Annotated in this window: 43 protein-coding genes (2 of these 43 running past the window's edge); 22 read left to right on the top strand and 21 right to left on the bottom strand. The window is 51.1% G+C overall.

Going from position 1 to position 57,671, the window contains the following annotated elements; translation table 11 throughout:
• The 3 genes from JMI88_RS28710 to rpmE form a co-directional block, all read right to left on the bottom strand.
• Window positions 1-685, bottom strand: partial view of a DUF1385 domain-containing protein gene (locus tag JMI88_RS28710; protein ID WP_201365384.1) — the 5' portion only. 341 nt of this gene lie to the left of the window's left edge; only the first 685 of its 1,026 coding nucleotides appear in the window; it begins with the start codon at window positions 683-685; its stop codon lies beyond the left edge, outside the window.
• A 21-nt stretch (window positions 686-706) separates the two neighbouring features.
• The gene (locus JMI88_RS28705) at window positions 707-2,194 is read right to left on the bottom strand and encodes an MGDG synthase family glycosyltransferase (protein WP_236023111.1); all 1,488 of its coding nucleotides are present in this window, start codon (window positions 2,192-2,194) and stop codon (window positions 707-709) included.
• 98 nt (window positions 2,195-2,292) lie between these two features.
• Window positions 2,293-2,499, bottom strand: coding sequence for a 50S ribosomal protein L31 (gene rpmE, locus JMI88_RS28700; protein ID WP_201365383.1), 207 nt, complete (start codon window positions 2,497-2,499; stop codon window positions 2,293-2,295).
• A 660-nt stretch (window positions 2,500-3,159) separates the two neighbouring features.
• On the opposite strand from rpmE, the gene purB reads away from it, so the two are divergent.
• Complete coding sequence (gene purB, locus JMI88_RS28695) at window positions 3,160-4,473, top strand: adenylosuccinate lyase (RefSeq protein ID WP_201365382.1); 1,314 nt, start codon at window positions 3,160-3,162, stop codon at window positions 4,471-4,473.
• A gap of 192 nt (window positions 4,474-4,665) precedes the next feature.
• Window positions 4,666-5,859 (top strand): type 2 isopentenyl-diphosphate Delta-isomerase, encoded by a 1,194-nt coding sequence (gene fni / locus JMI88_RS28690; protein WP_201365381.1) that lies wholly within the window; start codon window positions 4,666-4,668, stop codon window positions 5,857-5,859.
• Between the two features lie 4 nt (window positions 5,860-5,863).
• On the opposite strand, the gene JMI88_RS28685 is transcribed toward fni, so the two are convergent.
• The 8 genes from JMI88_RS28685 to JMI88_RS28650 all read right to left on the bottom strand — a co-directional run bounded on the left by JMI88_RS28685 (window position 5,864) and on the right by JMI88_RS28650 (window position 13,633).
• Entirely contained in the window at window positions 5,864-6,481 is a 618-nt protein-coding gene (locus tag JMI88_RS28685; RefSeq protein WP_268906032.1) for a molybdenum cofactor guanylyltransferase, read from the bottom strand.
• 27 nt (window positions 6,482-6,508) lie between these two features.
• On the bottom strand, window positions 6,509-6,973 hold the full coding sequence (locus JMI88_RS28680) for a hypothetical protein (protein WP_201365379.1): 465 nt from the start codon (window positions 6,971-6,973) through the stop codon (window positions 6,509-6,511).
• Between the two features lie 596 nt (window positions 6,974-7,569).
• Complete coding sequence (locus tag JMI88_RS28675) at window positions 7,570-9,204, bottom strand: molybdopterin-dependent oxidoreductase (RefSeq protein ID WP_201365378.1); 1,635 nt, start codon at window positions 9,202-9,204, stop codon at window positions 7,570-7,572.
• A gap of 131 nt (window positions 9,205-9,335) precedes the next feature.
• On the bottom strand, window positions 9,336-10,802 hold the full coding sequence (locus tag JMI88_RS28670) for a glycosyltransferase family 87 protein (protein WP_201365377.1): 1,467 nt from the start codon (window positions 10,800-10,802) through the stop codon (window positions 9,336-9,338).
• A 1-nt stretch (window position 10,803) separates the two neighbouring features.
• Complete coding sequence (locus JMI88_RS28665; RefSeq protein ID WP_201365376.1) at window positions 10,804-11,805, bottom strand: radical SAM protein; 1,002 nt, start codon at window positions 11,803-11,805, stop codon at window positions 10,804-10,806.
• A complete protein-coding gene (locus JMI88_RS28660; RefSeq protein WP_201365375.1) occupies window positions 11,802-12,488 on the bottom strand; it encodes a TIGR04282 family arsenosugar biosynthesis glycosyltransferase in 687 nt (228 codons plus the stop codon). The genes JMI88_RS28665 and JMI88_RS28660 overlap by 4 nt, the downstream gene beginning before the upstream one ends.
• Window positions 12,481-13,194 (bottom strand): glycosyltransferase family 2 protein, encoded by a 714-nt coding sequence (locus tag JMI88_RS28655; protein ID WP_201365374.1) that lies wholly within the window; start codon window positions 13,192-13,194, stop codon window positions 12,481-12,483. The genes JMI88_RS28660 and JMI88_RS28655 overlap by 8 nt, the downstream gene beginning before the upstream one ends.
• Window positions 13,195-13,213: 19 nt before the next feature.
• Window positions 13,214-13,633: a hypothetical protein gene (locus JMI88_RS28650; RefSeq protein WP_201365373.1), complete on the bottom strand. Its 420-nt coding sequence runs from the start codon at window positions 13,631-13,633 to the stop codon at window positions 13,214-13,216.
• Window positions 13,634-14,108: 475 nt separating this feature from the next.
• Here JMI88_RS28650 and JMI88_RS28645 point away from each other — a divergent pair, with 475 nt between their 5' ends.
• Complete coding sequence (locus JMI88_RS28645; protein ID WP_236023110.1) at window positions 14,109-15,161, top strand: N-acetyltransferase DgcN family protein; 1,053 nt, start codon at window positions 14,109-14,111, stop codon at window positions 15,159-15,161.
• A 114-nt stretch (window positions 15,162-15,275) separates the two neighbouring features.
• Here JMI88_RS28645 and JMI88_RS28640 read toward each other — a convergent pair whose 3' ends face one another.
• From JMI88_RS28640 to JMI88_RS28630, 3 genes are all read right to left on the bottom strand, one after another.
• On the bottom strand, window positions 15,276-16,811 hold the full coding sequence (locus JMI88_RS28640; RefSeq protein WP_201365372.1) for an ammonium transporter: 1,536 nt from the start codon (window positions 16,809-16,811) through the stop codon (window positions 15,276-15,278).
• 823 nt (window positions 16,812-17,634) lie between these two features.
• Entirely contained in the window at window positions 17,635-18,138 is a 504-nt protein-coding gene (locus tag JMI88_RS28635; RefSeq protein WP_201365371.1) for a pentapeptide repeat-containing protein, read from the bottom strand.
• A gap of 323 nt (window positions 18,139-18,461) precedes the next feature.
• Window positions 18,462-19,514 carry a dipeptide epimerase gene (locus tag JMI88_RS28630; RefSeq protein WP_201365370.1) on the bottom strand — a complete coding sequence of 351 codons (1,053 nt, stop codon included), beginning with the start codon at window positions 19,512-19,514 and terminating at the stop codon, window positions 18,462-18,464.
• A gap of 227 nt (window positions 19,515-19,741) precedes the next feature.
• On the opposite strand from JMI88_RS28630, the gene JMI88_RS28625 reads away from it, so the two are divergent.
• The 4 genes from JMI88_RS28625 to JMI88_RS28610 all read left to right on the top strand — a co-directional run bounded on the left by JMI88_RS28625 (window position 19,742) and on the right by JMI88_RS28610 (window position 23,064).
• The gene (locus JMI88_RS28625; RefSeq protein WP_201365369.1) at window positions 19,742-20,341 is read left to right on the top strand and encodes an HDIG domain-containing metalloprotein; all 600 of its coding nucleotides are present in this window, start codon (window positions 19,742-19,744) and stop codon (window positions 20,339-20,341) included.
• A gap of 17 nt (window positions 20,342-20,358) precedes the next feature.
• Complete coding sequence (locus JMI88_RS28620) at window positions 20,359-20,784, top strand: hypothetical protein (protein WP_201365368.1); 426 nt, start codon at window positions 20,359-20,361, stop codon at window positions 20,782-20,784.
• A gap of 45 nt (window positions 20,785-20,829) precedes the next feature.
• Window positions 20,830-21,393, top strand: a complete 564-nt coding sequence (locus JMI88_RS28615; protein ID WP_201365367.1) for a CRISPR-associated protein Cas4 — start codon at window positions 20,830-20,832, stop codon at window positions 21,391-21,393.
• Window positions 21,394-21,858: 465 nt separating this feature from the next.
• Window positions 21,859-23,064: an ornithine cyclodeaminase, nickel-pincer nucleotide-dependent gene (locus JMI88_RS28610; RefSeq protein ID WP_236023109.1), complete on the top strand. Its 1,206-nt coding sequence runs from the start codon at window positions 21,859-21,861 to the stop codon at window positions 23,062-23,064.
• A 22-nt stretch (window positions 23,065-23,086) separates the two neighbouring features.
• Here JMI88_RS28610 and JMI88_RS28605 read toward each other — a convergent pair whose 3' ends face one another.
• Window positions 23,087-24,040, bottom strand: a complete 954-nt coding sequence (locus tag JMI88_RS28605) for a helix-turn-helix transcriptional regulator (RefSeq protein ID WP_201365365.1) — start codon at window positions 24,038-24,040, stop codon at window positions 23,087-23,089.
• 201 nt (window positions 24,041-24,241) lie between these two features.
• Here JMI88_RS28605 and JMI88_RS28600 point away from each other — a divergent pair, with 201 nt between their 5' ends.
• The 4 genes from JMI88_RS28600 to JMI88_RS28585 all read left to right on the top strand — a co-directional run bounded on the left by JMI88_RS28600 (window position 24,242) and on the right by JMI88_RS28585 (window position 28,287).
• Complete coding sequence (locus JMI88_RS28600) at window positions 24,242-24,778, top strand: cysteine hydrolase family protein (protein ID WP_201365364.1); 537 nt, start codon at window positions 24,242-24,244, stop codon at window positions 24,776-24,778.
• 48 nt (window positions 24,779-24,826) lie between these two features.
• A complete protein-coding gene (locus JMI88_RS28595; protein ID WP_201365363.1) occupies window positions 24,827-25,318 on the top strand; it encodes a ClbS/DfsB family four-helix bundle protein in 492 nt (163 codons plus the stop codon).
• Window positions 25,319-25,336: 18 nt separating this feature from the next.
• Entirely contained in the window at window positions 25,337-26,524 is a 1,188-nt protein-coding gene (locus JMI88_RS28590; protein ID WP_201365362.1) for a DNA glycosylase AlkZ-like family protein, read from the top strand.
• Between the two features lie 416 nt (window positions 26,525-26,940).
• Window positions 26,941-28,287: a DNA polymerase Y family protein gene (locus tag JMI88_RS28585; protein ID WP_201365361.1), complete on the top strand. Its 1,347-nt coding sequence runs from the start codon at window positions 26,941-26,943 to the stop codon at window positions 28,285-28,287.
• A 48-nt stretch (window positions 28,288-28,335) separates the two neighbouring features.
• Here JMI88_RS28585 and JMI88_RS28580 read toward each other — a convergent pair whose 3' ends face one another.
• Window positions 28,336-29,187, bottom strand: a complete 852-nt coding sequence (locus tag JMI88_RS28580; protein WP_201365360.1) for a polyphosphate kinase 2 family protein — start codon at window positions 29,185-29,187, stop codon at window positions 28,336-28,338.
• 440 nt (window positions 29,188-29,627) lie between these two features.
• Here JMI88_RS28580 and JMI88_RS28575 point away from each other — a divergent pair, with 440 nt between their 5' ends.
• From JMI88_RS28575 to JMI88_RS28550, 6 genes are all read left to right on the top strand, one after another.
• Window positions 29,628-32,102: a DUF4012 domain-containing protein gene (locus JMI88_RS28575; RefSeq protein ID WP_201365359.1), complete on the top strand. Its 2,475-nt coding sequence runs from the start codon at window positions 29,628-29,630 to the stop codon at window positions 32,100-32,102.
• Between the two features lie 207 nt (window positions 32,103-32,309).
• The gene (locus tag JMI88_RS28570) at window positions 32,310-33,575 is read left to right on the top strand and encodes a DUF4097 family beta strand repeat-containing protein (protein WP_201365358.1); all 1,266 of its coding nucleotides are present in this window, start codon (window positions 32,310-32,312) and stop codon (window positions 33,573-33,575) included.
• 237 nt (window positions 33,576-33,812) lie between these two features.
• Window positions 33,813-35,999, top strand: a complete 2,187-nt coding sequence (locus JMI88_RS28565; RefSeq protein WP_201365357.1) for a DUF4012 domain-containing protein — start codon at window positions 33,813-33,815, stop codon at window positions 35,997-35,999.
• Between the two features lie 273 nt (window positions 36,000-36,272).
• Window positions 36,273-38,081: a CHAT domain-containing protein gene (locus tag JMI88_RS28560; protein WP_201365356.1), complete on the top strand. Its 1,809-nt coding sequence runs from the start codon at window positions 36,273-36,275 to the stop codon at window positions 38,079-38,081.
• Window positions 38,078-39,874, top strand: a complete 1,797-nt coding sequence (locus JMI88_RS28555) for an ATP-dependent Clp protease ATP-binding subunit (RefSeq protein ID WP_505712014.1) — start codon at window positions 38,078-38,080, stop codon at window positions 39,872-39,874. Before JMI88_RS28560 ends, JMI88_RS28555 begins: the two co-directional genes overlap by 4 nt.
• Before the next feature lie 789 nt (window positions 39,875-40,663).
• The gene (locus JMI88_RS28550; RefSeq protein ID WP_160145872.1) at window positions 40,664-40,828 is read left to right on the top strand and encodes a hypothetical protein; all 165 of its coding nucleotides are present in this window, start codon (window positions 40,664-40,666) and stop codon (window positions 40,826-40,828) included.
• 13 nt (window positions 40,829-40,841) lie between these two features.
• On the opposite strand, the gene JMI88_RS28545 is transcribed toward JMI88_RS28550, so the two are convergent.
• On the bottom strand, window positions 40,842-43,802 hold the full coding sequence (locus JMI88_RS28545) for a sensor histidine kinase (protein ID WP_201365354.1): 2,961 nt from the start codon (window positions 43,800-43,802) through the stop codon (window positions 40,842-40,844).
• 191 nt (window positions 43,803-43,993) lie between these two features.
• Window positions 43,994-45,973, bottom strand: a complete 1,980-nt coding sequence (locus JMI88_RS28540; protein WP_236023113.1) for a nitrilase-related carbon-nitrogen hydrolase — start codon at window positions 45,971-45,973, stop codon at window positions 43,994-43,996.
• A gap of 361 nt (window positions 45,974-46,334) precedes the next feature.
• On the opposite strand from JMI88_RS28540, the gene JMI88_RS28535 reads away from it, so the two are divergent.
• Both JMI88_RS28535 and JMI88_RS28530 read left to right on the top strand, forming a co-directional pair.
• Window positions 46,335-46,781, top strand: a complete 447-nt coding sequence (locus JMI88_RS28535) for a hypothetical protein (RefSeq protein WP_201365352.1) — start codon at window positions 46,335-46,337, stop codon at window positions 46,779-46,781.
• 381 nt (window positions 46,782-47,162) lie between these two features.
• Window positions 47,163-47,816 (top strand): hypothetical protein, encoded by a 654-nt coding sequence (locus JMI88_RS28530; RefSeq protein ID WP_201365351.1) that lies wholly within the window; start codon window positions 47,163-47,165, stop codon window positions 47,814-47,816.
• A 117-nt stretch (window positions 47,817-47,933) separates the two neighbouring features.
• Here JMI88_RS28530 and JMI88_RS28525 read toward each other — a convergent pair whose 3' ends face one another.
• Window positions 47,934-48,272 carry a nitrilase-related carbon-nitrogen hydrolase gene (locus JMI88_RS28525; RefSeq protein WP_201365350.1) on the bottom strand — a complete coding sequence of 113 codons (339 nt, stop codon included), beginning with the start codon at window positions 48,270-48,272 and terminating at the stop codon, window positions 47,934-47,936.
• A 215-nt stretch (window positions 48,273-48,487) separates the two neighbouring features.
• Here JMI88_RS28525 and JMI88_RS28520 point away from each other — a divergent pair, with 215 nt between their 5' ends.
• Both JMI88_RS28520 and thrS read left to right on the top strand, forming a co-directional pair.
• Complete coding sequence (locus JMI88_RS28520; RefSeq protein WP_201365349.1) at window positions 48,488-49,153, top strand: hypothetical protein; 666 nt, start codon at window positions 48,488-48,490, stop codon at window positions 49,151-49,153.
• 475 nt (window positions 49,154-49,628) lie between these two features.
• Window positions 49,629-51,419, top strand: a complete 1,791-nt coding sequence (thrS, locus tag JMI88_RS28515; RefSeq protein ID WP_201365348.1) for a threonine--tRNA ligase — start codon at window positions 49,629-49,631, stop codon at window positions 51,417-51,419.
• Window positions 51,420-51,626: 207 nt separating this feature from the next.
• Here the strand turns inward: thrS and aceB are convergent, their stop codons facing one another.
• Window positions 51,627-53,228: a malate synthase A gene (gene aceB / locus JMI88_RS28510; RefSeq protein ID WP_201365347.1), complete on the bottom strand. Its 1,602-nt coding sequence runs from the start codon at window positions 53,226-53,228 to the stop codon at window positions 51,627-51,629.
• A gap of 95 nt (window positions 53,229-53,323) precedes the next feature.
• Window positions 53,324-56,809, bottom strand: coding sequence for a preprotein translocase subunit SecA (gene secA / locus JMI88_RS28505; protein WP_201365346.1), 3,486 nt, complete (start codon window positions 56,807-56,809; stop codon window positions 53,324-53,326).
• 554 nt (window positions 56,810-57,363) lie between these two features.
• Between secA and JMI88_RS28500 the strand changes: the two genes are divergently transcribed.
• A protein-coding gene (locus JMI88_RS28500) for a hypothetical protein (protein ID WP_201365345.1) crosses the window boundary here: on the top strand, window positions 57,364-57,671 show its start. The gene runs 634 nt beyond the window's last position; 308 of the gene's 942 nt are visible here — the first part of the coding sequence; it begins with the start codon at window positions 57,364-57,366; the stop codon falls past the right edge of the window.

Below are 57,671 nucleotides of genomic sequence, written 5' to 3'. Positions count from 1 at the left end.
AACCAGTGCCACAACGCGTATGCACCCGCGAGGCACGCCGTACATTCTCAACCGTCAGGGCATCCCCCTGCTCCATCGCATTGATAGCTTTGTGTTCAGCGCCATGATAGCCAAAAACACGCTGAATATCCGGAACACGACCGATTATATAGAGATAGCCAACCAGGAGCAACAGGCGAATCACGCCTTCCAGCGTAAGATTCAGCCACCCATCTCCGATCTGACCGCGCAACAAACTCGTCAGTAAAAGCGGACCCACAAAAAAGATTGCAATGGCAAAGGTCAACGAAACGATCAACGGTAAAATCATCGAGGCTCCGCCCATAGGTGCGGAGCTTTCCCCCGCTTCGGAGCTTGCCCCCGCTTTCTCCGCCGTGGGTGCCGAGCTTGCCCCCGCTTCCTCCCCCGTCGTCGTCGTAGGTGCGGGGCTTGCCCCCGCTTCGGAAGCAATGTTAGCCGAGAGCGTCATCATCCGCGTTCCCAACACCAACATCTCCCATAACAGCACCATACCACGCAAGAATGGCAGACGCAAATACTTATTCTGATAGATTTTGGGCGTCAGCGCCTCTTCATGCACATAAATGTCGCCCTCAGGCCGTCTGACCGCCACCGCAACCGTGTTACGACCACGCATCATGACGCCTTCCATTACCGCCTGACCACCATAATAAAACCTTGCCATGCAGGAAATCCTTTCGCTTCCTTAGATCCGATCTTTCATATTATGATGCGATAGTCGCTTCGACTGCTCGGGCATCTCATTCGAAATATCCTGCGTCTTCGCGAAGCGACGTATCACAGAGCTTTTTGCAATGGTCTTCGGCAAGTGACTATGTAAGCGATGAATACGAATCGCCGATTGAATACGTCCGGACATCCGACGTTGAACCTGGTGCGCACCTTGCTTCAGCCAGACACCAGGTTGACCACGCTCAGGCAAGAAGCTGAGGATTTTATCCCCAATATCAAACGAAGAGGCCGGTCGACTTAGCACACGCGCGTTAGCCAGTCTGCGCCGCAACTCAGGCGAGCCAGGCTTGATCAGGCGCCGCAACTCATCAGTTAGAGTGCGCGAATCCAGAGCCAGAGCGCCTACATCGTTATGCACAACATAATCGATATTTCCTTCTTCCTGCCCTGGAACATATCCACTGAGAATGATTGGCAAATCACAGGATAAGGCTTCACAGATCGTGCCCGGCCCGGCCTTGGTGACAATCACATCAGAAACATGCATCAGCTCAGGCATATTATTCACAAAGCCAAAAATGTGGGCTGGCACATGCAGGCGTGTCCGCGTCCTCTGCAACTGGGCATACAATTTCTTGTTGCGGCCCGTTACTACTAAAAGTTGCACCGGCAAACGGGCTTGTGAAATCGCCCGTACCGCCGCGTGCAGGCCGCCAGCTCCATCACCACCCCCTACCAGCAAGACCACAGGTAGATCCTGGATCAAGCCAAATTTCTGTCGTAGTTCTTCCTTTGAGGCCACCTCGCGCGTATACTTGGGATCGATTGGCATTCCCAACATATGCACGCGATTGGGATCGAGTTTGCGCTTCAAGTACAATTGCTTTGCCTGCTCTGTTGGTACGATATAGGCGTCGGCTCCTGGCGCAAACCACGAGAAATGCACACTAATCAAATCAGTCACTACCGTCACAAATGGAATTTGTAAACCGAGCTGCTTTAAAGCACGAATAGTGACAAAGTTGATGATGGGATGGATAGAAACGACCACATCAGGCTGAATGGTCGTAAATAGCTTTAATAAGCCATTAAAAATAAGAGGTGTGGCTAGAGATGTCATCGCCATCACGGTACCTTCGCGGTTACTGCGATGAAAGACCTCTCCAAACAATTTGGGATTGTAGCGAATGGTTGGTCCATAGAGCTTCACCGCCTCACGTAGCGGAAAACGACTATATTCCTCAAACACATCGACAATCTCAATACGATAAGTTGGAGGGGGAAACTCGATCTCGGCAGTTGAGACCTGGGACCGCTCTGGAGTGGCACCATCTGCGTATGCTACTGCTGCTTGCTTTTGTGCAATCCACTCTTCCTGCTCGCGCTGTGAGATCAGGCGAATAGCATTACTGATGGCGTTGGCAGCACTACGGTGCCCCGCCCCGGTATCAGCAATCAGGAAAAGAATGGTTCTTTGTGTTGTATCACTCAGTTGACTCACCCCCCTGCAGGTTTACTTAAAGTTACTCATAGCGAAATAGGGATAAAGGCATGTTTCCATTCACCTTTATCCCTATACGACTACAACCTGTTAATGAATTACTCATCATTCAGGTTGAAGCGTTTGCGGAAGCGCTCAACACGACCAGCAGAGTCAAGGATACGCTGCTGCCCAGTAAAGAATGGATGGCACTTCGAGCACACGTCAACCTTCAGTACAGGCTTTGTACTCATTGTCTTAAAGCTGTTGCCACAGGCGCACTGTACTGTGGATTCAACATAGTTGGGATGGATTCCTGCTTTCATTGTATCTCCTGGATATTAACACTTATGGTTTCGTTGCTTGGAAGGCCTTTTTTGAAGTTCCACTGCCTCCCTTACCTCGTACACCCTTCAAAATGCTCAGAGCAATGCAAGCATGATTGTACATGCAAGGGTCATCTTCGTCAAGATGTCCCGGTACGCCATGCTGGCTTTTCCTTTTCCTTCTTGCCGCCTGCGGCGTCGGAGAGGGGAGAAAAAGGAGATCAGGGGGCACCCCTAAAACCCCGCATTCTCTTCCTTATCCTTCTCTGCCGCTCTGCGTCGCCCTTAAAGAGAAAAAAGTGGAGATCAAGGGACCCCTGCTTCAATCATGCTTCTTTACTGTTTGTTGTTGGGGAGTCAGATATTCTCGACCGGAAGATGGACTCCGCCAGCGTGGTTAGCGCTGTATCTATATTTCATTCTACTATATAGAACACAATCCTCCCACCATTTATGCCCTTAACCAACTCCAGGCCAAAGAAGCTCCCAAAGTGGATGGCTGATGGATGGTTAAATGTGTGGTACACTACAGCAGGACACAGTACTGATATCCCACACTAAGCACAAAAATGCAAGCTCATTTAGATGAGCTTGCCGTCGGGTTGTGTGCGGGAATCAGTTCTCTTCGATGTTAAAGCACACAAGGGAAATGATTATTTTATGATCGAACGCTATTCAAGACCAGAAATGGCTGCTATTTGGTCAGCTAAACATAAGACGGATAAGTGGCTCCAGGTGGAGTTGCTGGCCTGTGAGGGATGGGCTCGCGAGGGGGTCATTCCACAGGATGCCATCGAGAAAATTCGTAAGGCTCAGTATAATGCCCAGCGTATGCAGGAGATCGAGCAGGAGACACATCATGATGTGATTTCGTTCCTGCGTTCTATTCAGGAGCAATTAGGACCCGAGGGGCGCTTTATCCATCTGGGTATGACCTCTTCGGATGTGCTGGATACGGGTCTGGCCGCTCAGTTGAAGGAGGCTGGTGCCATCCTGACCACGGGCCTGGCACGCTTGACGGATGCGGTGGCGAAAACTGCCATTGAGCATAAGTATACGTTGATCACGGGCCGCTCCCATGGTATTCATGCCGAGCCGATGACCTTTGGTCTGAAACTGGCTCTGTGGGTCGATGAGTTGCGCCGCCATCAGACGCGCCTGGCCGCTGCCATTGAGCAGGTCACCGTCGGAAAAATTTCAGGCCCGGTCGGTACCCATGCCTCGGTGCCACCCCAGATCGAGGAATATGTCTGCGAGCAGATGGGATTAGGTGTCGCGCCAATTTCTAACCAGATCGTACAGCGTGACCGCCACGCTCACTTTATGACCACCCTGGCCCTCATCGGCAGCTCACTGGAAAAAATGGCCCAGGAAATCCGCCACTTGCAGCGTACAGAGTTAAGCGAGGCCTTCGAACCCTTCGGCTCTGGCCAACAGGGCTCTTCTGCTATGCCCCACAAGCGTAATCCTGAGCTGTGCGAGCGCATCTGTGGCCTGGCCCGCTTGCTGCGCGGCTATGCCGTGACCGCCATGGAAAATGTGGCCCTCTGGCATGAGCGTGACATCAGCCATTCCTCCACCGAGCGTATCATCATTCCAGATGCCTGCACCTTGCTGGACTATATGTTGCATATCTTCACCAATGTGATCAGCGGCTTACAGGTGGATGCCGAGCGTATGCTGACCAACCTTAATATGACCGGTGGGCTGGTTTTCTCACAGCGCATCCTGCTGGCCTTGATTGATAAAGGGGTCGGACGCCAGGAGGCGTACAAGATGGTGCAGCGCAACGCCAAAAAGGTCTGGGCCATGACCAGCGCGGGCGCCATCAAAGGTGCGGCCCTGGTCGAGGCGCTCAGCCAGGATCCCGAGGTCGCTGGCTATTTGAGCCGCGAGGAACTGGCAGAGCTAACCAATACAGACTACTACACAAAATATGTAGAGACTGCGTTTAAGCGCATCGGCCTGGCGTAAGACATTAAAACAGTTTATGTGGTGTTGCAGAACATACGCAAATTGCGCATGTTCTGCAACACCACATAAGAAATAATTCGTCCTTCCATTAACGCAAGGAAAGCACTCGTCATACGTATAAAAAAGCTATACCTTATGTTGAGTTGGCGGTCGTCACACTACAGAGAGATTTAGAAAGGACCGTTATCATCTATGGCGGACGAAGTTACACAACGAAAAATAGAGCATGTTAATATCGCGCTCGAGCGCGATGTCTCAGCTCCCCAACGAGCCAATTGGAACGATATCCAGTTTGTGCACCAGGCTCTCCCAGAGGTAGATCTGGATCGCATTGATCTGACCACCAGCTTTCTGGGCCACACTCTCCGTTATCCCATCTTTATGTCCTCGCTAACCGGCGGCCATCCCGATGTCATCAATATTAACCGCAACCTGGCCCGTGCCGCCGAACACTATGGACTGGCCCTGGGAGTGGGTAGTCAACGCGCCGCCATTTTGAATCCCGAGCTGGCCGCCAGCTATACGGTCACGCGTGAACACGCTCCAAACGCCTTCCTGATCGCCAATATCGGCGCTCCGCAGTTGATCCAGCAGGCGGGTCATCAGCCCTTCACCATTGAGCAGGTCCAGCGCGCCATTCAGATGATCCAGGCCAACGCCCTGGCGGTCCACATGAATAGCTTACAGGAAGCGGCCCAGCCCGAGGGTGATCGCAATGCCGTGGGAGAAGCGGCGGCGCTCAAACAACTGGTCCAGCACATCGAACGGCCGGTGATCGCCAAGGAAACTGGCGCAGGGGTCAGCCGAGAGCAGGCATTCTTACTGCGCTCCTGTGGTGTCTCCGCGATTGACGTTGGCGGGGCCGGCGGCAGCAGTATGTCGGCCATTGAAGCTGCTCGCTCGCAATCGCGCGGCAATACACGCACCATGAATATCGGCCAGCTCTACCGCGACTGGGGCATCCCTACTCCCATTGCGGTGGTTGAAGCCAACACCGCGCGCTTACCGCTGATCTCGACAGGCGGCGTGCGCAACGGCCTGGATGCCGCCCGCGCCCTCGCCCTGGGAGCCACGCTGGTCGGCATCGGTTTTCCATTCTTGAAGGCGGCCAGCGAAAGCTATGAAAAGGTCTGTGAGGTCGTCGAAAATATTCTGGCCGAATTAAAAGTCGCGATGCAACTGAGTGGGGCCGCCAACCTGGCCCAGCTACACGCGACCGATATCGTAGTTACTGGCGCGACTCGTGAATGGCTGACCCTGCGCGGCTTTGAGGATGAGCTAAAGGCTATGGCCCAACGCCGCTGGCGCCTCATCCAACAACAGTCCATGCTCACACAACCCGACGCACTGCCATGCAACAATGATCCAATCAAAAAGAAAGCTTAAAACATTAGCGGTAGAACGAAAACTCTTCAGGAGTATTAATATTGATAAATGAGCGCAATTGTGGATCAACCGTCCGCAGTTGCGCTTCTTCTAGCAACTGCACGCGGGCCAGCTGCAGCAGAGAACGAGGATCGCGGCGTCCCTCCTGCAGGCGTTGCTCGATCAGGGGCAAAATGCTGCGTGGATAGATAGCCAGTAACACTTGCTCCTGGCCGGCCACCAGCGGCATGGTGATGGTAGCGGGCTGAGCCTGTGAAAGCAGAAAATTGAGCAGAGCGGGCTGCAGAAATGGCATATCGACGGCCGTAACCAGGGCATGGGAGGTATGCATAGCGCACAGGCCACTGTAGAGGCCCATTAACGGACCAACCTGGGGAACCAGGTCAGTAATCACCCGGATAGAAGGGGGAAGATACGAGAGGTAGTCATGCGCCTGCGCCTGGTCGCGCGAAACCAGCAAGACCTCCTGGCAATGGGCAGCCAGCAGGCGTGCCAGGTGAGTCACGAACTTTAATGCAGGTTCGCCGGGTACCGGCAATAGCGCTTTATCACGACCCATGCGTGAGCTTTGCCCCCCGGCGAGAATTATTCCTGTGATTGATAACGCTTCACATTCAGACATCATACCTGACACGGAAAAATACCGGCATTAGCGCGATGCGGAACGCACTTTGCGCTTGTTTCCTTTAGGAATATACTGCTGCCTGTGCTGGTACGCCTGGTAATTCGCTTTTTCAGCCGGATATTTACGCACCAGATAGACAACCCAGGTTACTGCCCAGATTACCAGTGACAAGAGCCAGAGATAGCGCCAGATACGCCAGGCGAAGAAGTAGCCGTCCAGCAGCACGCGAGCACCAATCAAAGGCAAGCCAATAAAACAAATAACGGCGAACCAGCCCAAATAGCGATCAAACATATATTTGAGCAACGGCTTATTCCTGACGAACCGCTTACGGCCCTCAACAGAATAATAGAATGTGATTAATAGGCCAGCCAGACAAAAAATAAGCCATGGCCACAAGAAATGGAAAGGTTCCGCCCCGGGTAGATTTCCATTTGATCCTGCCTGAATCGGATCGGTAAAAAGCCACTGAAACAAGTTAGTGCTCATGAAGCACAACTCCCTTCTTCAGGTATGCACACAGTACGATTGTCAACCATGATAGCATGGATGGTCCCCTGCGTCTAGAGTCAGCTAGTGCTGACATACAATATTTGCTGTCATTATTTGCAGAAATAAGTACTGATAGCCTCACAAGATGCACAGGCATTTATATTTTTTACTGTTTTTCGTGCCCAGGCAAATTGCATCGCAACTCATCGTGTCAGTGATAACCCTACATGTATAGCATACACCAGTGCCACTTAACAGTTTGAAAGATGTAATCAGGCAAGAACAGCGGCCTTTCCTCAGTATTTGGAAACGCTTCACGATACCCTGAACAGCATTTTTCCACGGTTGAAGCATAGTCATTCTGAGCTTGTCAGCGTGGAGTTTGAATCCTCTTGCTTGCTCATCTTCCTCTCGTTTCTCTAAACCATAAGCTCATCGATTTTAGCGTATCCTATATACTATAACCAGAGTAATATTCCTATCCTAAGAAGCCCACTTCATTAACCTTCTATACTGCAAAACAGAAGACCCTGCCTATCCGATGCGTAGGTGGGGTCTTCTGTTTGGTCATGTTAGCTGTAGTATGGAAAAGTCTATTTGACGGTCGCCGTCACCACATGGTAGCCGGTAGATCCATTGGGGACCGTTCCCTGTTTGCGGCCAGTTTGAACTTCACCAGTGCCATCGGTAGCCCGCACGGCCAGCGTATAGGTACCAGGAGTGGTAGGCTGCCAGTTCATGCGCCAGAAGACCCAGCTATCCTTGGACAGCGGAGGATCAAGCGTGGCCTCTTTCCAGGTAGTGCCGCCATCGACACTGACCTCAACGCGCTGAATGCCACGATTGCCAGCGAACGCAATACCCACCATCGGCACACGTTGACCAGCATGAATCACGCTTTCCTTATATGGCTGATTAAAACGACTCGTCGTATGCAGAGGACCGTTATACCAGCCCTGGCTGGAATAGAGGCCCGGCACAAAGTCGCCCACAAACTCGACGCGCGTCAGCCACTTAGGATTCTCCTCACCATAGCGTCCTGGAATCAATACGCGCAGAGGATAGCCATGTCGCCTGGGCAAGTCTACGCCATTCATGTTCCAGGCTAGCAATGAGTCGACTTCGAGCACTTCTTGCAATGGCAGGCTGATATTATAACCATCGGCGCAGTAGAAAGCGACGTACTTCGCCCCGACCTGGGTGCCGCCATGCTGCTCAATCAATGTACGCAAAGGCACGCCATGCCAGACCGCATTGCCCATCAGGTGGCCGCCTGGTCCATTGGCAATACATTCAAGGGTAATCGCCCGCGCCGTCGATGGCAACTTCTGTAGCTCTTCATATGTATAAGTTCCTGGTTTATTGACCAGGCCACCCACCTCCAGGCGCCAGAGGTTAATATTAACAGAAGGGTCGACAGGATTCTGAGTCACCACATAGTGCTCATTATTTGGCGTGATCGGATAATCGACATGATCGGGGAACGCAGTCTTCATGCCATCATAGGCAGTATAGTCGCCCAGAAATCGTTGGGCCGCCCCAAACGTGCCCAGGCCTGCTCCTACGCCCAGGGCCATCACTCCACTGCGCGCCAATAGCTGGCGGCGCTGCGCCACCACGCGATCAGTGTTCGGGGCAGCATATTTGGGTAGCAGCGCGCGATATCCCAGGCATAGCACAACACCATATACAACAAAATCACATAGCAGACCCAGGATACTTAAATTGCGCGCCATATCAAACGGCCAGCCATGAAAGTTTTGCGGCAGCTCTTTCCAAAAGAGAGCGGCGCCCGCCAGCGTCATCAGCAGCGCAAATACCAGCGCCACCAGCCACTCACGGCGACCAGGCCGATAGCCACGCGTTGGCAGCTTGATCCGCACCAGCAAAGCATAGAGGCAGCCCAGCGCGGTACCAATTCCGATCATGGCCAGCAAAGCCTGTCCCAGTGGGGCCGTTTTAGCATTTGGACCATACGTCATCAACAAACGGATAAACTGATCAACGTTAATATGTTTTAAGACATAATCACCAAAGAGCTCGACAGGCGTCGGAATTCCTGCCAGCACGCGCAACAGGCCCATAACCAGGGTAGCGCACAGACTTGCGGCCAGGCCTGCAACCAGAGCCCACACGGCAGAAAACAACACCGTCCGAACCCTCGACAAGCCTTGAGGAGAGCTCGCTGGCGCTTCCTGGCTCATCGGATTGGGCTTGACATCAGACATGATACACTTTCTTTCTGTAAAATGTGAAACGGCTTAAATCTCTTGCGCCCAATAGAAAACTGCAGGCCTATCAGTTATCTATCACGACGTTCATCTGTGTCACGTCACATCCCTCAAATTTTTACAAGGCTTCAATGGAAGAGTTTAATATTTAAAAGTCGCCTGGTCCTGCGATCCATGCTCCAGCGCCTTATCCCCAATAGCAATGCCAGTAGCAAGATCAAACCGGTTACACCGTAGACATCTATGTAATACCAGTTCCAGTTAAGAGAGGTGTCAAAGAAGTAAGAGACAATAGAGGCGCACACAAAATACCAGAGTCCAATGCTGGCCAGTGCGCTGCCGCGCCATCCCCTGGCGCGCGTCCAGGGAGCCCCCAACAGCATGGCGACCCCAGGCAACAAGACGGTGGTATACCAGGGAAAAACATGTGTCGAAATCAGAAAGATGACGCAGAACAGGATCAGCACCGAGGCTTCCATACTGATGCGCTCCTGCAGGCGCCTGATCCAGATCCAGAGCGCAACTGAACAGATCAGCAACAAATCTACTACATAGGTAACCTGCAATGGCCAGCCAGCCGGCTTGCTCAGCCAATGCATGACCAGGGCGATTGGGCCCGCGTTCATCGAGCCCTGTTCACTGGCATAGCTGGCAAAGAAACCAAAAATCTGACCATGACCCAGAATAATATAAGGAATATAGGAAATTACGAGCGTTAGCGGGCAGGTAATAAGCAGCGGCCAATCGCGACGACCACGCCAGACCACTACCAGCAGTAAGATAGGATAGAGTTTGGTCAGCGTCGCCAGAGCCAGGCAGAGGCCGGTCAGGATACGGGCACCACGCCACGTGCTCTGCGCACAAACAAGGGTCAACATAATAAACATGACCATCAAAGCATCGACATGACCTTGAATCGCCACTTCCACAATCGCCACCGGACACCAACCATAGATCAGGCAGCGCGCCGGGTCCAGTCCTTTACGCTGCAGGAGCAGGGCCAGAATCGCCGTTGAAACCACCTCGCACAGACTGAACAGGCTTTTGAGAAAGACCAGATTCTCTGGCGCCAGCAGATAGCTGAGCAAATAAAATCCCTGCGCTCCCGGTGGATAAATGGTTGGAACATTGCGAAAACGACTATTCTCATACAGCACGTCCCGCAAATGGACCAATAAGGGATGATTGGGGGCATAGGTATAGGGGCTAAAGCCATTCAGCGTCACGCGTGCATCCCATAGATAACGCCAGGAATCGTGAGAGAGATTGGGATGAATACCCAGCAGCTGGGCTCGTAACACCACAGAACCGAGCAAAATAATGGCCAGTTCCAGCCAGCGCTTCCGCCCTACGGGCGCTTTAGTGCATAAAATCAAGATACAGGCCAGCATATAAGGCAGATAGCTCACCAGTTCCGCTATCACTAAAGGGTTCTCATTCGTATCCGGTAGAGGAGCATTGAGGGCGAAAAACGTATTGTAAACGATCGCAACTGCAAGGAGCAGACATAACAATGGCAGGCGCCATGTCGCCCCGAAAGAGGGGGAGACATGGCCTTCATTAATTGGAGACGATAGTTGTTCCAACATTGGCATGCTAGTAGCTCCAGTTCACACCACATTGCGCGCAATGTCTGGCGGGATGATCGCTCTCAAAGGCGTTCCGGAATTCATTATAGCGATCTCCATGCCAGATCTGCTCGATCGAATCCTTGAAGATATTACCTAGCACACGCTCTTCGCGATATTCTTTGGCACTACGATGGCCAAAAGGAGCGAAACAGCAGGACAGGACGTTACCGCTGGAAGTAATGTAAGTCAGTGTATAGGGACGCTGACAGCCCGACCAGGGGCGATCACCAAAGTCGCGTACAATACTTTCCAGTGGAGTGGCAGCTCCAGCAGCCTTGAAGCGAATATCACGCTCCTGACAGAGCTCCTGCGCATGGCGAATGATCGCCAGTTCCTCAGGCAATGCCCGGTGGAATAGAGCCTGTTTGGAGGCCGCCAGACCCTGTTCAAAATAGACGAGACGTTGCAGATAAATTTCACGGATCCCATTCTCATAGGCTTTTTCGACCAGACCTGGCAATTCCGGCAAATTCTCACGCATTGCCGTAAACCAGAGCGAGACAGCCGGCTTGCTAACATCCTGCGCCTGCTGTAGTTTGATGAACGCGCTCACGTTACGCCAGATCTTATCAAAAGCATCCACGCCACGGACATGGGCATACGTTTCACGGGTAGAACCGTCCATGGACAGTCGATACTCGTCCAGGCCGGCATCGATCAATGCCTGGCCACGCGCCTCGGTCAGAGCAATGCCGTTGGAATTGAACAGCACATAGGTGCCTCGATCCTTTAAATAGCGCACCATCTTCGGTAGTTCCTTATTCAACAATGGCTCGCCCAGGCCATGCAGCACGACACGCTCTAGCACTGGAAACTGATCGACGATATAACGGAAATCATCAAACGTCAGATCGCGATCCTCTTCGCGCGAAAGCAACGTACGCGGACACTGCTGGCAGAACTCATTACAACGGCTCGTTGGCTCGATATAGATGGACCGAGGAAGTGTAGCAACAGTCGTAGTCATGAAAGAAAACCCCTTTTATTTATCTCACTCAGGCAAACAGCGGTGGCAGGAGCAAGTGTAGCGTCAGCTTGCAATAAATCTGCGAGGCGCTGTAAATCTGACCGGGTATCAATATCAAACAGTGTTTCCAGCAGCTGAACTTTCAGGCCCTGCTGACAGGCCTTTTCAATAGTCATTCCCAACACAATATCAGTGCTCATTGGTATACCGCTAAAGACATCGTGAGGCTCACGCATCGCGATGAGATAGTAGCCACCATCTTCAGCCGGTCCGAGCACGACATCTGCACTCTCCAAAGCCTGTTGAGCCTGCCCGATGATCTCACGACTCACCTGTGGAGAATCCGAGCCAATCAAAATGGTGCGCGAAAAATGAGCGCGTGCAGTCGTCAGAAAAACATTGTACAGGCGGGCACCGAGATCGGGTCCTTCCTGCGGCAAGGCCTGCACCGGCGCATCTGGTTTAGCGATCAGCGAGCGCATAAACTCGGCGAAATCATTTCCGATCGGCGTATAAGCCCAGATCAAATCATATTTCCAGTCTGTAAAGCGCAGTGCAAGATCCAGCAAGAATGCCCGGTACAGCTCTAGCGTCATCTCGGCACCCAGCCCTTGAGCGAGGCGCGTCTTCCCTTTACCCAGCTCTGGATAGCGCGCCATAATAGTCAGCGCAGTATCAAACATACTTTAAATCCTTTTTACGGGCATAGCGCACCATCGTGCTCAGCATAGCGTAGGCTGCTCGAGTGCTCCCTGTGATCGTACCGGCAACCTTGGATTGGCCATGGCTACGGCGTCGATAGTGCAACGATACCTCAACGATACGAAAATGGGCACGAGCCGCTTTGACCAGCATCTCAACTGGCCAACCAAACGTCATCTCCTGCATATTTAGCTGCTCTAATTTCTGTATCCGCACAGCCCGAAAAGAACCGATATCATGCACATGAGTTCCATACATCCAGCTAACCAGTCGACTAATCAACCAGTTGCCTAAACGTGCCTGTGGAGGTATAGCACCAGACTCAGATTGTGCGCCAACGCGCGAGCCAATCACAAAATCAGCCTTGTCGGCCAGAATCGGCGCTACCATCGCAGGCAGGTCGACAGGATTATCGCTACCATCGCCATCCATAAATACAACTATATCTGCGCCTAAATCACGCGCCGTCTGAAAGCCACGCCAGCATGTTTGGCCATAACCACGCTGCACCTCAAACACTACTGTAGCACCAGCCGCACGTGCCACGTGTGAAGTCGCATCCGTACTATTGTTATCGACCACCACAATCCACTGCACCAGGTCGGTCGGTATCTCAGGCAAAAGGTGCTTCAAAGCATCTGCCTCATTCCAGGCCGGAATAACCAGGGCGATTGCCTCTTTCCTCATAGTCGTTACCATAATCCTTTCAAAGATAAATGGCCTGTCCACGTTTAAAATCGTAGAGAGCAACAATCTTGCGCTGCGCGCGGCGGCTCAGGGCCCTTGCCTCCTGCACCGCGTCATCCAGACAAAAACACAAACTGGTAATGTCCAGATAACAATTATGGGTATCGGGCTCTATCCAGGTTCCCAACCAGTAATCGGGCATCCTCAGATATAGTTCATTTCGAATCACAAAAGACGTTATGGCTGCTCGAAGATCCGCGCTTGGAGGAAGGATAACTGTCTGATCTGGATATTTAGGGATGGCCCAGGCGTCAATAGGTAATAAAAATTGATAGGTATCCAGTTTAGAGGTCACGCCACCTTGCTTAAGCGTGGCAATACATACATCTAAAATATACTTATCAAAAAGATAGCGCTCTAAGGGGGACTCAAACTTCATCTTTTCAACTATCCATCCAAAGGAACAGTTTCCTAATGTAATGCGCACTATCAACAATGTTCACAAATCTACCTGTCAACATAGATATCCAGCGCGTTTCACAGGAAACACAGATCAGCACTTACCATCCAGCAAACAAGGCAATGTATCTATCAATAGTAATCGTCATACACTCTCCTTCTCCGATGGCAATGAAACTGTTATAAGTCCGGAATATATAGCATGTTTCGCTATCTTTTCACGATCCTAAGAGGAGATATTTACAAAATATGTCTGATTTCCAGTGCGCGGGGAATCATGGCGCCCCTTTGCGGACGAGCGCATCCGCAAAGGGGCACTTTTTATTCAGTCTGAAGCCAGTTCTACATACATCCCGTGATCATCCTCTTGCATCGGCCAGCAAAAGATATAATATAGTCAGAACATATGTGTTTTCTTATTTATATTTTCTCTATCAGAAGTCGCAGAGGTACAAATGATGCGTAGAATTGCCATTCTTGCCGAAGGAGCCTTCCGCTGGCACGCCGCCAAAACAGCGGTCGGCGTTATCCGCTATTCGTCAGACACGACGGTTGCCGTCATTGATAGCACGCACGCCGGTATGGATGCGGCCCAGGCTCTACAGGGTCCGGTTGGAAAAGGGATTCCGGTGGTCAAGGATATCAATGAAGCCCTCCGCTACCAACCAGATACGCTGCTGATCGGCATCGCGCCACGTGGCGGCGCTTTACCAGAGGCGTGGCGCTGGCAATTGCAAACAGCCATTGAGCATAAGCTTAATATAGTGAGCGGCCTGCATGCTTTTGTCTCCGATGATGAGCAGCTGCGCACCGCTGCCACCGAGTACGGAGTGACTATCTGGGATGTGCGCCGCCCGCCCGAAAAGGCGCGCGTGGCCGATTTCACGCCGCATCGCGAGGGAAGCCATACGATCTTACTGGTGGGCTCTGATTGCGGCTCCGGCAAAATGTCGACGGCCTTAGATCTCAACACAGAAGCGCAGAAGCGTGGTCTCTCCAGCGCCTTTCTGGCCACCGGTCAGACAGGTATGATGATCGCCAATAATGGATTGCCGGTCGATCGTCTGATCAGCGATTTCGCGGCCGGATTGGTCGAGGAACAGGTGCTCAATCTCAGCAATCAATACGATTGGGTCTTTGTCGAGGGCCAGGGTGCGCTCAACCATCCAGGCTATTCACCGGTGACATTGAGTCTGCTACATGGCTCGATGCCAGACGCACTGATCTTTTGTCATAAAGCTGGTCAAACCGCCATCGATGGCTACGAGCAATGCCTCTTCTCATCCTTAAATCGCCTGATTGAAATCAATGAAGATGCAATAAGCTGGCTACGTCCCGAGCGCCGCAGCAAAGTAGTAGGCATCTCGTTGATCACCAACCATCTCAACGAAGAGGAAGCACGCGAAGCCATCAAGCAAATCAACAACGAAACAGGCCTTCCGGTTACCGATCCCTTCCGCTTTGGGGTGGCGCCACTCATGGACGCCTTGCAACAATATTTCGCCTGATCCACAGGAGAGCAATGACTCAAATCCCAGATACATAAAAACACAGGTCCCGTTAGAAGAGCCATTTCTTCTAACGGGACCTGTGTAGAGATGAAGAGGAGAAAAAGTGTCAATCTAATCCTCGGCCAGTACCGGGGCAGCAGAAACTTCGTCGGCACCGTCATGGCCGGTCAAAGCTGGTACCACACCCATCAAGGCATATTCGGGATAGGCCACGGCACCATGCTCGTGCAGGTCCAGGCCCTCAAGCTCGCCAGCTTTGGAGACACGCAGTATGCCTACATACTTGAGAGCAAACATCATCACCAGAGAGACGGCCAGAGTCGCAATGACGACTGAAAATGAGCCCAGCGCCTGTAATCCAAGCTGGGACACACCTCCGCCGTAGAACAGGCCTCTGATCACTGCGCTGGTGTCCGCGCCAGTTGGAGTGGGAGCGCCGAAGGCACCGGTAGCGAATAAGCCCAGCGAGAGGGTGCCCCAGATGCCAGCAAACAGGTGCACAGGGACCGCTCCAATTGGATCATCGATACGCAGGTATTCCAGCAGATCCAGGCCGAAAGTCACGACAAAGGCCGCCACCGCGCCAATGAAGAAGGCACCAACAGGATCAACCCAGTAGCAGGGACAGGTGATGGCCACCAGGCCTCCCAGGAAGCCATTAACGGTCAAACCAAGGTCCCAGGTTTTATTCTTTGAACGGATGTAAGAGACAAAGAGGGCTACCAGACCACCAGAACAAGCAGCCAGTGTTGTGTTGAAAGAAACACGTCCGATACCAATGGTATCCAGGGCCGATAGGGTGCTACCAGGATTGAAACCATACCAGCCGAACCAGAGGATCAAGCCGCCGACAGCACCAATGATCAGATCATGAGCAGGGGGTGGAGCACCGCCATCGCGCTTGAAGACACGGCCAAGGCGAGGCCCAAGCGCCATAGCGCCAGCCAATGAGATCGCACCACCAATGCTATGGACAACGGTCGAGCCAGCAAAGTCTTTGAAGTTGAGTACAGCCAACCAGCCATCAGGACCCCAGGCCCAGTGACCAATAATCGGATAAATAAATCCAGTTACACCAATGCTATAAACAATATCCCCCCAGAATCCGCAACGTCCAATCATCGCGCCCGAAGTGATGGTCGAAGCAGTATCAGCAAAAGCGAACTGGAATACCCAGAAGGCCAGCAGAGGAATACCTGTCGACATATAAGTAGCAGGCAAACCATTTAAGAAGAAGCCCTGGGTACCGATCCAGGGTGTGCCGGGCTCGAACATAAACGCAAAGCCCCAGGCCCAGAACAAAATACCGCAGATACAGGTGTCAGCAATACCCTCAACCAGAATGTTGACCGATTCACGTGAGCGCGCAAAGCCCGCTTCTAGCATGACAAAGCCAACCTGCATACAAAATACCAGAAAAGCAGCTACCAGCGTCCAGACAGTATTCACTGCATTAATTTCAGGAGTCGGCACCGTAGCACCCGAAGCAGCATGTACAGCAGTCGGAATAAACCAATACATCGCTAGCAATAACAGGGTCAAACCTAAAAGTTTGCCCCCCATGTAGTAAGTAACATTGCGCCGGATGAGCGGGTCGCGCAAATTTGTGCGGAAGCGCGTCCATGTAGCCCGTAAAAGTGTCGTCATAGGGTAATAATTCCTTTCAGTCGAAATATCAATAAAGCATATCTCGAACAGTTGGAGGCGACAAATTCTCATCTGTGAGCACAGGATAGAAAAATGCCAATTGACATTTTTCTAGTTGAGGAGTGGATATATCTTCATTGATGTACCGCATTTGTATATTTCGTACTTGAGTAGAGTATAAGAAATAATGAGCAGGTCTTTTAAGGTCCAATATATCACAAAACATGGACCAGTTTTTGTGCACTTTACACAAAAATATGCCAGAGGCTGAAAGGTTTTTGATAAATATCAGAAATCTTCCCAGCCAATTTTTAGAGCAAGCGGCAAAATATTGAGAAATTCTTTAGCATTGAAGGATAAAAATTGTGCAAATTAACCAGTAAATTGAAGTATACTTGCTCTGCTTTATGTATCTCCCCGAAAGAAATAGGCAATTTTCAAGCATTTAGATGATCTTCATACCCGCTGCATCGAGTCACAGGGCAGCGCTATTAAGATCAGGTCTATAGTAGAAGCGACTCCAGGCCTGCATTTGTGATGGTTGCATTATTCATAGACAAAGTACACATAAAGCTATTTCGCTATAATTGACTTTATAGCTTTTTAATAGTTATAATGTAACTATGAGCGAAGTTCAGACAAAAGCTAATATTGAGCTACCATGGGCTTAGGTCTTCTTCGGAGGAGTGGAAATTGTGGTACACAATGTTGTGAAGTGCTACAAAACACTCATGCTGATGAGGAAAATCCAGCATCATCGCTGTGCGGAGCAGTCAATTGCAGGATTTTCCTCATTTTTATGCCACATAGAAGTGCAGCCACCTCAAGACGCGGAGTTCGTTTGAATGGTAATTCCCATCGATTCAACCAGGGCCAGTGCCTGCGGGAGATTTAAGGTAGCACCGCGCAACTCTTTGGCTCCTAGACGCGCTCCATCAATGATACACGTACTCAAGTCGACGCCAGCCAACCGGGTACCAGTCAACTCGGCCTGACGCAGATTACAATCTACAAAGCTCACGTCAGACAGATCAGCCTCTAAGAGATCAACCTCACTCAAGTCGCAATGCTCAAAGCGCACCGACTTCATGGTAGAAAAACGCAACTGGGCCAGGCTGAGCAAGCAATCTTTAAATAGCACATCCTGCAAATAAGCTTCGCCCGCCATAAAGCCAGTCATACGACACCCTACCAGCTCAACGCGATGCCAGACGGTCTTATACCAGACCGCAGTGGCAAAATCACAGGAGTTAAAGCGCACATCATCCAGATGCATCTCTTCAAACTCGGTGTTAGAGAGCACAGCTTGCTGGAAAGAGGTCTCCACAAAAGCCGGGTGGGCCGCGACCTGATTGGCGAGATTGACATTAGTAAGGGCCAGGGACGTATAGCGTTCATGATATTGTACATATCCCCCGCAATATCGCGTCCCAGGGCTTTCCTCGGCAAGCGAGGTGGACGAATGAGGGCGTCACTCTGCGTAGACTTGCTATTCATCGTATCAAGCAACCTTTTATTTTATGCTATAACTGTCGCAAACGATTGATCAAACGTTCAAATCCGTATCTGTAACAGCATACCATAACTGTAGACAGACATGAAGATGCGTGCAGATTCGCACAAAATCTGCACGCATGGTGATCAAATAGTTTATTTATTTTCCCGCTGCTCAGAGCTACTATAATTGTTGGAGCGCGAACCCACACCCAGGCCGGGCCGATTGGGCAAGACCAGCTTACCTCGCTCCACAGCCACACCGGTAAAAGGATCATCGCTGATCAGCAGATGCCCATCCAGGTCAGCGTAATCAACCAGCGGCGTCAGATGGGCAGCGGCAGTAATTGCCAGCGAGCTCTCGATCATACAGCCCAGCATGGTACGCAAATTGTAGGCCCGCGCCACATGGATCATCTTGAGCACATTGGAGATACCACCGTTTTTCATCAACTTAAAGTTCACCCCATCCACACACTCGCTTAAGCGTGGCAGATCCTCGATGGTAACACAGCTCTCATCGGCAATAATCGGCAAAGACACATTATCCCGCACCAGCTTCAAACCGGCCAGATCATGGGCGGGCACCGGCTGCTCGACAAATTCAATATTATATTGAGCAATCGCATTGATATTTTTGATCGCCTCCTTAGGCGTCCAACCCGCATTGGCATCCACCCTGATTACAGCAGAAGTGACATCACGAATCGCCTTAAGGATCTCAATGTCGTGCCTGGTGCCAACCTTGATTTTCAAAATAGGATAATCCTGGGCCAGCAAAGCCTTCTTGGCCATTTCAGCTGGCGTATCCAGGCCAATAGTAAAGGAGGTACGGGGAGTATGCGTGGGATTTAAACCCAACAGCTTGTAGACAGGCACGCCAAGCATCTTGCCCACAATATCATAGATCGCCATATCCACTGCTGCCTTGGCAGAGGGGTGCAGGCGAATAACCTTGTCGAGGCGCTGTATAATCTCTTCAATTAAAAATGGATCATCCCCCAGATTGCCGGCGAACATGGCAATGCAGGCCATGACAGTTTCGGCACTTTCACCATAGTATTTGCTGGGAGCCGCTTCACCATAGCCAACCGCCTCATCATGCTTCACCTCCACCACCACATTCGAGGCCGTGTGCTGCACCCCACGCGCAATACGAAAGGGGGTGATCAGGTGAAGATCTATGGGTTTTGCATCGATATGTAGCATAGTAATGTTCCTTCATTCAAGCGTGCTAGAATTCTATCAATCCTGAAACCAATGGGACTATAGACCATCATAGCATGATTGGTAAAGCCTTCCTACCAGACAAAGGAACCAGGCATATAACTGCTTCTATTTGCCAAAGAGGCGTGGGATTCCTCCACAAGGCCTCACAGAGCTATGCTATAATAGAGGCAAAATTTGCCGCACTTGTATGTAGTAAGAGGGAAACAATGCCAACACGTAATGATGCATACACGTTAATGACAAGCCATGTAAAAAATGAGAGTTTACAAAAACATATGCTGTCGGTTGAAGCCGCTATGCGCGCTTATGCACGCAAATATGGTGAGGATGAAGAGCTCTGGGCAATGACTGGATTACTACATGATTGCGATTATGAAGAGTATCCAGATCTGCATGAGCATACCAGAGTGGCGGCCGAGTGGCTACGCGCGGACGGCTATGACGAGCGTATTATCTATGCCATCCTGGCCCACAATGACTTAAATGCGGACACCCATCCACGCACAGATCTGCTTTCCAGGGGACTCTATGCCTGTGATGAGATCACCGGTATGATTACAGCTACCACGCTGGTAAGACCGAATAAGAGTATTCAGGGATTGGAAGTATCGTCGGTACGCAAGAAAATGAAATCCAAAGGCTTCGCGGCTGGCGTCAATCGTGAAGATCTGGTGAAGGGTGCCGAAGAGCTAAACGTTGATTTGAATGAGCATATTGCCTTCGTCATCCAGGCCATGACGGAGAACGCCGATACGCTGGGTCTAGCCGGGACGGCGGAAGAAACACGGCAAGAGGCGGCTCGCTAAGCCCGAGTAAAAACACTATGCCAAACCAAAACCAGCACAATGCAGTTGCTTATAAACGCACCTATAGCGCCAAAGAAATTGCGCAATATGAGTATTGTCCTCTCGTCTGGTGGCATGAACAGTATGACCCGGTCGTTCACGCGGATAATGATGAACTCTTCGCGCAAATGGTCGAGATAGAGCAGGAATATGGCTCGCAGGCTCCTGAGGTTCCTGATTACCAGGTCATCGAACAGATCCTGGTACGCAGGGGCGCCTTTGAGCATGATTTTCACACCGCCAAGCAATTGCCAGAGATGGATGACGAGGCACTTGAAGAGGAATACGAAGAGGTGGTTGAGAGCCATCCTAAAGTGCGTCGTCTGCTGGCGCTGGCGCTGGTGACGCTGGGCTTCGGCATTGTGCTGGTTGGACTATCTGTAGCTACTTTATTTTTAAAATGAGTACACCTATGACGCATAACAGGTACGGAAGGATCTAAGCACAATATGTTTGGGGAGATACTCTTTGCCGCAGGCATGGGGCTACTTCTGTTCTCTGTCGCCTGTTTTGCGCTGCTCTTTAATGAGCGCCGTGTGCAGCGTGAAAAACTGGTGCGCGAGCGCCACCAGGCCCTCGGACTACCCTTTGGTGAATTGATGTATGAAAATGTTGATGGGTTGGGTGAGCCCATCACCTCGGATGCGTATTCCCTGGTAGGGAAACCGGCCTACATCGTTAAATTGCCAGATAATCGCCTGCTGCCAGTGGATATCAAGCCAGTGGCGCAAAATACCATGACGCCTGCCAGCCATCACGTACTCCAGGTCGCCACCTACTGCCTCATCCTTGAAGAGTACGCCGAGGAACCACCTGCCTATGGCATCTTACGCTACACTGATCGCGAGTTCCCGATCGAATACACGCCTGCCCTGCGCAAGAAAGTCTTGCGCCACCTCAAACAAATGGACCTGAGCAGCGCCGAAATGCCTCCCGCGCTGCAAAAACAGAAAGCCACCAAGTGCCGCGCCTGCATCTATCAGCCTATCTGCCCCATCGGCCAGGGCAAGTAAAACACAGCCCAACAGCATCAAAGAGAGGCAGCAACCCCATGCTTTTTGCGCAGGATGCTGAAGATGACTGCGCTGATACTCTAGCCAAGTAGAGCCGAGACCAACAGGTTTAATAGAATAAAGATGTGCATCGTTACAATCATGGTAAACCAGGTGGTCTTTGAAAGATGCAGAGACATAATTGGCCTTCTTTCTTCTTTAAATATATAAAGAAATTATATTAGTCAATTAGCAAGCAAAAATGTATTGTTTCTATTAAGAACAAATATATTACTTGTCGAGCAAAAGTGCACGGTGCAAATGTCCCATTGTCCGTGTAATTACCTGGCATGGTATAAACAGATGAATAGCAATTGACATTCATGCACAGGCCGCATACACTAGGCAGCAAGACTATAGCTCCATCGATAGTGTTGTAAAGAAAAGTGAGTGCAAGCAATGCATACCGTACATGAAGTAATAGAGATGAGTGGACACATAATCGACTCTTGGACGTTGCCACGGGCCTGGGATACGATTATGGATCGTGGTGGCAATTTTGATGTTGAGGAGATGCAGGTTGGAGCAACAAAAAATGACACCAGCTATGTGCGTCTCAAGGTCTCAGCACCGAATGATGAAATACTTGAACGCATTATTTCAGAACTCCAGCAACTTGGCGCGGTCCTCTTGCACGCCGATGATGTGCATACAGCACGTGTCGAGCAGGCAGGGGTCCTGCCATCCAAATTCTACTCTACGACGAATCTGCCAACACAGGTACGCTTGAATGGACAGTGGATCAATGTTGAGCACATTGAAATGGACGTGGCGATCGCGGTTGATCGTGAGCATAACCGGGCTTTCTGCCGTCCAATGCATGAGGTGCAGGTCGGTGAGGAAGTTGTAATTGGACATGATGGTATTCGCGTGCAGCCATATGCGCGTGAACGTGAGCGCGACGCTTTTGCTTTTATGCAGAGCGATGTCTCGTCTGAAAAAGCCAAGGTGCTCGCCATCCACAATATAGCCCGCCAGATGCGCGAGGTACGTGCTCGCAATGGTAAGGTACTCTTCGTACTAGGACCGGCCGTCATTCACACAGGTGCTGGCCGCTATGTCGCCGAGTTGATCCGCATGGGCTACGTCCAGGTCATCTTTGGAGGCAATGCAATAATCACCCATGATGTCGAGTCGGCGCTGTTTGGAACCTCCCTGGGTGTTAACCTGAAGAGCGGCGAGCAGGTTGAAGGCGGACACCGCAATCATTTGCGCGCCATTAATGCTATCCGCGCTGTTGGCTCGATCGAAAAGGCCATTGAAGCCGGGCTGTTGCGCGACGGCATTACGTATGAAGCCCACCAGCATCACATTCCCATGGTTCTGGCTGGCTCGGTACGCGATGATGGCCCAATGCCTGGCGTGATCTCAGATATGCAGCAGGCTCAGGCTCGCATGCGCGAAGAGGTCCAGGGCGTTGAAATGGCTATCATGGTAGCCTCAATGTTGCACGCCATCGCGACCGGCAATCTGCTGCCAGCCCATGTACGCACAGTGGTAGTGGACATCAATCAGTCAGTGGTCACCAAACTGGCCGACCGCGGCAGCTTCCAGGCGGCTGGCCTGGTCACGGATGCCGAGCTATTCTTGCGCGAGCTATTGGATGCTCTGCAAGGGAAAGAGATCTCATAGACATTTGATGTGTCGTCCTTTGTCAGGTGCGTTCAGCCAGGACCGTGATCTGTTGGGCAAGTTTGAGCAACTCCTCTCGTAGCTCGGTCGGTTGGCGCACCACAAATGGACAGTGCAGCCGAATCAACACCCAGGCCAGCCAATCCAGGTGATCGACATAGCATTTTAGCTCGACACCCTCTGCGACCTGTTCAAGCACGGCCAGGGCTGGCGGGACAATACGCTGGGCCTCCTCTAAGGAGGTTTTGAGCACGACATCAACAAACCAGGTGGCTGGAGTAGAGGGTATCGACTTCAATACGAAGGCCAGGCAATCAAACACCTCCGGACGCGTAAACGTACGCGTCAGTGTCTCAACCGCCACGATGCGATCCAGGCGAAAGGTACGCAGGTCCAGGCGCAGATGACAATAGCCCACCACATACCAGTAACCAGAGCGATAGACCAGGCCATAGGGATCCAGCGCGCGCTCGGTTTCTTGTCCCACATAAGCTCGGTAGTGCATATGAACCGTGCGGCGCTGGCGCGCGGCCTCGCTTAGATCTACCACAATTTCGCTACGCGGCAAGGCACCGGTTGGCGTTACGTCCACCACCAGCGTCTCCTGCACCGCCTGCACACGCTCACGAATGGATTGCGGCAGAACACGCTCAATCTTGGCCAGGGCTCCCTCAGCCGCGGGCGTAGCCATAGTCAATCCCATTTTGCGACCAACCAGCAAACCCAGCGTCAGAGCCAGCGCCTCATCATCATTGAACATTAAAGGCGGCAGCTTATAGCCCGGCAGCAAACGATACGAACCATAGCGCCCTCTCATCCCTTCGACTGGGATACCCAGGTCCTGCAACATAGTAATATAGCGCCTGATTGTACGGGGATCCACCTCCAGACGCTCCGCCAGTTCCTGCCCACTCATCTGTTGCCTGGACTGCAGCAACTCCAGCACCGTCAGGACACGCGTCGTAGGAAAATACATTGGCGGCATTCCTTTCAATCTAGCGATCAGCCGAATTTCTGGCAATCCATAAAAATAATGCTGTTTTAGGGCGAATTCTATCCTCTTTTGCGTGTAAACTCAAGAGGTAAGATTGAAAGTCGTGGTGCGCCCCTTGGCGCTTCAAACCTCGTCGCACCTACGATGTTTTCTTGTTATTTCGAACATCAGAGGGGATTTTTTATGGATAAAGATACGGCGCTGGTCATTATTGATATCCAGGTTGGTATGATTAACGCGGATTCGGCGCATCATACGGAGGCGCTGGGTAATATGCAAACCTTGCTGAGCAGGGCGCGAGCCGCCAATATTCCGGTGGTCTACGTTCAGCATGATGGTCCCAAAGGTCATGGATTAGAGGTTGGCAGCGCGAACTGGCATATCCATCCGGCGATCGCCCCACAGCCTGGAGAAGCTGTGATCCGCAAGCGTGCCTCGGATTCCTTCCATGACACGACGCTGCAGCATACGCTACAGGAATATGGCGTCAAACACTTGATCGTTGCTGGCGGCCAGACCGAACATTGCGTCGATACGACGGTCCGTCGCGCTACCACCTTTGGCTACAACGTGACGCTGGTCAGCGATGCCCATGTGACCTTCGATACCGAGTTATTGAGCGAAGCGCAGATTATCGCCTTTTGTAATTATACTCTGGATGGCTTTGCGTCCGATGACGCGGAGATTAGCGTCCGACCAACCAGTGCGGTTTTAAACTAGCATATCCGTTACTCTGGCGTCACCGAACAGGAAGAAAGGCAGAAGCACATGACCGAACACGCACCTAAAGCCGAGTTATTACAGCGCATGCAAACAGGCTACGAGCAGCTCACAGCCCTGTTAACCACCCTGAGCGAGGAGCAATTAACAACTCCTGGCGTCAATGGTAAGTGGTCGATCAAAGATAATATCGCCCATCTCACCACCTGGCAAAAATATCTTATTGGCGTACTGACCGCCATCCATAATAAAGAGACCACCTTTCCCAATCCAACACCTGGCATGAGCGAGGACGAAGAAAACGAGCTGTATTATCAGGCCAACAAAGATCGTTCACTGAGCGATGTACAGAACGAGTTCGCCGCAGTGTATCAGCAAACCAGAGATGCAGTGGAGTTGTTATCGGAGGAAGAGCTCAACATGCCCCTTGAGCAATGGAAGGGACAGCCGGTCTGGCCAAATATAGTGGGAAATACATTTGGACATTATGAGGAACATAGCCAGATCATTCAAAAATGGCTGGCGAGCCAGCATAGCTAGAAGCAACGAAGGAAGACTATGACGATCTCCATTTCACGAGAACAGGCCGCGCGTCTGCTGGCCAACTATCATCTGACCCCAACCGATATCCCTGGTGTGTTTGAACGCCTGGGAACGGTTCAGTATGATCCATTGAATCCCGTTGGTCGCAATGCGGACCTGGTTTTGCAGGCGCGGGTTCCTGGCTATCGGGTCGATGATTGGCAGCAGGTAGCCTACACCGATCGCTTGATCTATGATGCCTGGGATAAGCAGGCCTGCCTGGTGCCAGTCAGCGATTGGATCATGCGTGCCCATACTCGTGAGATGTATCGTCCCTACCACGATCGTGAAATCATGCAGTCCGATTCTCAGACTGCGCCAGCTATTCTGGCAGCCATCGATGCCCAGGGACCACTCTCATCGCTAGAGTTTGAGGATCGCACGCGTATGCCCGATCAAAACTCATGGTATGGCCTGACCCACACCAAGCGCGTCCTGCGAGCCATGTGGGTCAGTGGCATCCTGGTCACCCATCACCGCAAAAATGGACGCCACTACTATGATCGCCCCGAACGTGTCATCCCTGCGCACCACTATAATCTTGCCCCACTACCGGATGCTGAGACGTATCACCGCTGGATCATTGGCCGCCGCTATCAGGCGGTCGGCTTGCTGCGGCCCAACGCAGAATCTTGCATCTGGAGCGCCTGTGGAACAACCGCCCACAGAAAAACGGCCCTGACCCAGTTGATCGAAATGGGCACCCTGATCCCGGTGCTGGTCGGAGAAAAAAAATGGCCCTACTATCTACACCGCAACGCGCTCCCTTACCTGGACGCGCCAATGCCAGCGCCTCGCGCCACTTTGTTAGGTCCGCTGGATAGCCTGCTCTGGGATCGCAAAGCCCTCCAACAAATCTTCTCCTTTGACTACCTGTGGGAAGTCTATAAGCCACCAGCACAGCGCCGCTGGGGTTATTATGTGCTGCCCGTCTTCTACAGGGATCGCTTTGTGGCACGCCTTGACTCACGCCTGAGCGACAAGACGTGGACCATCATGAAGTGGTGGTGGGAGGAAAATTGTCGTCCAGACGCCGAGCTCTACGACGCCATCAAACAGGCCCTGCTGCGCTTCCAGCAATACCTGGGCGCTCAGGACATTCGCCTGGCCGAACCCATCGACCCTGAACTGCGCCGCATACATACAACATACCACGCTGGATAGGCATAAACAGAATTTTAGTATATAATAGAAAAACTCGATGGACGAGATATTACTGCTCAAAAACTTGAGCAGTTGATATGCAAACTCGCATGCTTCCACGCGTTGGTTTATTGTAAGGGGGGATTATGGAGATGTTTAGTGGTAGGCATTTGATATATCCATATATAGGCGAGTATATTTTACAAAACACGGACACTACAAGTATACATATATCATGCATCGTATTCTCCATTAGTAACCTTATCTGCATCATTCTTTCGTCCTATTCAGACAAAGATGCAAGTAGATGTATCGTGATAAGAGTATCAGCACATTTTTTGTCGTTCGCCCAACAAAGATATATACTGTAGAAGAATGCTATGCAACAATTTCAGCAATCATCATCACAACAGGCAATAAAGAGCTCGGAAAATATAATGGACGAGCAGCCACCGTATCATGCTAACGATGAGGTAGATGAAGCGGCCCGCGCAGCGGAACGCGCCCGGCTCCGTCAGGGTGTCATGCATGTACGCATTGATCATTTCTATTGTACGATGGAGGAACTCCTGGACCCCTCGTTACGCGGGCAGAGCTTCATCGTAGGCACAGGCACCGGGCGCCCCAATGAACCCGGGCGCGTGATCGACGTGTCACCAGCCGCCGCACGGTCAGGCCTGGTACCGGGCATGCCGCTGCGCCGCGCCCATCGGCTGGCTCCCCGTACGCGTTTTTTACCTGCTTCGCATAATCAATATCAACCTATATTGCAGCAGCTCAAGGATCGCTATCGGGCGTATTCGCGCATTATAGAAACGATTCCTGTCTCCGATGCATTCATTGACCTGCGCGGCTGCGAGCTTCCCTTCACGACACCGGTAACGCTAGCGGAACGTCTGTGCGCCGAAATCGCCGAAATGGGATTGAGCGCCATGATCGGGGTCGCCAACGGCAAATCGACGGCAGAGCTGGCAGCATTGATGAGTCGCAAAGATGGTCGGCAAGGAGTTCTTTATATTCCACATGGACGTGAGGCCTCTTTCGTGCAAACGCTGCCACTATCAATGCTCACACGCATGCGGGCCGCCGGTACAGGCCAGGCCACAGCATTACCGGAGCTCAACGAGCACAACCAGAACAAGAACGGCGAAGGAAAAAGCGAGCAGGTAGATCCAGTGGCTGTGGCCGAGATGGTAGCACACCTGCGCGATTTTGGCATTACCTCCTTTGCGCAGGTCGCGACATTAACCGAAGAGGGATTGGTACGCCGCCTGGGACAACTGGGCGGCTGGCTCTATCGCGTGGCCATTGGGGATGATGATAGCCTGGTGGTACCCGATGCACCGCCTTTGAGCCAGAATGCCCGTGTCCGCTTTCACCACCAGGCCGATGCCGACGAGACCTGTAGCGCATTAGGCAAACTGGCCAGTTACCTGAGTGAGCGCCTGCAGGAACAACGCCTGAAGGGACAATCCATCGCGCTGGTTCTCTGGCCCAATCAAATCCGCCGCCATACCCGCAAGCTGGTCGCCAATGAGGATGGAGAAGAAATGGCCTTTACGGCAGATGAAGAGACTATTGGTGGACAATTACTGCTGGATCGCCATACAGATCAGGCCGATATTATCGCTCATCATAGCCTGATGCTTTTCGCCCATTATCATAAGGCTGGCATGCGCTATCTCCAGGTGCAGTTACGCGTTGGTGACATGATTACTACCGCGCCAACCACCTACTATCCACCACCCGCACGTGCCCGGGGCCGACTGACGCGCAAATTATAAGCTCGATAAACTTAATAAGCGCAGACCGCCGGTCCCCAACCAACAAGGTTATAATCCTTTGACCTCGTTGCTGGCACGTAACTGCTGCAACGCTGCCAGCTCTTTACGACCGCGCTCTTCAAGGTCAGCCTTCCACTCATCTTTATACTTACGCATAGTGTCTACCAGCGTCTGGGCAATCACCAGATTGCGATACCACTTATGATTGGCTGGCACAATATACCAGGGAGCCTCATCGGTACTACATTGGCTCAAAGCATCTTCATAGGCTTTTTGATAGTCATCCCAGTATTTACGCTCAGCAAAATCGCTACTCGAAATTTTCCAGGCCTTATCTTTATCATTGATGCGTGCCTGTAAGCGAGCAGTTTGCTCATCCTGGCTGATATGTAAAAAGAACTTGAGAATGATCGTTCCGTTGTCAGCCAGCAACTTCTCAAAATGATTAATCTCTTTGTAGCGCCGTTTCCAGACATCCTCAGGAACCAGATTATGGACGCGCACAACCAGCACATCCTCATACTGTGAGCGATTGAAAATACCCATTACGCCTTTGGGAGGTACAGCATTATGGATACGCCAAAGAAAATCGTGAGCTGCTTCTTCAGGCGTTGGCACCTTAAACGAGACCACGTGACAGCCCTGTGGATTCACCTGCGAAAAGACATGGCGGATCGTGCCGTCTTTTCCGCTCGTATCCATACCCTGCAAGACCATCAGCAGGCTGTGATGCTGGGCCGCCGACAGCAACTCCTGCAACTCACCCATCTCTTTGCCCAGGTTGCCCAGCGTCTCCTCAGCACCATCACGCTTAAATGAAGGATGTACATAATCAGGATCATACTTCTTTAATTTGACATGCTCACCTTCGGGGACTTTCCATAACAAATCATTACTCATTACGGGCTCCATCCTTTCTCATTCGATACGCTTATTTTGTACACTCCCGACAGCGGAAACAAGATACACGACAGCATCAACCAGCATGCACACGGCCAGGCTGATGGACCGATATCTCTTCAGCCATACAATCCAAGCGGATCAGCAAGCCAGAGGACTCGTTTGTCCCCTTTTCATCCTCCAACAACGTTATCATAGTGTGAGCATTGAGAGCCAAACATCTTAAAAAGAGCTTCTAATAAAAATTAGCACGACTTTAATCATACCTGGCGTGAAGTTGAAACGTCTGCATATACGCATGCGTTATAAAACTACGTATGCTTCTGTTTAATATAACAATATCATTACTAGCTTAGTTAAGAATCAGATAGGGAACGGGATCGTTCGTCAAGGGTATAAATCGGGGGGCAAGGCCCAAATCTACATGCAAGAGGTTATGAATGTTACACGCACATGACACTGACGGCGTCGCACTGCAACCTCTCCAACAGCCGGCTCAACCTACCATGGATACGGCTTCGCAGCCTGCTCCACCCTCCTCGGCTATCCCCATGGATAATTTGCTGCTTTCTGAAGTGCCAGTGAACTCGCTCCCCGAGGGAGCATATGTTCTCGCTCCCCCTCAGAAGAATGACATCCCAGATAAACTTGATGTTCCAGGTCAGACCGCAGAAAACGCAATCTTCATTCCCGATCAAGACTCACATTATACGCAGATTATCAGGAGGAGGCAGGTTCTACAGCAGCAACGCTATTCGCGCCGCCTGCATCAAAAGTTGCAACGCAGCAAAGTTCGTAGCTCGCTGCAGCGGAAGAGGCAATCATCTAAACTAGCAACACTCAATCTTATATTGCTTGGCATTCTCTGTCTGGGTATCGCCCTGCCTACAGTTTTCTCTGGTGGCTATGTATTGCAAGCATATGTGACCCTGAGTACACTGACCACCCATACCATTAGCGGCATCAACCACTTACGTACCGTCAAAGACCTGTTGAGCAGTCCACAACAAGCCAGTGATACGAACAAAAAACTGCTGGACGCCACCAAACTGGCAAAGGCTCAAACCGAACTGGCGGCGGCCCAGCACGATTTTCAGCAAGTGCAGATGATATTGAATAAAACGCCCTGGCTACAATCAGCGCCACAGATGGCGCCGCAGCTAGCACCCTATTTTACGACCGCGCATGCTGCCAGTCAGATCGGCGTCGATGTCACCATGATCGGACAAGAAGTTGTAGCCACTGGCCTGTTACTGGCTCCGCAACTGCAGGGTAGCCTGCTGGGTAACAGTAAAGCGCCCCTGATTACCGCACCACAATTTAAGCAGATGCAGCTAGCATTTAATCGTATCTTGCCACGACTAGAGAATATACAGGAGCAGACAAAACTGCTTTCGCTGAACCTGCTGCCCCTCAGCGCGGATATGCGGCAACAACTCACAACCGATCTCCAGCTTCTGTCACAGGTCGTTACCACGGCCAGAGAAAACCGTAACCTGGTTGAATCACTTGGCTGGTTGCTGGGTGTAGATCAACCACGCACCTTTCTGATCCAGACCATGGATCGGGCAGAGCTACGCGCCACCGGTGGCTTTACCGGTCAATATGGAGAGTTGACGATCCGTAATGGACGGGTTGCTCCCTTTTCACTGCAAAACATCGCTTTATTGGAATATAGCGATAATAGTCCGACTTATGGCAATGTAGCGCCGGATGCCTATCGCTCCTGGTGGCCCTTCGCCAACTGGGGTCTGCGTGATGCCAACCTCTCAGCTGATTTTCCCACCTCAGCTAACCTGGAAATGGAACGCTACAAGGCTGAGATCAATCGATCGGTCGATGGTGTAATTCTATTCACCCCTTATACCATCCAACACTTACTGCAAGCCATCGGGCCGATTACAATTCCTCGCTACCAGGAAACTATTACGGCCCAGAATCTTGAGGAAAAATTGCATTATTATCAGCTGTCACATCCTGGTATCGCCAAAGAGAAACGCATAGAGCATATCAACGATGATGAGGCCGCACGAAAAATGTTTACATCGGCGCTCGCGCATACATTGGTCGATCATATACGGCAGGCGCCAGTCAAAGAATTGCTGGGCATTGGCCAGCAGATGCTCAAAGATATGCAAACGCGTGATCTGCAGGTCTATGTAACCAATCCAACGGTAGAAAACGTCCTGAAGCGCAATAATTTAGCGGGCGAGATGGATCGCTCGACCAATCGTGATGGCCTCTATATTGTACAAACCAATGTCAGCGTCAGTAAGGCCTCACAATATGTAAAGACTACGTTCAACGATGATGTACAACTCGACAACAAAGGTGGAGCGACCCATAACCTGACCATGTACTTTAATTATCAACAGACCGGGCCAGTTTATGGCTTTGACACCTACCGGGACTATCTACGCATCTATGTGCCGCCCGATGTGCATTTTCGCTCTGGCAGTGGCATCGATAATGGCGAACCTTTATGCGGAGGCGTGTTGGGCAGTTGTCCCAGAACAAACGTCTATCCGCATCAAGAACTGGTCTGTCCAGCGGGACAATATGTGGCCGGACTGGCCTCACCAATGATCTACGACCAGTTTGTAGGTGAAGAGCATCCATTGGATAAAGTGGGTGGACCAACCAACTTTCAGAGCGATATCCCGCAGCGTGGCATGTTTGGTGGCTATGTGATAATTCCCAAAAACTGTCAGGCAACCGTCAAGCTTTCCTGGTATGTACCGGCACACTCAGCCCAGACTTACCAGTACTATGTACAGCGTCAGGCAGGTACCAATCCTGATTATCACCTCACCATACATCCAGCGGGCTGTGAAGCATCCTCCAAAGCCGCCAGCCAATTTACAACCGACATGTCAAGAGATATGCTCTTCAGAGCAAACGTTATCGGCTGTTGAACGTATACGATAACCCATAATAGGTTCGAAGCTTGCCTCCGATTTTCCCTCGACGCACGTAAATACTCCCATCGGTTCGGAGCTTGCCTCCGATGTCCCCGGCAGTGCGAACGGGGAAGCTCTTCGTGAACTTTTTTATTGGTGAAACGTATCTCTATTTTAGAGCTATACATATGCCACGATTACGTTTTCAAGGAGAATCAGAGCATGCAGAGCCAGGAAGGCGATTATTATAATCAGGAGCAAAGGCAGGAACAAGGGCAGACTCCTGCCACTGAACGTGTAACAAATACCGATCCACGTGAGCAGCCATCGCCACTATCATCCATACCTCCCTATACCTATCAAGAGCGCCGCTATGAGGATGGTTATGCGAGCGCGTATACACAGGATGATAGCTGGTTTCGCGAGGCGGAAGGCGAAAAACTGCGTCCTCAACCTGAACGGCGCGGCATGGGAGGTATCTTATCAATCCTGGCCATACTCTTTATCGGCATTATCATTGGCAATACGATCCATATCATAGGAGGCTGGCTGATCTGGACGGCGTTAGTATTGATAGTTCTGGCAGGCGCCGCCCTGGTAGCTAGCAACTGGCGCGTCATTACTATCCCAATGCCTGTCGAGACATTCCCGGTTCAAGAACACGCTCAACTTATCGTCAACAATATCGCTGGCACCATCTCTGTACGCAGGGGAGAACAGCACGAGATCACTGTCACTCCAACCAAGCGTATCAGCGGCCCATGGGCCACGGCGGATAGCGTACCGCTTCATTATGATCAGCAAGGCGATCGCATCACAGTTGGCAGTGAGTTACACTGGGAGCCATGGCAATTTGGCTTTAGAAGTATCAACCTGGAAATTACGGTACCCCGTAATTGTGATTTACAGATCAAAAATGGTTCAGGCAACATGCATGTGCAGGATGTAGAGGGCGACATCAAGCTGCGGACAGGCAGTGGTGCCATTTCAGTCAATACGCTACAGGGACAACTGGCGGCCGTTACTGGCAGCGGATCGGTCAATGCGGATAATCTGGTGGGCAGAATCGAGATGCGTACAGGGAGTGGTAGCATCCACGCCAACCATGTGCAGGGCAATATGGCACTCAAAACAGGCAGCGGAACCATCGTGGGCGCTGACCTGACCGGGCAGGTAGAGCTGAAAACGGGCAGTGGCGAGATCGAGATCGGGCAGAGCATCTTCAACGGTAGCTCTTCCCTTAAAACAGGCAGTGGCTCGATAAGTTTTGTTGGTGCGCTGGACCCACTGGGCAACTATCAGCTACGCACAGGCAGCGGCTCTATCAACCTCGTGCTGCCTGCAGAATCGGCCTTTAACCTCAATGCCACAACCGGCTCTGGCGGAGTCCACAATGAATTTGGTCCCAATGAAGTGGGAAATGGTCCACGGGCACAACTGGTCGTCAAAACCGGCAGCGGCCGCATCACAATCCAGCGCGGATATTAAGAGCTTCAGCGAATACAGGCCATCCCACCTCACCGTGGATGGCCTTTTTTGTATGCCTCTCCATCCTTCTGCAAAGCGCCGGAAACAGACGTTGGGCCGATAACAGGCGCGTCAACAACACACAAGCATCCTCGTCAAAATGCAGCTAGCAAACGTTGTGGAGTATAGAATAAAGTCATAATAGATGAGCTTCATTGCAGATCCCGGCCAACCATATCGTCCTTCAGGGGTGAGCGTATGCCTAAAGAGCAGAAGACAACGAGGATACAACAAGCAGTATGGCAGGCCAAGAGATGCTTCCAACAACTCTCACAGCCAATTCGCATTGTATTGGTCGTCCTGTTGCTCTTTCCATTGAGTCTGACAATGCTCGCAAGCCTGGATGCTTTTGTAATCTACAGTCGGGCGCACAGTGGCATACAACATCTCTATACCATCAAAGCACTATTTAGCGACCAGAAAGGGCAGGAGAACAGCCTGCTGGATACTGCCAGATCACAGACCGTGCAACAGGAAATGGTGGCAGCCCATAGAGATTTTTTTCGACTGGAGCAGAAACTAGACAACGATCCTTTCATTAGTCTGGGACTGGGGTTATTCCCACAGCAGATTCAGTCGTTGCGCGCCCTGAGCAGTATCGGGATCGATGCCACAGACATCGGACAAAAAGCATTAAGCACAGCATACGAGTTGTTCCCCACGCTGCACGGGGCTCAGTTGGCTCATAATACGCAGCCGCTCGTTACTCAGCAGACCCTGGATATATTGCGTCAGGGTCTGGATTATGTGTTACCACACATGGCGCATATGCGATCTCAGGCCACACAGGTTATTCCGACAGCCCTGCCAATCAATAGCAGCCAGAAGCAACAACTAACGTCTATTCTGCAAACCCTGATGCAGATGCATAGCGAGCAATTAGAGACGCCTGACCTACTCAACGCCATTGGTTGGCTGCTGGGTGTCAATGAACCCCGCACCATCCTGGTCCAGACCATGGATCGGGCAGAGCTGCGGCCAACAGGCGGCTTTACAGGTCAGTTTGGTGAGCTGTCCATCGACCATGGTCGCATAGCGCCTTTCACTCTTAAAGATATCGGGCCGCTCGAAGAGCATAATCCCGACAGTCGGGCGCAGGGGATGAAAGCGCCAGAACCATTCAGCTGGTGGCCCATCGCCAACTGGGGCCTACGCGACGCTAACCTGTCAGCAGATTTCCCCACTTCGGCACGCCTGGCCATCAAAGCTTATCGACATGAATTTAGGAAAACCATCGATGGGGTTATTCTCATTTCCCCTTTGCTGATTACCAGCGCCCTCGAAATACTGGGACCCATTACGATCCCACTCTATAACGAGACAATTACCGCCCAGAACTTAGAGGAACGCTTGCATTATTATCAGTTAGATAATCAAGGTATTTTAAAAGAAGTCATCATCGAGAAAGTCAAACAAACACCCCAGGATCCACAGATTGCAGGCAACCAGGCGCGCAAGCTGTTTACCAGACGCCTGTCGAATGCTTTGCTAGAACGCTTGCGCCATGCCTCACTCAATGAGATCATCCTGTTGTCGGGCGAGATGCTGCACACCTTAAAGACCAGAGATCTCCAAATCTACGTCAATAATCCCCAGATCCAGCGGTTGATGATCAGCTATGGCTCAAGCGGCGAGATCGATCGTTCATCCGAGCACGACGGATTATTTGTGGTCCAGGCCAACCTCAGTACGAGCAAAGCCTCCCAATATGTTCGTACGAATATCCAGGATACGGTGACGCTCGATGCCCAGGGCGGTGCCACCCATTTATTGAAGCTACGGCTGATCTACACACAAATTGGACCGGTCTATGGCTTTGATACCTATAGAGATTATGTGCGCATTTATGTCCCGCCTGGCAGCAAATTACTGTGGGGCAACGGCTTTGATGCCGGCTATGCGCATGCTTTGTGCGGTACAAATGGGTATCCTGTCTGCCCACAATATAATATCTATGGCGATGGCACGCTTATGTGCCCTCCAAACATGACGCAGTCCGGATTCGCAACCTGGATATTGAACGATCCATACTACTCTGAACTGCATCCAATGAATCGCATCGCCCCCCCCACCAATATGGAAAGCGATGAACCGGGGCGTGCCATGTTTGGCGGATGGGTAATCGTTCCTAAAAATTGTAATATGACGGTCGCCCTTTCCTGGTACGTGCCACCAGCAGGACACCATCCTTACAGATTGCTTATACAACGCCAGGCCAGCACGCGGCCAGAGGTAGACCTGACCATTCAGCCCACCACCGAGGGCTGTAAAGCCTTGCATACAACCGGCATGCACTTTCAAGGCGTCATGGGAGGCGAAGATATGCGCTTCACGCCTCCTCCATTACCTGCCAGAGAGGGTTGCAGCATGCCATCCAGAGCATAAATACCAACACTGCATACAAAATAAAATTAATACTATTTTGTTGTTCTAGCTGTATTAGTCATTACCATAAGCACACATACATGATATAATTGGGGGTAGATTTTTTCCTCGCCCTGTCTAATATCGATGCTAGCAAAAACAATCTCTTATAATCCGAACTATTGACACATAGAGGTTAAGACACGTATACTGCTTTTGCCGAGAACTCGTGTGTGTTTTTGTAGCAGTCGTAGATATTACGATTGACGGGAAGATTGTGGAAGAGAAGTATTCATGGAACAACCAGCCCTATTAAGCATCATACGTACTGAAGCAAACTACCGGTTTCGTCTTGATCTTCCCGATGGCCCAGTCGGCCAGGAGTATAGCACGGACCTCACGCCTGAACTACGTGAACGCTTACGACGCGCTTTACAAACAATCAATCAGACCGGTCAACATAGCGAGGTACGTCGCCAATCGCAGTCTCAAAAGTCTGGGCCCACCAATGAGGCATTACTTACATTAGGCCGCTTTCTTTTCGACTCATTACTCCCGGTTCCTCTCCAGGAAACGTTACGCCGACTCGACTCGGCGCTACTTATCAGCACAAATACCCCTGATATTCCCTGGGAGTTACTGTATGATAACAGCACCAAATCCAAGCGCTATATCTGCCAGGCACTCAGCGTTGGACGTCTATTGCTCCAGGATCGTGAGCATACTCAACGCGGCGCCAGCCTCGATCGTATGACCCGCACCAAGGCCAATAAACGCGATACTCAGGGACTGTCGGTGCTCTTTTTGGTAAATCCAACCAGTGAACGTCCGGCTGCCGAAGAAGAGGTGGCCTCACTCTGTACCAGCTTACCAGAGTCGGTCACGCGCATCATTCTCTATCGTCAGCAGGCCAACCAGCTAGAAATGCGGGTACGCATCAGTTCAGAAGCGCCACATGTATTGCATTATGCCGGTCCTCTACCTGTTAATGCCGCAAATAATGAGCCAGCCCTGGCGCTGGCCGGTAACTCACAACTAGATAAAGTAGCTCTGGAGCAACTCTTGCAGGGACTCCCCAAACATCCATTGGTGTTTCTCAGTTATCACGAAGAAGAGCGCACCAATCGCAATGTCACGGGCACACAAGGTAATGTATTGGATCGCGACGAGCAGATGGAACAACTGGCCGGCTCCATTTTGTCAGCCGGTGCTGGAGCCGTGGTAGTACAACGCTGGCCGATTCCTGCCAGCAAAGCGCGCGAGTTTATGATGCTCTTCTACCAGGACATCGCCGATGGCGTAGCACTCGGAGAGGCCATGCGCCGGGCGCGTATCGCAATGGCCCAGCACTATAGCGACGATACCTCCTGGTTATCATTTGTTCTGTATGGAGACCCAACCCAACGTCTGGTGGTGAGTACGCTCTCAAATAAAGAACGGCAGTTTGAGCAGCATATTGATCCGTTCGATGATAGTCAATTGATGTCGCCGTTGCTATCCTCAGGCAACTCACCTGATCGCCGCTTTATGAAAGCGGTGCTGGAGTTCGCGCTGGGCGAGGCGCGCCGCATGCATAAAGATTATCTGGGAACGCCACACCTATTTATTGCTTTAACCAAACTGGATGGGGGCTGCACACAGGATGCCCTGCGCAATCTGGGGTTCTCACCCAAACAGGTGCGCGATGTCATTCGCCTGGCTCTGGGCTCGGGTAAGGCCACCAGCGATACGCCTATCCTTCCCACCCGACGCTGTAAAGAGATCTTACAAACGGCCGAAAGCAATGCCATTAATGCGGGCTCCCCTTCAGTAGATGAGCGAGCCATCGCCCAGGCGGTCTTGAGCGAAGGCGATGGTGTAACGCACGAACTGCTCACCAAACTAGGTATCAATCCCAACCAGTTAATCGAGATGATCCTCGCCAGCAACGCCCATGCTCTGCTCGAACTGGTCCCATCGGCCACCGCCAACCCCGATCGTTCCCCCGATGAGATACCAGGGGCGATCAATCCCGAGGTTATAGCCAAAGGCAGCAATTCGGCACTGGAAAAACTAGGGCGCGACCTGACAAAACAGGCCAGCAACAAACAACTGCCCCCTTGATTGGTCGCGAAAAAGAGATCCGGCAATTAATGCAGACCTTGATGCTCAAGGATCGCAATAACCCTATTCTTATCGGCGACTCGGGAGTCGGTAAAACAACGATCGTGACCGGCCTGGCCCAACGTATCGTTGACGGCAAGGTGCCACCTGAGCTACGCGGCAAACGCCTGATCGAGCTATCCGCCAGTTCGCTGGTAGCGGGCACAAAATACCGTGGAGAATTTGAAGAGCGCCTGCTGAAAGTGTTAGAAGAGGCCGAAACCAGCGGCAACATCATCCTTTTCATCGATGAGATGCATCTCTTGATAGGGACCGGCCGTGCGGCTGACGGCAGTATCGACGCCGCAGGCATCCTCAAACCCGCACTAGCGGGAGGTCGCCTGCGCTGTATCGGAGCCACCACGCCTCAGGAATATCGCCTGATAGAAAAAGATGCAGCCATGGAGCGCCGCCTGCGGCCAATCCTGATCGAAGAACCTTCGCCCGAGGATGCGCTGGTGATTCTGCAAGGAATGCGCGACCTTTATGAGGAGCATCACCATGCTTCAATCACTGATGAAGCCTTACAGGCAGCGGTAAACCTGTCGGTGCAATACTTACCCAACCTGCGCCTGCCAGATAAAGCCTGTAGCGTGCTGGATGAAGCCTGTTCACAGGCGCGTGTCTTCTCCATAGAAGATGAATCGCAAGAGCAGGATGACCTGGATGAAATTGGTGCCCAGCCAGTGATTACCGCGGCGATGATCGCGGAGATCATCTCTTCTCGCACCGGCATTCCCGTACGGGCGCCAGGCCGAGAAGAACGCGACCGCCTGCTCAGCCTGGAATCACGCCTCAAATCGCGCGTGATCGGTCAGGATGAGGCGGTCAAACGCGTGGCTCAGGCGATCCAGGTGGCACGAGCGGGACTCAAGCCGCGCAATCGTCCCGCCGGTGTGTTTATGTTCCTGGGGCCAACTGGCGTTGGTAAAACAGAGCTAGCACGGGCCCTTGCCGCCGAGGTCTTTGGTTCCGACGAACACTTGATCCGCGTCGACATGTCAGAGTATATGGAGAAACACTCAGTCTCGCGTATGATTGGTGCCCCACCAGGATATGTAGGGTATGATCAAGAAGGACAATTGACGGGCAAGCTACGCCGACGCCCGCACTGCGTGGTCCTGCTCGATGAGTTGGAAAAGGCCCATCCAGAAGTCTTTGATCTGTTCCTACAGGTCTTTGATGCTGGTCGCCTGACAGACGCCCAGGGGCACACTGTAGACGCGCAACACGCCATCTGGATCATGACCTCAAATGTCGGAACGGACATGCTTGGGCGCTCGATGCCCAGCGGCTTCCGTGCCAGCATTAAAGGGACGGCGGAAGAGATGCAGCGCGATCGACTGATGGAACGCTTACGAGAAACCTTCCGGCCAGAGTTCCTCAACCGTATCGATGATGTCGTAATCTTCCACCCGCTCAACCAGGAGCAAACACACGCTATTACGCGTCTACAAATCAACGAACTAGCGGTACGGCTACTGGAGCAAGGATTAGTCCTGCATGCCGATGATAGCGCGATCGACCTGCTCTGTAAGGAAGGCTTCAGCCAGACCCAGGGGGCGCGTCCACTGCGCCGCATCATCGAGCGGCTATTAACCGTCCCATTGAGCCTGCGTATCTTGCTTGCCAATATTCCCCAAAACGGAGAAGTGCATGTCAGTACAGTAGATGGCAAGCTGGAGATAGATATCCGCGAACCGATCACCAGGATCGAAGTGCCGGTAGACGCGCAGGTAGAAGCCCAAACATAGGTTCGGAGCTGGCCTCCGATTTCTCCTTCGCCCACGAAAACGTTCCTTTATAGGCGAATATAGGCGAACGTCACGTGTGAAAGGAACGTGCCGAGCAGGAACCAATCGGAGGCCAGCTCCGAGCCTATGGGGCACCTATGAGCCAGGACCATAAAGAGGGTAAAAACGGAGAAGAGATGAGCACGCCAATACATCGTGCTCATCTCTTCTCCGTTTGGTGGGGGGAGACAAGGATTCAAGCAGTAACATCGCCAGACAATGTTGCCACCTGAGGTTGTTATCATTTTCTGTGGGAGCAACGACCAACGATTGTCTGGAGCAAACCTACAACGTCACCGGGACGAAGCGCGGAAGAAACAGAACGCCTGGAGCGTAGCTCAACAACGCAATTCCAGTATCCCGCCTCATCTCCATATCCGGAGTTTCGCCCAACAGAACTGATTGGCACCCCATTGCTCATCGCTCACCACTGAAGACAGTATACCTCCAGCCGCTTTACACGCTCTTTGGCCAGGCTTAACATTCTATTAATCACATAAACGCCCTTCAGAAGCGCTACGGATTCTAGAACCGACTCAGAAAGAGCAATCTATAGAGAAGAAAAACGTAGAAGTCTTACATAAGACACCAGACGGTAAAGCGCTCTCAATGTACAGCTTACTGCCCATTCTCCCTCGTTTTGTGGTATCATAAAAAGAGATCTATTCTCCTGGCTTGAATATGTTCTGACGTTAATGATGATTATAGATAATTGATAATCGATAATCACGAGGAGGTTTTCATTTCATTATGAAAGCAGTTAAGACACATGTGGGACGCTGCGATACCTGTGGCGAACCAGCAGCATATGCACAGTTATTGGCCGGCGGGCGCAGTTTTCGTTTCTGTGAGCAGCACGCTCCCTTACTGGTAAAAAAACAGGCCGAAGCAGCAGCCAGCAGCAACAAAAAATAGCCACGTATATCTATCAGGCCATGGGCAACAGTATATGGAATGTAGATCCCTCTCCCGGAATACCTCTACTCTCAATCCAAATCTTCCCTCCCATGGCTTCTATTAAACGCCGCGAGATATAGAGTCCCAGGCCAGAGCCTCGAATGGGACTATTCATATCGCTTTCCAGGCGATAGAAACGTTGAAAAATACGTGCTTGATCTTGTGGAGCGATGCCTTTCCCTTTATCCGTAATGCTAATAACGACCATCTTTTCCCGTTCCTCTGAACGCTCGGCAGAGAGTAGTAATGGCGTGCCCGCAGACGAATACTTCAAGGCATTGGTGCCGATATTCATTAATACCTGGTGCAGGCGCAAAGGATCAGCATAGACATACAACTGAGAAGGAACGTTACAGCTCACCTGACGCTGATCCTGGGTTACCTGTGGTTCGATCATTACCATGACCTTTTCGAGCATTTCTTTAACCGAGACGCGACTGATCAAAGCCGGCTTGATAGCGGTCTCAGCTTCAATACGGCTGGCATCCATTACATTGCGCAATAACACCTCCAGTTCTTCGCACCCTAGTTGTGCTTTCTGGAGAAATTCACGTCGCTGCTCGGCAGGCAGCATCTCATCATACTGGGCGATCAGCTCAATATAGCCCTGCACAGCCGTCAGCGGTGTACGCAACTCGTGTGAAGCCGTAACCATAAATTGATCCTTCATCTGGTCCAGTTCTTTAAGCTGCTCGTTGGCCGTGCTCAAACGCTGATAGAGCCGGGCATTGGTAAAAGCAACGCTAGCCTGCTCCACAAAATCCTGGGCATGGGGAATGTCTGATTCATCAAAAGAGAGGTCTGTGTTACTGCCCAATGGAACCGAACAGGCAAAAATCAATAGGCCATTGAGACGGCCACCGGTAACCAGGGGAGCCAGGATGGCCGTATAAATACGATGACGGATCAATTTAGCTCTGAGCGCGAACTGGCGTGAAGCTGGATGATGCTCACGTGTAAAGGCGGCATGCTGACTGCTTTCAGTCAAAAGTTGCATCTTGCGGTAAGGACTGACTTCTAGCAGAAAAGGATGGAGTGGCTGTGCCGTCTCTTGTTCATATTCTGAGACACGTAGGGGAGGCCACTCACTTAATTGCTGGCTACTTTGCTGCCCATCAATAGAGATAGCCAGGGGTTCAAGCGAGCCCTCGGCCCGCCGAGTATAGAAAATCACATAATCAGCATGCAGCGCTCGGGCCCCTTCTACGCAAATCAACTGGCTCAACTCGATCGGCTCGATGACGGCTGCATTCAAGCGCGTGGATATATTGACCATGGCACGCGCAAATTTCTCACGCTCGCGAGCCTGCTGGTAAAGATAGCTATGCTCAATCACCGTCGCGATTTGATCCACATAGTTACGCACCATTGAGGTCGTCGACAGATCGGTGCGGGAAAGAATGTGGCGGGCCACCCCCAGGCTGCCAAGAATGCGTCCTTGATAGATAATAGGGAAAAACTTCATTGTGGGGATATGTTGCCTTTCCTGCCAGCGGCGTACCTCGCCGGGTAGATCGTTCAGGCAGGTGGACCAGAGTAGCTCACGCTCATTTCCTTTGGCAACCAGTTGATAGAGAATGGAATCGCCAGTCACGCGGCATTTCAGCGGTTGCACCAACTGCGATGCAGCATTCACTAACAGGTGCGAACGCTCAGATACAGGTTGATTATATTCTTCTAACAGCAACAGCATCACAGAAGTAAAACCAAACTGCGCAAGCACCACATGCATAATACGATCGCACAAAGAATCCAGATCCAACACATCTGCTAACTGAGTAACCAGATAACGCACCTGCTCAGCCTCATGAAAGCGCTGATCCCTCTCCCGTAGTAAAGCCGCATTTTCGCGGGTCGCAAAAAAATGACGCATCGCAATCAGTATGCCCACAATTGAACTGACAATGAAGAGTCCATCAACCGCCTCGCTAGCTGGTTGGTGAATGTATATCACCTCAATCACGCACAAGCCCCCAAGGATCAGAGCCAGGGGCACATAGATCCCCTGAACAGGCAGCTTGTATCTGCAAAGTACATCAGTACTCAGTACGTGCGTGACTTTATCAGGAGCCAGCGCTTCCGATGAAGAAGTCAGCTCCATATTGGACAGAATCTTCCGCGCCTGGGCCTGATACTGGTAGAGCGTTGAGAGGCCAAGCAATAGCAGGCTTGCAATCCAGCAACTATCAATCCAGGGAACCTGATGCTGATAATAGAGAACGCTATAGGCGTCAAACCAGCCGCTGCTGGCGTCGGCCAGCACATTAAACGCTAAACCAGCACTTAATAGAAGCAGAGCAAGACGCATACTGGCTCGGACTCCCTGTTGCCAGAAGAGGGACAGGAGAAGGAACAAAAAAATATCTCCCGCCAGGGAAATGATCGAGAGGCGTAGACGAGGGAGCCAATCACCCATCAGCATACCAGCAGGAGGCACCACCACAGGAAGAATGGTCACAATATACCAGTAGATACCAGCCAGGCAACAGGTTGTGATCAGCACATCTACCACCATACTGGCGCGCAAACTGGACATCCCGGGCAACGCTATAATGCCAATAAACAGGCAAGGATAAAAAAGGCTGGAGATTATGTCTCTGATAGGCAGAAAATATAGATCTTTATACATGTACCAGGCAATATTTTCCGAGACGCCGCGCATGCAGAGGATTAACAGGCCCAGAGCAATACAAAACCAGGCCAGGCGGCCACGCACAGCAATATACGAGGGGCGGCGCCAGGCCAAATACCAGACTTGCCAGGACCAGAGAGCACCGACCAGAGCAGCCACAGGAACGGCGATACGCGCAAACATGATAGCCGCACGCAATCCAACCAGAGCATCCAGTAATAGCAAGCAGACAAAGCAGATAACAACAAACATCGATGCAAAAATTGCCGCTAGTGTGTTATAGCGAGACAATTTTTGCATCGATGTGCTACGCTTCCTCTCTATGACCATCGTCTTCATGCATGCTCCGCTGTATTCACACGCATCCAGGCACACATAGTCAGAACAGCACCACCATATGCAGACGCTGTAAAAAAGCGTTTGGAAACGCTCAGTTTCCAGGTATGGCGTTAGCTTCTCAGGCAGCCGCGCTCATCCAAATGAATGGCATACTATGCTTGATGTGGCTTACGGATATTTGTGCGTACAAGGTCCATATACCAGAATGGCTGACGTTTCCGCAACATAGGTTTACTGCGAACAAGATTACCAGGAATAGAATCCAGAATATTATATGCTAATTCACCTGTCAGTGATCCAGCCATATCACCAGGGCTATACTCTAGCATACGCGTCGTACGACGTCCGGTACGCTGCTCACGCGTATCAATCGTCATCATCATCAGGCCTTCTTCATCCTCATCGGCAATTACCTCTGATAGAGCATAAAGGCTGCCCGCTCCAGGTGAGAAGATGCCGCTCAGGCCATTGGCCTGTATACCATGGGACTCGCCAAACCAGTTGGCCAGGACCAAATACACATTATGCTCAGCCGCACGCGTACGCCAGAGCAAAAAATGAAAGGGTTCATTGACGCCGCTATCATCATCTCTAAGAGATGACGAATGAGACAGTTGCAAACCAATAGGGAAAGGAAAATTCAGCATAGCCGGAGCACAAACCAGGTCCGTCCCTTTACTGGCCAAAATACGTAAGGTCTCGGGAAAAAGCACATCGTAACCTGTTGCCAGACCAATACGGCCTGTTGGCGTATCAAAGGTTGGAAAGCCCAGATCACCGGGCAATGCCCACAGACGATCAACCGAGCTTAAATGTATCTTGCGATAAATACCATAAACCCCTTCGGGGTCTATCAGCAACACAGTATTATAATACTTATTTTCGCCTGCTCGCTCCGCCACACCCAGTACCATACTAATCTGCAAATCGTTGGCCAGCGAGACCAGCGCCTCTGTTTCAGGACCAGGTACCTGTATAGCTCCCTGCTGGAAATGGGAGGCCAGCACGGCACTGTCCTGGCTATCAATAATCTGCTGTGGCACAGGTCCGGGCAGGAGTAATTCCGGCAAAACCATCACATCGGGTGCGGCTGGAGCATTATCACGCATCTGCGTCTTCAACCAGTTCTGCAACATCGAGATACGTTCAGTCGGCGGCACGCCAGACGAAGACACAAAGGAAGATAGATCCATCTGCACAATGCCCGCACAAGACAGTTGTCCGGTTGGCAATTCACCCAGCTCATACAAACTATGGTAGCGTAAAGGCTCCCACAGATAACTATTCTGCACCACCGCCCGATAATGGTCGGGCCGACGATCATCCAGGGGCCACCCAATCACCTCACCATCATGTAACCAACGCTTATCGCGGCAACGCTGCAGATCTACCTCTCCATAGACGATGCCCTCGCCATCTTCCAGGAACGCCTGCGGGGTTCCATCAGGATTTAGAACGCAGCTACCGCCACGGAACTGAACACCACGCTCACGCCCATAACGGTTGGCGGCAATCACATACAATTGATTCTCAAAAGCGCGGGCCATCCACCAGCTGCTCGGACAAGCATCATCAACCCAATTGGTAGGAAAGAGCAACACGTCGGCCCCTTGTAGCGCCATAATACGGGCCGCCTCGAAATACCTGGCATCGCCACAAATGAGCGCGCTCAAACGTCCTATAGGTGTATCCCAGATGGGGAAACCCAGATCCCCATCGCGTGCCCAGCGTGGATCTCCAATATCGAGATGCACCTTGCGATATACACCTACCACCCCATCAGGCCCCAGCAAAACCATACTATTGTAATAAACCTGGGTAGCCACATCTACCTCGGGCAAACCCAAAGCAATATAGCAAGCATACTTACTGGCGAGCGCTTGAAAACGCTCAGTAGTTGGACCGGGGATCGGCTCCGTATACGGGGCGATCTCGTCACCAGAAATCCAACAATATCCGGTAGTAGCCATTTCTGGCAGCACAATGAGCCGAGCATCATGCGCAGCCGCATCTTCTGCCAAACGAAGAAGATCTAGAATATTCTTTTCTTTCTCTCCTAACGTTGGCTCATACTGAATGGCAGCCACTCGATAATGGGAGATTTGTGGTTTTTGTGTGAAGAGAGAGCTCATCAAAACTTATGTGCTCCTGATGTATGACTATGCGAAAGCCATCACTGAAACAAGGTGCTAACATATCGTGATAACCCTTGTATTATAGCACGCCGACTCTTCCCGGCGGAATACCATCACCCGAACGTCTATTTTAGTGCTTGCACAGATACGTGTTTTTCTTTCCCTCTTCCTTTCAACCAAATAGGCAGAACTTCTCAATTTGCTTCACTACTTATTTAATTTATATACTTATATATTTTTACACTAAATTTAACCCTCAAACATTCGATTAGTAGAATTACAGAATAAAGCTAATGCATAGTCCTTTATTCTTGATAAATTTTATACGCTAATACTAGCATGAAAGGGTTTTCTAACCGTGAACACAAAATTGATCAAATCATTTGTTGCCACTTTCGCTCTGGGTGCCTTAAGTTTAGGTGCATCAGCTGGCTTTGCGTTACCAGCCAGTGCTCATCCAGCATTTCCTACCATGAACACGAGTAGTAACATCGGCCCGGGCAATAGTTGCCAAAATGATCCATCCACTGCTGCCCCCCGTGATCCTGAGGATACTACTCAGCAACAGCAACAGCAGCAGCAACAACAGCAACAACAGCAGGTTGTTAGCATACCGTGTTCAATCGACATTGAAGTTGAAACCCATGTCGACAATGACAACCACAACAATAACGATATTGACAACAAAAACAATAACGAGCTTGAGAACAAAAGTATACTGAAAAATGACAACGACAATCGCAACAACAATCGCAACAACAATCATAAAAACCATAACAATCATAAAAACCACAACAATCACTAGAACGCTGTAGTTCTTCGAAACGAGGTACCCACCACAAATGGGCACCTCGTTGCATTCAGTGTTTCGCATCGCAGAGATTACACGTTATAGGATGATTATTTGATCGACAACTATAGCACGACGACTCTTTCAGGCGGAATACCATCACCCGAACGTCTATTTTAGTGCCTGCACAGACACATGTTTTTATTTCTCTGTTTTAATCCAGTAAATAGAGCTGCATAATTTACGTCCTTATGTATAAATTTCTCAATTTATATACTTATTCACTAAATTTAACACTCAGACACTCGATTAATAAGTTACAGGATAAAACTAAGCATAGTCCTTTATCCCAGATAAGTTTTATACTTTAATACTATTCTGAAAGGTTCTTTTGTAATGAATACAAAGTTAATCAAATCGTTTGTCGCTACTCTAGCTATGGGTGCATTGAGTCTGGGAGCCAGCGCTGGTTTTGCGTTACCAGCCAGTGCTCATGCCGGCGATATAGTAGCCCCGACCGAACCCGTGACAGGCATCTGCGGTCAGTCTGGTACAGCAGTTGCGACACTTCGCCCTGGCGAAATTCTGACTGGTGGCCTCACTTTCGCCAATGGCCAGGGTTCAGCGACAGTTGCTGATACCACTGGTGCCTATTCACACACCTTTAGCGGTGATGGCACGACCAACGGACAACCATTTACTATTATGAACACAAGTAATAGCATCTATGGGGTCTATAGTTGCAAAGCTGATCCGTCCGATGATGTCACCGTTAGTGTCCAGCAGCAACAGCAACAGCAACAGCAGCAGGCTCAGCAGCAGTCCGTTACTACGCAGCCCCCCATCAACATTGAAGTTGAAACCCATGTCGACAATGACAACAGCAACCATAACGATATTAACAACAAAAACAATAACGAGCTTGAAAACAAAAACATACTGAGCAATCACAACAGCAATCACAACAGCAATCACAACAGCAATCACAACAACAATCACAACAACAATCACAACAAACACAACAATCATAAAAAACATAACAAACACTAGAACACTGTAGTTCTTCGAAACGGGGTACCCGCCACAAATGGGTACCTCGTTGCATTCAGTGTTTCGTTTTACAGGAATTACACGTTATGGTATGATTGTTCCAATAGACGATTATAGCTACGACGCAAAAGCTTCCAACCCAGGGAGCGCATTCACGCGAGACATGTCCCTTCTCAGGGGTGTACAGAGATGCGAAGCTCGCGATTGATTCTCAAAAGCGCGGGTCATCCACCAGCTGCTCGGACAAGCATCATCAACCCAATTGGTAGGAAAGAGCACCACGTCGGCCCCTTGTAGCGCCATAATACGGGCCGCCTCGAAATATCTGGCATCGCCACAAATGAGCGCGCTCAAACGTCCAATAGGTGTGTCCCAGGTGGGGAAACCCAGACCCCCATCGCATGCCCAGCGTGGATCTCCAATATCGAGATACACCTTGCGATATACACCCACCATCCCATCAGGCCCCAGCTAAACCATAGTAATAAACCTAATGGGTAGAACTTCTCAATGTGTCTCACCACTTACTTAATTTATATATTTATATATTGTTTCACTAAATTTAACTCTCAAACATTCGATTAGTAGGATTACAGAATAAAGCTAATGCATAGTCCTTTATTCTTGATAAAATTTTATACGCTAATACTATTATGAAAGGTTCTCTAACCGTGAACACAAAATTGATCAAATCATTTGTTGCCACTTTCGTTATGAGTACTTTAAGTTTAGGTGCATCAGCTGGTTTTGCGTTACCAGCCAGTGCTCATGCCGGCGATATAGTAGCCCCGACCGAACCCGTGACAGGCATCTGCGGTCAGTCTGGTACAGCAGTTGCGACACTTCGCCCTGGCGAAATTCTGACTGGTAGCCTCACTTTCGCCAATGGCCAGGGTTCAGCGACAGTTGCTGATACCACTGGTGCCTATTCACACACCTTTAGCGGTGATGGCACGACCAACGGACAACCATTTACTATTATGAACACAAGTAATAGCATCTATGGGGTCTATAGTTGCAAAGCTGATCCATCTGATAGTGCCACCATTAGTGTCCAGCAGCAACAGCAACAGCAACAGCAGCAGGCTCAGCAGCAGTCCGTTACTACGCAGCCCCCCATCAACATTGAAGTTGAAACCCATGTCAACAATGACAACAGCAACCATAACGATATTAACAACAAAAACAATAACGAGCTTGAAAACAAAAACACACTGAGCAACCACAATCGCAACCACAATCACAACAATCATAACAATCATAAAAACCATAACAATCATAAAAACCATAACAATCATAAAAACCATAACAATCATAAAAACCACAACAATCACTAGAACGCTGTGGTTCTTCGAAACGAGGTACCCGCCACAAATGGGTACCTCGTTGCATTCAGTGTTTCGCTTTACAGGGATTACACGTTATGGTATGATTGTTCCAATAGACGATTATAGCTACGACGCAAAAGCTTCCAACCCAGGGAGCGCATTCACGCGAGACATGTCCCTTCCCAGGGGTGTACAGAGAGGATGCATCAGCGGCTGAGAGTGCTCCCCATACCAGCAAGAAGGTCGATACCCCTCGCCAGTCTGTACTGAGAGAGTAAAGTACACGTTTCACCTGCGTTACCGGGTGCATGAGCTCGTTTCTCTTGTGAGGGCGCGCTGGCACGCATGTGGCCAGTTTGCTATTGCTGATAAGGCGGCAAGAAAACGCGGAAACAGGGTGGAACCACGAAAAGCACCAGACCTTTTCGTCCCAGTGTGGGATGAAGAGGTTTTTTTGTTGTTGTCAGCTAAGGAGGCTTTTATTATGTCGGTTGAAGTTGAGCTTCAGGAGTCGGTACGGTATACGCCGCTTCAACGTATGCGCCACTCGGCTGCGCACGTTATGGCTGAGGCGATTCAGGAGATTTTCCCGGATGCTAAGTTCGCGATCGGACCCGCCATTGAAGATGGTTTCTATTACGATTTCGATCTTCCGCGTGCCTTAACCCCTGATGATTTGCCAGATATCGAACAACGCATGCGACGCATTATCGCCGCCCATCATCCTTTCCTGAATGATCTGTGGCCGCGCGAAAAGGCGCTGGAATACTTCCGCCAGAAGGGACAGGAATATAAGGTCGAGATTATTGAGAATCTCACCGAGGCCGAGGTTGGCATCTATCAACAGGGCAATTTCCTGGATCTCTGCGCGGGCCCACATGTGGAGAATACGAACCAGATCGGACCAATCAAGCTGATGCGGGTCGCAGGCGCCTATTGGCTCGGCGATGAGTATCGTCCGATGCTGCAGCGCATCTACGGCACGGCCTGGTTTACGCAAGAAGATTTAGATCAATATCTCTGGCGGCTCGAAGAGGCGCAGAAGCGCGATCATCGCAAACTGGGACGCGAGCTAAAGCTGTTTACATTCAGCGATGATGTCTGCGCGGGTGTGCCACTGTTCTACCCGCGCGGCGAAACATTGCGCCACCTGATGGAATCCTACGTGCGCGAAACACAGGAACGCTATGGCTACCAGCATGTCTGGACATCAAATATTGGCAAGGTGCGCCTCTACAAAACATCCAAGCACTGGTATACCTACCGCGAAAATATGTTCCCGGTCATGAAAGGCGATCAAGAGCTTTCGGATGATGATGCGTACATGCTGAAGCCCATGAATTGTCCGCATCACATTCTCATGTTTAAATCCCAGATGCACAGCTATCGCGAACTGCCAATCCGCTATGCCGAGTCTGATACGCTCTATCGCTATGAGAAAACCGGCACACTGACAGGCCTAGCCCGCGTCCGTAGCGTGACACAGGATGATGCCCACGTCTTTATGCGCCCTGACCAGATTCAGGAGGAGTTCAATAAGGCCGTCAACCTGACATTAGAGGTATTCGAAACTTATGGACTGCAGGACTACTGGGTGCGCCTCTCGCTGCGTGATCCGCAGAAGATGGAAGAATATGTTGGCAGCGACGAGGTCTGGGATACAGCCGAGGCCGCGCTGCGCGAGGCCGTAGATAGCAAGGGCATTTCGTATGAGGTGGGGATTGGTGAGGCCGCCTTCTATGGACCTAAAGTGGACTTCATGGTGCGCGATGCGCTGGGCCGGGAGTGGCAGTGTTCGACGGTACAGCTCGACTTTGTACAGCCGATGAATTTTGAACTGGAGTATATCGGCGAAGATGGTCAACCACATCGACCGGTCATGATTCACCGCGCCGTCACTGGCTCAACGGAACGCTTTATGGCAATGTTGATCGAGCACTTTGCCGGTGCATTCCCAGTCTGGCTGTCGCCAGTACAGGCAATGGTGATCCCAATTGCCGATCGCCACCAGGAATATGCTCATAAAGTGCTGACGCAATTGAAGGCCGCGGGCATCCGTGCCGAAGTCGACAGCCGTGGTGAGCGCATGAATGCCAAGATCCGCGACGCCCAGTTACAAAAAATTCCATATATGCTGGTCGTGGGAGATAAAGAGGCCGGAGCCGAGGCGGTCTCTGTGCGCCTGCGCACAAACGTCAACCTCAAGTCTATCCCCTTAACCCAATTCATCGAACGCGTCTCGGCTATCGCCAATGCCAAAAGCATGGAGTTGTAAACATAAGCGAAGAAGAAAACCGTAGGTGCGCCCCTTGCGGGCGCTTGCTCCCTCCCTGCTCGAAAAAAGCAACCATAATCATGTGGTACATCGAATGAAATCGTACCATATCGCTTTTCGGATGCGTTTTCGATCATGAAGGACAGAAGCGGGGCAAGCCCCGCACCTACGGTTTTCATTTTCTTGTTGCTTTTTCGAGCGTTAAAATCATGGAAGGTATTTATATGCCGGTAAGGTCAGGAACTCGATAAAGGTGTCGCTGCTAATGAGCTCATCCAGGATCCGGGCCGCCTCTGAAAATTTGCTGTTGGCATAGGCAGGCTCTCCCAGCTTTTCCTCCAGCCGATCCAGTTCTTCTGCCATGAGCTGACGGAACAGATCTAGAGTGACTTTGCGGCCATCATCCAGAACACCCTGGGGATGACGGATCCACTGCCAGATTTGAGCACGAGAGATCTCGACCGTGGCGGCATCCTCCATCAGGTTATTAATGGGCACGCAACCATTGCCACGCAGCCAGGATTCCAGATACTGTAAGCTGACACTGATGTTGTTGCGCAGGCCAGCCTCCGTGATCGTACCCTGAGGCATCTGCAACAGATCGGCCTCGGTAACCTGCACATCGTCGCGCTTACGATCGATCTGGTTGGGAGTCTTCATAACTGCATTAAACTCTTCCAGTGCGATCGAAACCAGGCCAGGGTGGGCCACCCAGGTACCATCATGACCATCGTTGGCTTCGCGATTTTTGTCGGCCCGCACCCGTGACAAAGCTTCTTCATTGGCGACTGGATCATTTTTGATCGGGATCTGGGCCGCCATACCGCCTATTGCGGGCGCCAGGCGCCGATGGCAAGTAGCAATGGTCAGCAACGAATACGAGCGCATAAAGTGGGTAGTCATCGTTACCTGGGCACGATCGGGAAGCAGGAACTCGGGATGGTTATGCAGCTTCTTGATGACGCTAAAAATGTAGTCCCAGCGCCCACAGTTAAGGCCAGCTGAGTGGTTGCGCAACTCATAAAGGATCTCATCCATCTCAAAGGTGGCCAGAATAGTCTCGATGAGAACTGTAGCTTTGATGGTGCCTTCTGGGATACCCAGGGCCTGCTGGGCGCGCACAAACACATCATTCCAGAGGCGCGCTTCCAGGTGGCTCTCCAACTTGGGTAAATAGAAGTAGGGACCGGTACCGTTCCTTAGCAACTGGTGCACATTATGGAAAAAATACAGGCCAAAGTCAAAGATGCCTCCGGGCACGGGCCGACCATCGACATAAACATGCTTCTCATCCAGGTGCCAGCCACGTGGACGTACCAGTAGGACGGCGGTCTGCTCGTTGAGTTTGTATTGCTTGCCCTCGGGACTGCTATAGGAGATAGTACGGCGGACGGCGTCGCGAACGTTGATCTGCCCCTGGATAGTAGCATCCCAGGTTGGTGAGTGCGCATCTTCGAAGTCTGCCATGAATACTTTAGCCCCCGAATTGAGTGCGTTGATCACCATCTTGCGCTCAACGGGACCAGTAATCTCGACGCGACGATCCTGTAGATCAGCAGGCAGTGGAGCAATCGTCCAATCACCACTCCGGATATGCTCGGTATCTGGCAGGAAATGAGGCAATTGCCCGGCATCGATATCCCGTTGTCGCTGGACACGGCGCTCTAACAATTCACGGCGACGCTCGCCAACCGAACGAGTCAGCAGCGCAATAAATTGTAACGCCTCTGGTGTCAGAATCTCAGCGAACTCCGGTGTTACCGCTGCTCGTACTTCTACCCCATCCACAGATAGCTGTTGCTCAGTCATGCGTTGACCCCTTTCTGACAAATGAACATCCTAATCAAGCAAAAAGAAGTGTAGCGCCCGCACAGGAAATCTACGCGGGCGTTAGTTATGAGAGATTAAGCACCGTGGCACTTTTTGTATTTTTTACCACTACCACAGGGGCAAGGATCGTTGCGGCCAACTTTGGGGAAGCCATTGGCGTCAGTAGCGGTCGAGACGGCACTGCCGCCCGTGCCATTACGCGCGGCGCGGCCTGGTGTGGCCGATACCGCTGAGGCTGCCGCCGCCCGGGCTGCATCTTTCCGTGACTTTGGCCTGGCTGGCTTCTTTATTTCATCTTCATCGCTCTTAGACTGGCCACTGGCCTGTGCCAGTTCATCGACATTGGTATGAATATTGGCCGGTACTCTACGCTGAGGCTCTGGACGCTGGAGCGTAATAGTAACATCATTGCGCAACAGCTTCAGCAGCGAGTCCACAGTATAATGTTGAATAGCCAGCTTTAATTCATCGAACATGCGGTAGGCTTCGTTTTTAAACTCCACCAGTGGATCTCGTTGACCAACAGAACGGAAACCAATACCAGCACGCATCACGTCGAGGGAATCAATGTGATCCATCCATAGCCGATCAACGACTTGCAGCAGATAACTGCGCTCAAACTCACGGATGGGATCGAAGTTATCTGCGCCCTGTGCTTCAGCCTGCTTACGCAGTTCCTCACCGCGCCGCTCATAGTGCTCAATAACCAGATCAGTCAGTTCCTGCTTCATGCTATCGCGGCGTACCGCATGAATGTTATCCGGAATCAGTTCATCTGGAATATTGACCCAGATTTCCAGGGCTTTAAAGAGCGATTCCAGCTGCTCTTCTTCGGTCAACACGGGAGATGGGAAAGCGGCATCAACGATGCGACCGACTTCGTTACGAATCATGGCAAGGATACGCTCGTGCATATCGCCATGCTCCAGCACACTGCGGCGATCGGCATAGATAACTTCACGCTGCTTAGCAATCACATCGTCATATTCAACGACGTTTTTACGCATGTCGAAGTTATACCCTTCTACACGCGTCTGCGCACTCTCGATAAAGCGGGAGACGAATTTACTCTCCAGCGGCGTATCTTCATCCATGCCAACGCGCTCCATAATGCCAGCAACGCGATCGGCGGCAAAACGGCGCATCAGCTCATCATCCAAAGCCAGGAAGAAACGCGAAGAACCAGGATCGCCCTGGCGGCCAGAACGGCCACGCAACTGATTATCGATACGGCGAGATTCATGGCGCTCAGTACCAACAATGTGCAGGCCGCCAAGCTCAACAACACGCAGATGATCCTCTTCACACTCTTTGATCTGGGCCTGCAAAATCTCGTCCTTTTCGGACTCGGTCATATTAGCCAGGTAATCCTGGATGGCCTCTTCCTTTTCAGCCCGCTCATCCTCATTGCGCGTGGGCAGATCACGAATATAATCGACTTGCTCCGCGTGTTTGCGCAGGATGCTATCAAAGAAGCCAGCGGGATTACCACCCAGATTGATATCGGTACCACGACCAGCCATATTCGTGGCAATCGTCACGGAGCCGCTACGGCCAGCCTGGGCCACAATCTGGGCCTCACGCTCGTGATGCTTGGCGTTCAAGACATTATGGGGAATACCCTGTAAATCCAGTAGCCGAGAGAGCATCTCAGAAGCCTCCACAGAGGTCGTACCAACCAGCACAGGTTGACCCGCCTCATGGCACTCTTTGATCTCTTCAACTACCGCCTTATACTTGGCCTCCTGCGTCCGATAAATCAGGTCCGCCAGGTCCTCACGCTGCATCGGTTTGTTGGTAGGAATGACTACCACATCCAGATTATAGATCTTATGAAATTCTTCTGCCTCGGTGATGGCCGTACCGGTCATACCTGCCAGTTTGGTATAGAGGCGGAAAAAATTCTGGAAAGTAATCGTCGCCAGGGTATGGTTCTCGCGCTGGACCTGGACACCTTCTTTAGCTTCAATTGCCTGGTGCAGACCCTCGCTATAACGGCGCCCCGGCATCTGACGACCGGTGAATTCGTCGACGATGATGACCTCGCCATCTTTCACGATATAGTCTTTATCGCGCTTAAAGATCACTTGCGCCTTAATGGCATTCTCCATGTAGCGAGTCAGATCTAGATTCTCTTCGTCGTAGATGTTGGTCACACCAGCCAGTTTCTCGATCCTATCAATACCACTCTCAGTCAGCATGACGGATCGGGTCTTCTCTTCGACCGTATAGTCTTGCTCGCTATCCAGCCTGGTAGACCAGCGTGCAAACTGTGCATACATGTCGGTGGATTCCTGACCCTGACCTGAAATGATCAATGGAGTACGGGCCTCGTCAATCAGGATGTTATCCACTTCGTCAACGATAGCAAAGTTTAACTCACACTGCACCATCTGATCCAGCGATGTCACCATATTGTCACGCAGATAGTCAAAGCCAAACTCATTGTTGGTACCATAGGTAATATCTGCCTGGTAGGCTGCTCGCCTCTCGTCCGATTGTGGATCTACCCCATTGACAATGACACCAACACTCATACCCAGGAAGGTGTAGACCTGCCCCATCCATTCAGCGTCACGGCGCGCCAGGTAGTCGTTTACAGTTACCAGGTGCACCCCTTTGCCAGTCAAGGCATTGAGATAGATAGGTAACGTAGCCACCAACGTCTTACCTTCACCTGTACGCATCTCAGCGATGCGCCCCTGGTGCAGCACAATACCACCAATCAACTGCACAACATAGTGACGCATTTTGATGCGGCGGCGACTGGCCTCACGCACGACAGCAAATGCTTCCGGCAAGAGGTCGTCCAGGGTTTTCCCCTGCTTCTGATAACGTTTGGCGATGGCAGGCAACAATTCATCAATCGCATCGGCCTTGATCGCGACCAGCTCTTCTTGAGTTCTGTGGAAGAAATCGATAAAAAACTGGGTCAGGCGTATATTGGCTACCTCATCGCGCGTGGTAGATGAGGCGCGCCCCGTCGAGAAGGCTGGCCAGAGAGCATCAAACGACTCAGTCAACAAGTCCTCATCAATCTCCTTGATCTGAGGTTCGACCTCGGTTAACAAGGCAATGATCGCTTTTTTAGGATCGCTGGCTTCATCCGGCCATTCGCCCCGCTGCTCAGCCAGATGGATGGCCTTACCAGCGCGAAAAGTATTGAGTAGAGGCGAGAGATTCTCATAGGCCTTCTCAAAGGCCATCGAGAGGGTATCCTGTAAATGATTTTTCAGCTCGGTCTCTGGATTATTGCGATCGATCTTCTGGCGAGGCTCGGTAATAGCGATATGCAGATGCTCATCGGCACACTGCTCGGCCAGCGGTTCCACTGTTTGCAAAACTTCGCGGAACAAAGCTACAAGTTCATTCTCCAGTACCATACCGCCTTTAAGATGGAGAGCAAGCTGCGAGCGAAACTCCACCGTCTTAGCTGCCAATTCTTCATCTGACAACTTCAGCATCTCAGGCTCAAGCTGTTCAATTTTATCGATAAGGGGCTGGATCGCTTTTATTTCTTTTTTATTGGGATCGCCCAGGATTTTTCCTAGCAATTGCATACGTGCATGTTCTCCTACTGATAGGCAGTGATACTGTTATCGGTTTTTCCAACGGGATAAAATATTCGGCGCATGTTTAAATAGTTGTGTCAACCCATTATACCATTCTTTCATAGTACGAAAATGGGTTCTTTCAGTTGCATATTCTTCAAGTAGATAATTGCTGACGTTGTTCTGATCCGGGTATAACTTTTCTTTTCCTCTATTATAGAGAACATTTGAGCATGTTGCTAGCATTCCCTACTCAGCAGCAAGGTCTTTTTGATTCTTCGTTACTGGCCGCCTGCGGCGGCAGAGGAAGGAAGAAATTGGGGCACAGCTCCAAACCCCCACAGTCAGGGGCTGCCGACCTGCACTCCGCTTTTCCGTCTACGCGGTGGAGGGAGGGACGGCGCTAGCGATTGGAACACAGATCATGCCAGGACATGCTCTCCCAAACTCTAGTCAGGGGCTGCCGCCTCTACACCCCGCTCAGTATGGGGAGTTCTGGTTGTATTTAAGGTTAGGTGTACAATAAAAACAGGAAATATGTGCAGAAGTGAGGATAACTAAAGTTGAAGAGTCAGCATACACGAAAAATATCCTTGAAACGTGCTGATGACTTGCCGGCCAGCCAGGTACAGCAGATGGCATCTCCACTTCCTCCTCCTGCAAGTCGACCCGGTCACCTGGCTAACGCGCAACATGCAGGGGAATCCAGTGACACTTATGGCCTGGAACTAGTATTAGAGCGGCTACAGCGCTGCTTGCTGGGCCGTATCTCCAGCGCAGAAATTGAGTTGTTGCATGTTTGTTTGCACCAACTGTTTGAAAATACGGATCTGCTTTATGGGCTGCTGCTCCCTGACCTGTACCACCATAC

This window comes from Dictyobacter formicarum (assembly GCF_016587435.1).
This window is presented reverse-complemented; position numbering and strand designations above follow the sequence as displayed.

Bases quoted from the DNA above. Each gene is read 5' to 3' on its own strand.
- JMI88_RS28530 (WP_201365351.1), top strand. From the start codon at position 47,163: ATGAATACAAAGTTAATCAAATCGTTTGTCGCTACTCTAGCTATGGGT.
- JMI88_RS28590 (WP_201365362.1), top strand. From the start codon at position 25,337: ATGACGATCTCCATTTCACGAGAACAGGCCGCGCGTCTGCTGGCCAAC.
- JMI88_RS28655 (WP_201365374.1), bottom strand. From the start codon at position 13,194: ATGAGGAAAGAGGCAATCGCCCTGGTTATTCCGGCCTGGAATGAGGCA.
- JMI88_RS28600 (WP_201365364.1), top strand. From the start codon at position 24,242: ATGGATAAAGATACGGCGCTGGTCATTATTGATATCCAGGTTGGTATG.
- JMI88_RS28640 (WP_201365372.1), bottom strand. From the start codon at position 16,811: ATGACGACACTTTTACGGGCTACATGGACGCGCTTCCGCACAAATTTG.
- JMI88_RS28660 (WP_201365375.1), bottom strand. From the start codon at position 12,488: ATGTTTGATACTGCGCTGACTATTATGGCGCGCTATCCAGAGCTGGGT.
- secA (WP_201365346.1), bottom strand. From the start codon at position 56,809: ATGCAATTGCTAGGAAAAATCCTGGGCGATCCCAATAAAAAAGAAATA.
- JMI88_RS28580 (WP_201365360.1), bottom strand. From the start codon at position 29,187: ATGAGTAATGATTTGTTATGGAAAGTCCCCGAAGGTGAGCATGTCAAA.
- JMI88_RS28550 (WP_160145872.1), top strand. From the start codon at position 40,664: ATGAAAGCAGTTAAGACACATGTGGGACGCTGCGATACCTGTGGCGAA.
- JMI88_RS28630 (WP_201365370.1), bottom strand. From the start codon at position 19,514: ATGCTACATATCGATGCAAAACCCATAGATCTTCACCTGATCACCCCC.
- JMI88_RS28545 (WP_201365354.1), bottom strand. From the start codon at position 43,802: ATGCAAAAATTGTCTCGCTATAACACACTAGCGGCAATTTTTGCATCG.
- JMI88_RS28595 (WP_201365363.1), top strand. From the start codon at position 24,827: ATGACCGAACACGCACCTAAAGCCGAGTTATTACAGCGCATGCAAACA.
- JMI88_RS28565 (WP_201365357.1), top strand. From the start codon at position 33,813: ATGCCTAAAGAGCAGAAGACAACGAGGATACAACAAGCAGTATGGCAG.
- JMI88_RS28670 (WP_201365377.1), bottom strand. From the start codon at position 10,802: ATGCCAATGTTGGAACAACTATCGTCTCCAATTAATGAAGGCCATGTC.
- JMI88_RS28540 (WP_236023113.1), bottom strand. From the start codon at position 45,973: ATGAGCTCTCTCTTCACACAAAAACCACAAATCTCCCATTATCGAGTG.
- JMI88_RS28675 (WP_201365378.1), bottom strand. From the start codon at position 9,204: ATGTCTGATGTCAAGCCCAATCCGATGAGCCAGGAAGCGCCAGCGAGC.
- JMI88_RS28615 (WP_201365367.1), top strand. From the start codon at position 20,830: ATGTTTGGGGAGATACTCTTTGCCGCAGGCATGGGGCTACTTCTGTTC.
- thrS (WP_201365348.1), top strand. From the start codon at position 49,629: ATGTCGGTTGAAGTTGAGCTTCAGGAGTCGGTACGGTATACGCCGCTT.
- JMI88_RS28685 (WP_268906032.1), bottom strand. From the start codon at position 6,481: ATGTCTGAATGTGAAGCGTTATCAATCACAGGAATAATTCTCGCCGGG.
- JMI88_RS28570 (WP_201365358.1), top strand. From the start codon at position 32,310: ATGCAGAGCCAGGAAGGCGATTATTATAATCAGGAGCAAAGGCAGGAA.
- JMI88_RS28680 (WP_201365379.1), bottom strand. From the start codon at position 6,973: ATGAGCACTAACTTGTTTCAGTGGCTTTTTACCGATCCGATTCAGGCA.
- JMI88_RS28625 (WP_201365369.1), top strand. From the start codon at position 19,742: ATGCCAACACGTAATGATGCATACACGTTAATGACAAGCCATGTAAAA.
- JMI88_RS28610 (WP_236023109.1), top strand. From the start codon at position 21,859: ATGAGTGGACACATAATCGACTCTTGGACGTTGCCACGGGCCTGGGAT.
- JMI88_RS28665 (WP_201365376.1), bottom strand. From the start codon at position 11,805: ATGACTACGACTGTTGCTACACTTCCTCGGTCCATCTATATCGAGCCA.
- JMI88_RS28575 (WP_201365359.1), top strand. From the start codon at position 29,628: ATGTTACACGCACATGACACTGACGGCGTCGCACTGCAACCTCTCCAA.
- JMI88_RS28560 (WP_201365356.1), top strand. From the start codon at position 36,273: ATGGAACAACCAGCCCTATTAAGCATCATACGTACTGAAGCAAACTAC.
- aceB (WP_201365347.1), bottom strand. From the start codon at position 53,228: ATGACTGAGCAACAGCTATCTGTGGATGGGGTAGAAGTACGAGCAGCG.
- rpmE (WP_201365383.1), bottom strand. From the start codon at position 2,499: ATGAAAGCAGGAATCCATCCCAACTATGTTGAATCCACAGTACAGTGC.
- JMI88_RS28645 (WP_236023110.1), top strand. From the start codon at position 14,109: ATGATGCGTAGAATTGCCATTCTTGCCGAAGGAGCCTTCCGCTGGCAC.
- JMI88_RS28525 (WP_201365350.1), bottom strand. From the start codon at position 48,272: ATGGTGGGTGTATATCGCAAGGTGTATCTCGATATTGGAGATCCACGC.
- fni (WP_201365381.1), top strand. From the start codon at position 4,666: ATGGCGGACGAAGTTACACAACGAAAAATAGAGCATGTTAATATCGCG.
- JMI88_RS28650 (WP_201365373.1), bottom strand. From the start codon at position 13,633: ATGAAGTTTGAGTCCCCCTTAGAGCGCTATCTTTTTGATAAGTATATT.
- JMI88_RS28585 (WP_201365361.1), top strand. From the start codon at position 26,941: ATGGACGAGCAGCCACCGTATCATGCTAACGATGAGGTAGATGAAGCG.
- JMI88_RS28620 (WP_201365368.1), top strand. From the start codon at position 20,359: ATGCCAAACCAAAACCAGCACAATGCAGTTGCTTATAAACGCACCTAT.
- purB (WP_201365382.1), top strand. From the start codon at position 3,160: ATGATCGAACGCTATTCAAGACCAGAAATGGCTGCTATTTGGTCAGCT.
- JMI88_RS28605 (WP_201365365.1), bottom strand. From the start codon at position 24,040: ATGTATTTTCCTACGACGCGTGTCCTGACGGTGCTGGAGTTGCTGCAG.